The following is a 55,825-nucleotide window of genomic DNA, read 5'->3' as shown; positions in this document are numbered from 1 at the left end:
TCGTGCAGCGCGTGGCGGCCAGCCACGGGGGCAGCATCCGTGTGTGCGACAGCCCGCTGGGCGGCGCCCGTTTCGTCCTGAGGTGGCCGGACACGGCGGGGGCGGGCGACACGGTGCGGACGCTGGCCTGCCACGCGTGAGCGAAGCCGGCTGCGGCGAACGAGGCGCCAGGCCTTCAAGCGCGGGCTGGCGCGGCCTGATGACGGTCGTGGACCGCTGACGCGCAGTCCGATTTTGCGACGCGCTTCCAAGGCGTCCCGGGCGGGTCAGGCGCGCCCCGCGCGCAGCCATCGTCCCAATGAAAACCGCGTGTCGTGGCCGCCCGCGCGAGCGGATCGGCCGTCGTTGCCCGTCCACCGCGTGTTCTTGACATCGCCGGGTCGTTCCACATAATCAGGGCGATTCTCGTTGTTATTTGTGGATAGCCTTCGAATGCCAGAATTCATGGCCGCACGGGCGCGGACGTCTGCGGTGCAAGCGTCTTCGGCGCAAACATCTTCGGTGCCTACATCTTCGATCGTCCCGACGCCTCGGGCCGATTTGCGGGCAAGCCGCGGGCAGGCGGGACGGGTGAGCTGTTCAACCCCGTTCCTCACTTTCCGGAGCTTTCCATGAAGAAGACCCTATCCCTGGCGATCGCGGCCCTGTGCCTGACCGCCACCGCGCAAGCCCATCAAGTCTGGATCGAGCAGCCCGGCGGCAAGTCCGCCATTGCGCGTTTCGGCGAGTTCGCCGAGAACCTGCGCGAGGCCTCGCCCGGCTACCTGGATGGCTTCGGCAAGATGTCGGCGAGCCTGGTCTCGGCCAAGGGCGAATCGCCGTTGACGGTCACCAAGACCGCCGATGGCTTCGCGCTGTCGGGCAAGGCCAGCGGCAACGAGAGCCTGGTGCTGGAAAGCCCCATGGACACGCTGCGCAAGTTCAAGCATGGCGGTGAATCGATCAATGCCTGGTTCCACATGGGCGCGCGCTATGTCGCCAACCCGTCCGCCGCGGTGGCGCCCAAGCTGACGCTGGACATCGTGCCCACCGGCCAGGCCGGCGAATTCCAGGTGGTGCTGAAAGGCCAGCCCCTGCCCAAGGCCAAGCTGGTCGCGATGGTGGATTCCGGTTGGGAAAAGGCGGCCTACACCGATGCGCAAGGCAAGGCGCGTTTCGACCTGCCGTGGAAGGCGCAATACGTCCTGCGCGCCATGCATATCGACAAGACGCCGGGCGAACGGCAGGGCGCCAGCGGGCCCGAGCCTTACGATGCCGTCGGCTACGTGGCGACCCTGACCTTCGTCAAGCCTGATGGCGTCACGCCGCTGCCGGCCGGCCCGGTCAGGCCGCCCAACAAGTTGCCCGCGGCTGCCCCGGCATCCGCGGCCGCCAAGTAGGAGCGGCCGTCGGTCCGGCGCCGCCAGGCGCGGCCCGGACCGTATCGCGGCGGTCGCCCGCCGCGATCCCATTGATCGTTATCGAGAAGGACAAGGACATGAATATCGGGGAACTGGCCAAGCGTACCGGACTGACCCCGTCGCGTATCCGCTTCTATGAAAGCGCGGGCCTGCTGCAGACGGTGGCCCGCCGGCCCAATGGCTACCGCACGTTTTCTCCCGAGGCGATGCTGGCGCTGGAACTGATCACGACCGCGCAGCAGGTCGGTTTCAGCCTGGACGAGATCCGCGTGCTGCTGCCGGCCACGGGCGACGACTGGAATCATGACGCGCTGCTGGCCGCCCTGCGGCGCAAGGTGGGCGAGATCGAATCGCTGGAGGCGCGGCTGGCCCGTAGCAAGGCCCAACTGATGGGCTTGATGCGGGATGTCGAATCCAGGCCCGGAGATGCCGACAACCTGTCCGACGCCCGGCGCGTGCTGTCGCGCGTGCTGAGCAAGCTGGACTAGTGCGCTGTGCGAGGCGCTTTCAGCGCGCGCAGGCCTAGGCCACGGGACCGGCGACGTCCGGCGGCTGGCGCGGCCGGCCCGCCTCGATATCGAAATCGCGCGTCAACGCCGCGCCGGCATCGGCGAAGCGCGCCACCAGGAAGTCCAGCAACCGCCGCACCCGCGGCGCCATGTAGCGGGTGCCGTGGAATACGGCATGCACGCCATCCTCGCTTACCCGATAGTCGGGCAGCAGCACCTTCAGGCGCCCGGCGCGCAGGTCGTCGGCGGCATCCCAGATGGTCTTGCGCGCAATGCCATGGCCGGCGATGGCCCATTGGCGCGCCAGCGCGCCGTCGTTGGTTTCCCACGCGCGCTCCAGCGGCACGGTGAAGCTGGCCGCGGTTTCGTTCTTGATGAAATGGAACTGGTTGAGCGGACCGGCGGCGGTGACCAGCACGATGAAATCGTGCCGCGCCAGGTCTTCGGGCGTGCGCGGCGCGCCACGCCGGGCGATGTAGTCGGGCGAGGCGCACAGCACTCGCCAGTTGGGGGCGAGATGGCGCGCGACCAGGGCGCCATCCTGCGGCCGTCCAAAGCGGATCGCCAGGTCGATGTCGTCGTGCAGCAGGTTCGACAGCGAGTCCGACAGCGTCAGCGCGATCTTCAGGTCAGGGTGCGCCGCGCTGAATTCTTCCAGCCAGTCTTTCAGCAGGTTGCGGCCGAAGTCGGCCGACGCCGAAATCCGCAGCTTGCCGCGCACGGCCTGCTGGCCCGCCTGCAGCGCGGCCTCGGCATCGTCGATGGCGCGTAGCGCGATCTCGCAATGCGCCAGGTAGACACGGCCTTCCTCGGTCAGGCGCAACTGCCGGGTGCTGCGGTGAAACAGCCTGGCGCGCAGCGCGGATTCCAGCTTGATCAGCCGCGCGCTGGCCGCCGCGGCCGACAGCCCCAGCTTGCGGCCGGCCGCCGACAGGCTGCCTGCCGCCGCCGTTTCCACGAAAAGTCGCATGTCGCCCAACCTGTCGGTCGCCATTTGAAATCCAGATTTGAAGATCATTCAAATTCTAGGCTAATTATCAAGTTTGATGGTTAGCTCCAGACTGTCGCGTCTTTCATATGCAAGGAGCGCGACTCATGAGCGAGATGTCCGGATCGGCGGCGTTGGAAGGCAGCACCGCCAACCCCGCCACAGCCACCCCCACTACCGCGCGGTTGCCGCTGGCGGGCCTGTTGGCCCTGACGATGTGCAGCTTCATCGCGACCGCCAACGAAAGCGTGCCCGCCGGCCTGTTGCCGCAGATGGCGCGCGACTTCGGCGTGTCGCAGGGCTGGGCGGGGCAGTTGGCGACCCTGTGCGCGCTGGGTTCGGGCCTGGCGGCGATTCCGCTGACCATCGCCATGCGCGGCTGGCGGCGGCGCGCCGCCTTGCTGCTGGCGGTGGGCGGGTTCCTGCTGTGCAACGCCATTACCGCGTGGTCGCCGTACTACGCGCTGACACTGGGCGCGCGCTTCATGGCGGGCATTGCGACGGGGCTGGCGTGGAGCCTGCTGGCGGGCTATGCGCGGCGCATGGTGGCGCCGGCCTTGCAGGGGCGCGCGATGGCGGTGGCGATGGTGGGGATTCCCCTGGCGCTGGCGCTGGGCGTGCCATTGAGCGCCTGGCTCGGCGCCCTGGCGGGATGGCGCGCGGTCTTTGGCGTGTTGTCGGGGATGAGCCTGGCGCTGATGTTGTGGGTGGCGCGGCGCGTGCCCGACTATCCCGGCCAGGCGGCGGCGCGGCGGACGCCGATGCGCCAGGTATGGCGCACGCCGGGCGTGCGGCCGGTGCTGGCCGTGATCCTGGCGTGGATCCTGGCGCACTACACGCTGTACACCTATATCGCGCCGCTGATGGCCGCGTTCGGACTGGCGGCGCGGGTCGATGCGGTCTTGCTGGTGTTCGGGGTGGCGTCATTGGGCGGCATCTGGATGACCGGCATGCTGGTCGATCGCGGACTGCGTCCGCTGGTGCTGGCCAGCCTGGCGCTGTTTGCGCTGGTGGCGCTGGCCCTGGGGCACGGCGCAACGTCGACGGGCGCGGTGTTTGCCGCCATTGCATTGTGGGGGCTGAGCTTCGGCGGCGCGCCGACGCTGCTGCAGACCGCCCTGGCGGACGCCGCGGGCGACGGGGCCGACGTGGCGCAATCGATGTTGGTGACTGTGTTCAATCTGGCGTTCGCCGCCGGTGGCGCGATCGGCGGCGTGGTGCTGGAGACGGCCGGGGCGCCAGCCTTGCCGCGCACCATCGTGGTGTTGCTGGCGGTCGCGCTGGCCGTGGCCTGGCGAGCGCGCCACCATGGATTCGTGGCGGGCCGGCGGCGCGCGGCCTGACGCCGCCGGCCGTGTCAGGCCGTCGTGGCCGGCCGACCCAGCGCGGCGAAGGTGTCGCGCACGCAGTCGGCCATGCGCCGCGCCAGCGTGTTGACGGGGAAATGGTCGGAGGTGACGGCGTAGCTGTGGAATTCGACCTTTTCCGAAAAGCGGATTTCGCGCAGGTTGGCGATGCCCAGCGCGCGCGGCACCACGGGGTTGACGATGGAAACGCCCAGGCCCTTGGCGACCATGCCGCAGATGGTCGTGGCGTAGGGCGTTTCGATCGACAGCACGCGGGTGTCGTCGGGAAAGTGACGGTCGATGGCGGCGCGGTTGAAACTGCCGGCGGGCAGCGAGATGAAGTTCTCGTCGCGAAAGTCCGCGGGCGCCAATCGCCTCTTGCCTGCCAGCCTGTGGCCGCGCGGCACGATACCCACGCCATGGGCGGTGTTGATGCGCTCGTAGCGCAGGCCGGGCAGGTCGGTATGCAGCGAGCAGAAGCCGATGTCGCAGACGCCGGTGGCCAGCCATTTGGCGACCACGTCGGAGCCCCCGGTGTTGACCACCACGGGGATGTCCGAGAACTTCTGGCGGAACAGCACGATGGCGTCCGGCAGCACGCACTGCGTGATGGAGCCCACCGCGCCAACCCGCAACAGGCCGGTGCCGCGGCGGCGGATGGAGCTGGCGCTGTCGTTGAGCGATTCCAGGCCGATGAAGGCGCGTTCGACGTCGGCGTAGAAAGCCTCGGCCTCGGGCGTGGGAATGATGCGGGTGCCGACCCGTTGGAACAACACGAAGCCCAGCGCTTTTTCCAGCAGCGCGATCCAGCGGCTGACGTTCGGCTGCGAGGTGTGCAGCAGTCCGGCCGCGGTGGTCATGGAGCGCGTCATCATGACCGCGCGGAAGGCTTCGACTTGCTTGAAATTCATGATTCAAATCATATCAGTTTTGTATGATAAGTCGTAAATATCTGATTTGACGTATGAATTGGCCCGGCGGGAGACTACGGTTTTCAGCCCTTGCATCCCCCGGACCGATATGGAATCCAAAGTCAGCGCCCGCCTCAAGCAACCCCTGGCCAAAGAGGTGCTCCAGCATATTTTCCTGCCGCGATTGAACCGCGAGTTCTTCGCCAACTTCGAGATGCTCACCCAGGTCAACCTGGCGCACCTGTTGATGCTGCGCGAGCAGGGCATCCTCGATCACGACGCCGCGCTGCGCCTGGCGCGGGCGCTGCTCAAGATGCAGGCCGACGGTCCGCACGCGGTGGAACTGGACCCGGCGCGCGAGGAAGCGTATTTCAACTACGAGGCGCACCTGATCAAGGCCGTTGGCCAGGAACTGGGCGGCCGCCTGCACACCGCGCGCAGCCGCAATGACATCGGCGCCACCATCGACCGCATGCGGGCGCGCGATTTCGCCGCCCGCATCGGCGCGGCGCTGATCGGCGTGGCGCGCGCCGCGCTGGCCCGGGCCGAACGCTATGCCGACTGGGTCATGCCGGGCTACACCCACATGCAGGCGGCGCAGCCCATCACCTACGGCTATTACCTGTCGGCGCTGGTCGATGCCTGGTCGCGCGATATCGGCCGGCTGGCGCACGCGCTGGAAACGGCGGACGCCTCGCCGCTGGGGGCCTGCGCGCTGGCGGGCACGTCGTTTCCGATCGACCGCGCCGCCACCAGCGCCATGCTCGGTTTCAGCGCGCCGCTGGCCAATGCGCTGGACGGGGTGGCGTCGCGCGACTTCGCGCTGGAGCTGAGCGCGACGCTGTCGATCATGATGGTCACCTGCAGCCGCATGGTGCAGGATTTCTATATCTGGTCCACGCCCGAGTTCGGCTACCTGTCGTTTCCGGACAGCATCGCCAGCACCTCTAGCATCATGCCGCAGAAGAAGAACCCGGCGGTGCTGGAATACCTGCGCGGCAAGACCGGGCACCTGATCGGCCTGACCGGCGCGGCGCTGTCCACGGTCAAGTCCACGCATTTCACCCACTCGGGCGACAGCAGCCGCGAAAGCACCCGTACCTGCTGGGAAGCGTGCGAGGAGGCGCTCAAGGCGCTGGAACTGATGCAGCTGCTGGTGGAGCAGGTCGAGCCGGACCGCGCGCGCATGGCGGCGCGCGCGGCGGACGATTTCTCGACCGTGACCGATCTGGCGGACCTGCTGGTGCGCAAGGCCGGCATGTCGTTCCGCGACGCGCACCACGTCATCGGCGCGGTGGTGCGGCAGGCCCTGGAGCAGGGGCTGCCGGCGCGCGCCATCACGCCGCCGATGATCTCGGCCGCGGCGCGGGAACAACTGGGCCGGCCGGTGGCGCTGGCGGCCGACGACGTCGCCGCCTGCCTCGATCCGGTGCGCAACGTGGCCGCGCGCCTGTCGCTCGGCGGGCCGGCGCCGCAATCGGTGCGCACGCATCTGCGGGAGCAGCAGACCCTGCTGGACCTGCGCCAGGCCGCCATCGACGCCGCGCGCCAGCGTAGCGCCGCGGCGCACGCCGCGCTGCAGCGCCGCGTGGCGGCCCTGGTCGATACCGAAACCGGCGCGGCCGCCTGAGACGCCGCGCCCATCACGCCGTATAAATCAAACCAAGGGGAATACCGATATGTTCAAGGCAATGCCGAAATTCGCCGTGGCGCTGGCCGCGGCCCTGTTTGCCAGCCCGGGCGCGCAGGCCGCGCAGGACTATCCAGGCAAGCCGATCACGATGGTGGTGCCGTTCGCGCCGGGCGGCACCGTCAACCTGATGGGGCGCCTGCTGGCCAACCGCATGTCCGAGGCGCTGGGGCAGACGGTGATCGTCGAGAACAAGCCCGGGGGCGGCGGCAGCATTGGCGCCAACTTCGTGGCCAAGGCGGCGCCGGACGGCTACACGCTGCTGCTGGCGACGATGGGGCAGCAGTCGATCCTGCCGCTGATATCGAAGAACCTGCCGTACAACGCCGACAAGGACTTCGCGCCGGTGGCGCTGTTCTCGACGGTGCCCAATGTGCTGGCGGTGTCCAGGGACGCGCCGGCCAGGACCGTGGCCGAGCTGGTGGCCTATGGCAAGGCCAATCCCGGCAAGCTGAACATGGCGTCCGCCGGCATCGGTTCGGTCAACCACCTGACCGGCGAGCTGTTCATGTTCCGCTCGGGCGCGCGCTTCGAGCACGTGCCGTATCGCGGCGCCGGGCCGGCCACGTCGGACCTGCTGTCGGGACAGGTGCAGGTGCTGTTCGCCAACCTGCCCAATGTGCTGCCGTACGTGAAGTCGGGGCAGGTGCGGGTGCTGGCGGTGGCCAGCGACAAGCGCAGCGATGCCATCGCCGATATCCCGACCCTGGCCGAGGCCGGGGTCAAGGACGCGGTGGTGGAGTCCTGGTACGGGGTGATGGCGCCGGCAGGCACCGATCCGCAGGTGCTGCGCAAGTTGCAGGACACGATACTGGCCATCGCCAACGACAAAACGCTGGTGGGGCAGCTGGCCGAGCAGGGCGCGGTGCCGTATCCGGGCACCAGCGAAGACCTGGCCAGGTTGTCGGCCGAGGAAACCCGGCGCTGGAAGCAGATCATCGACAGCGCCAGGATCCAGCTGGATTGAGGCTTGGGCGGCCAAGGGAGCGGGCGCCGCCCCGGCCGCTACAGCGTCATCACCATTTCGTGCCAGGCCATGCCGCCATGGTCGGACGGCGACGGCCGCACGTAGCGGTAGCCGAGCTTGCGGTACAGCTCGACGTGGCGTTCCTTGCACATCAGGTGGATGGTCTGCTTGCCCTGGCGGCGGCAGTCGTCGATGAAGCGGTGCATCAAGCGCGCGGCATGGCCCTTGCCCTGGTGCGCCGGATCGACCACCACCGACATGATCACCACGTTGGGCGCGGCCGGGTCATGGCCGACCAATTCCTTGAAGGCCTCGTCCGACATGACCACGTCGTGGGCGCAGCCGCTGTTGATGAAGCCGACGATGGCGCCATCCTCCTCCAGCAGCAGGAAGCCCTGCGGATACTCGGCGATGCGGGTGGCGATCTTGGCGTGGGTGGCGGCCTCGTCGCCTTCGTAGGCGGTGCTTTCGATCGCGAAGCAGCGATCGGTGTCGGCCAGGGTGGGGGAACGGAAAGTCAGGGAAGGCATGGCGGAACGACAGCGGGGGATGACAGCGAAGCCGGTATGGTAGCTGTTCCGCGCGCGCCACACGGGTATTCCCGGAGGCCGCGCCGGACCGAACGGGCGTCCTGGGAGCCCCCCGGCGTTAAAAAAATGCGCATTCCCCGCGAAGGGGAATGCGCAAAGTCGCTGTGCGGCGCCGTGCCGGCCGGGCCGGCGCGGCGCCCCGCTTGCTTGCGGTACTTCGGCCCGAGTCCGCGTACGTCTTGCGGAATCTCCTGGCAAGCTTAGATACTGTTAGTCTCGTGGCTATACCGCGCGTCTCAGTTTTCCGGGGTCTGCCGGTTATTTACTTTTTGTCATACTTGACGCGCCCCGTCCGCGCCATCCGCGCGGCACCCATGCAAGCATGAACCCAAGTGCTTATCCGGCCGGCCAGCCGCCGCGCATGCCTCCCGCCATCGCCCACCATCATTTCGATGTGGCGGCGCAGGCCCCCGAACGCCGCCTGCTGGCATGGCGCGACCAGGTCGGGCACGTGGTCGACGTGCTGCCCGACCGCGACGCGCTGCGCCAGCCTTTCAACGCGTCCATCGATCGCTATCGCATCGGCCGGCTGATGTTCACCGATTGCCGTTCCGACGCCCTGCGGCTGGAACGTTCGCTGGTGCGCATTTCACGCGACAACATCCGCGACTTCGCCTTCCATGTGTTCCTGGAAGGCGGGGTGGACGACGTGACGCTGCGCAACGCGCCGCGCCCGCCGGATGCGCGCGGCGCGGCGCGGGTGCTGGCGGTGGACCTGGGCCAGCCGGTGCGGCTGTGGCGCCACGCCTGTCGCATGCTGACCTTTTTCGTGCCGGCGGAATTGGTGCAGGAGGTGTTTCCCGATCCGCAGGCGATCCACGGCCGCACGCTGCACGATGGCATGCCGCTGCTGCCGCTGGCGATCGGCCAGGTGGCGGCGCTGGGCCAAACGATGCGCGGCCTGGACGCGCGGCAAGCGCAGGCCGACATCATCACCTGCGTGCGGCTGCTGTTGGCCGCCTTCGGCAAGGACGCGCGCCTGGCTGGCAATGCGCGCGCGGCGGGGCGGGCGGCCATGGTCGCGGAGGTCCGGCGCTACGTGCAGGCCAATCTGCACCAGGCCGGGCTGACGCCGGAATCGGTGATCCAGGCGCTGCGCCTGCCGCGTCCCACGGTGTACCGCCTGTTCCAGCACGAAGGCGGGCTGGGGGCTTACATCCGCCAGCTGCGCCTGCGCCTGGCCGCCGAGGAACTGGCGCGCTACCCGCACCTGACGGTGATGGAAATCGCCTATGGGCTGGGGTTCGGCAGCGCATCGGACTTTGCCCGCGCGTTCCGCCGCGCCTACGACATGCCGCCGCAGGAATTCCGCGAACAGTCATGGCGCTGGCCCGGGCGGGCCGTCCCGCGCGCCTAGCCGCGGCGCGGCGTCAGGCCGCGCACACCTGCCGCACGCACTCGCGCAGCCAGCGGTGCGCGGGGTCGGCATCCATGCGCGGATGCCACAGCATCGAGACGGTGAGGGGCGGCACCTCGACCGGCAGCGCGAAGCTGTGCATGCCGGCCCGCAGGTTGCCGGTATGGCGCTCGGGCACGCTGGCGATCAGGTCGGAACCGCGCGCCAGCGACAGGGCGTCGGAAAACCCGGCGACGATCACGGCGATCTCGCGCGCCAGGCCGAGCGCGCGCAGCCCCTCGTCGATCGGGCCTTTGTCGAGCCCGCGGCGCGAGACCAGCACGTGTTGGCCGGCGGCGTAGCGCGCCGCCGTGACCTTGCCACGGGCCAGCGGATGGCCGGCGCGCACCACGCCGATGAAGCGGTCGCGAAACAGCGCCCGGGTGCGGATCTCGGGACTGCTGGCGGCGCCGATCACGCCCGTCTCCAGGTCCACGCTGCCATCGCGCAGCGGCGCGCTGTCCTTGTCGGGTTTCTGCACGAAGCGCAGCCGCACGCCGGGCGCTTCGCGCTGCGCGAGCGCGATCAGCGCCGGGCCGAAATACTCCACGAAGCCATCGCTGGTGCGCAGCGTGAAGTGGCGCGACAGCCGCGACGGGTCGAGCAGTTCGGCCGGACGCAGCACGCCTTGCGCTTCCTGCACCAGCCGGCTCACCTGTTCGCGCAGTTCCTGGGCGCGCGGCGTCGGCACCAGGCCGCGGCCGGCGCGCACCAGCAGCGGGTCGCCGGTGGTGTCGCGCAGGCGCGCCAGCGCCCGGCTCATTGCCGACGGGCTCAGGTGCAGGCGGCGCGCGGCGCGGGCGACGTTGCACTCGGTCAGCAGGACGTCGAGCGTGAGCAGCAGGTTCAGGTCGGGGCGGGACATGGCGCGAACATAGCACGGCGTTGCCGTGAGATGGCGTCTGGTGCATGGATAAAGTGCAAATGCTGCGCCTTCCGCCATGGTCGATGCCGGCATACGCTGGCGGCAATCGGGGCAGGATCGGGCCGCCGCTGCGCCTTGGGGCGCAGCGCGCCGACCGCGTCGCCCCGCGTTTTTCTTTCACGGATCTCCATGTCTCAAGTTCTTTCGAATTCGGCGCCGGCCGCGGCCGCCGGCCGGCGCGCCGCCTGGGGCCTGGCCGGCCTGGCGCTGTCGATGCTGCTGTCCTCGCTGGGTACCAGCAGTGCCAATGTCGCCCTGCCGACGCTGGCCCGCGCGTGGGACGCTCCGTTCGCGCAGGTGCAATGGATTGTGCTGGCCTATCTCCTGGCGATCACTTCCTGCGTGGTGGGCGCGGGCCGCCTGGGCGACATTGCGGGCCGGCGACGGCTGCTGCTGGGCGGGATCGTGGTGTTCGTGCTGGCATCGGCCGGCTGCGGCCTGGCCGCCACGCTCGGCCAACTGGTGGCGGCGCGCGCAGCGCAGGGCGTGGGCGCGGCGCTCATGATGGCGTTGACCATGGCGTTCGTGAGCGATCTGGCGCCCAGGAATCGAACAGGCAGCGCCATGGGACTGCTGGGCACGATGTCGGCGGTGGGCACGGCGCTGGGGCCGACGTTGGGCGGCGCCTTGATCGCCGGGCTTGGCTGGCGCGCGATTTTCCTGGTGAACGCGCCGCTCGGTCTGGCGGCGCTGGCGCTGGCCTATCGCTGCCTGCCGGCCGATCCGCCACGCGGGGGCCACGCCGCGCGCTTCGACGTCACCGGCACGGTAGTGCTGGCGATGGCGCTGGCGGCCTATGCGTTGGCCATGACGCCGGGGCGGGGTCACTTCGGCGCGTTCAATGCCGGCCTGCTGCTGGCCGCCGCGCTGGGCGCATGGCTGTTCCTGCGGGTCGAGGCGCGCGCGGCGGCGCCGCTGCTGCGTCCGGCGTTGTTGCGCCAGCCGGGCCTGGCGGCGGGATTGGCGACGAACGCGCTGGTCTCCACGGTGATGATGGCCACCCTGGTGGTGGGGCCGTTCTACCTGGCGCGAGCGCTGGGACTGGATGCGGCCGCAACCGGGCTGGCGATGTCGGCCGGACCGCTGGTGAGCGCACTGAGCGGCGTGCCGGCGGGACGCCTGGTCGACCATCGTGGCGCGGGACGCGTGGCGCGCGCGGGCCTGGCGGCGCTTGCGTTGGGCGCGGCGCTGCTGGCGGCGGCGCCCACCTCGTTGGGACTGGCGGGGTATATCGCGCCCATCGTCCTGCTGACCGCGGGCTATGCGCTGTTCCAGGCGGCCAACAATACCGCCATCATGGGCGCCATCGACGCCGGCCAACGCGGGTTGGTGGCGGGCATGCTGAACCTGTCGCGCAACCTGGGGCTGGTCACGGGGGCCTCGCTCATGGGAGCGGTGTTTGCCCTGGGCACGGGCGCGCCGGACCTGTCGACCGCCGCGCCGGCCGCGGTCGCACGGGGAATGGCGGTGGCGTTCGGCGTGGCGGCGCTGTTGGGGGCAGGCGCGTGGCTGATCGCCCAACGCCACCGCGCCCACTGAAGCGCGGGCGGCGTCAGGGGCTGTCGGCGCGTTCCGGCCTGGCAGATATCGCGGGCGCGCGTGGCGTCGACGCGGTCGTGGACGTGGCCATCAGTGCCTCTGGCAAGCGCCGCGCTAGGCCGCGCCCGTCACGCGCAGTATCCACCACGCCAGTCCCACCGCCACGGCGACCAACACGATGCGGCGCAGCCCGCCAGCGCCGCGCGGCACCGCGCCGGGAGCGGGCGCATCCAAGGCGTGCGGGGCGGGCCCGTTGGCGGGCGCCGCGCTGCGCACATCCGGAATATCCGTTTCCATGATGAATGCCGGCTTGTCGGCCGGTCTTGGCGCCCCCGTTCCCGCCAAGCCGCCGATGTCCACGCCGGCATCCCGTAGCGCGTCCCACAGGCCGCTGTCGTTCAGCCCGGTGCGCAGGGCTTCGATGCGTTCCCGGTCGGCCTGTGGCACCGCGTCCAGACTGTCGTAGCGACGGCCGTTCAGCGTGACCACGCCGTCCTTGATTTCGACCCGGTAGGGGCCGTCGGCATCATCGCCGACGTAACTCCATTGCTCGCTGACTCGCGTCCGGGCGCCGTTGCCAGCGTGGCGCAATGCGTCCATGGCGTCGCCCGCGTCGGCCGACGTGCCGCCCGACATCGACCAGCTGTGGGTGGTGGTCGAGCTGCGCCAGGTTTTGCTCTTTTCCGTCATCGAATCGTTTCCATGAGTAACGTTTGTTATTGGACCGGGCGGGGCCCCCCGTGGCCGCAGGTTGACTGCGCACTATACAGATGCAGGGCAGTCCTGAATTCGTCTGACAGTGTCCTTAATGCAAAAGTAAATCCCAAGTCAAGAAAATCGATCTGATACGGTCTTTGGAGCAGATCAGATGGGCTGAAAAGCGCATAATGAGGGCCCGTCCCTTTGTAGGACGGGTCTGCTTTTCTGTCACCAAGAAGAGCGCGTTGTCACCAGGGCGCGGCCCGGCAGTTCGTGTTTCCAGGGGTTCATGTTCGGCTGTGCCAGGACAACTTGGAATTCTCACGGAGATGTCTATGACACAAGACGCAAAGCCGCGCAGGCGGTTTCTGCAGGCGTTGGCCATCGTGCCGGCCTCGACACTGGCGGTGGGCGTGGCCGCCACGGGCTGTACCAACGCCGCCGACGGCGGCGCGGCGCGCGCGGCCAAGGCCTACGAGCCCACCTACTTCACCAAGCCCGAATGGGACTTCATCGTGGCCGCGGTCGACCACCTGATCCCCGCGGACCAGTACGGCCCCGGCGCGATCGAGGCCGGCGTGCCCGAGTTCATCGACCGCCAGATGGAGACGCCTTACGGCCACGGCAAGCTCTGGTACATGCAGGGGCCGTTCCACCCCGACGTGGCGCCGGAACTGGGCTACCAGCTGAACCAGAACCCGCGCGAGGTCTACCGCCACGGCATCGAGGCCTGTGACTCCTGGTGCACGAAGACCCACGGCAAGCGCTACGCCGAACTGGACAAGCCGGTGCAGGAGCAGATCCTGAAGGACTTGCAGGCCGGCAAGATCGAGTTCGATACCGTTCCCGCCAGGACCTTCTTCAGCTTCCTGCTGGCCAACACCAAGGAAGGCTTCTTCGCCGACCCGATGTACGGCGGCAACAAGAACATGGTGGGCTGGAAGATGGTGGGTTTCCCGGGCGCGCGCGGCGACTACATGGACTGGGCCGACCAGCCCAACGTCAAGTATCCCTACGGGCCCGTGTCGATCTCCGGGGAAAAGGGGTAAGCGATGGCGATCAAGAAAGACAAAGTGGATGCGGTGCTGGTGGGCTTTGGCTGGACCGGCGCCATCATGGGCCAGGAACTGACCGAGGCCGGCCTGCACGTGCTGGCGCTGGAACGCGGCGCCATGCAGGACACGCCCAAGGAGGCGGAATATCCCAAGGTGCTCGACGAGCTGGCGTACTCCGTGCGCGGCAAGCTGTTCCAGGACCTGTCCAAGGAGACCGTGACGATACGGCATGGCGTCGACGACGTGGCCGTGCCGTACCGCCAGAATGGCTCGTTCCTCCTGGGCACCGGCGTGGGCGGCGCGGGCTTTCACTGGAACGGCATGCACTACCGCGTGCTGCCCGAGGAACTGGAACTGCGCACCCGCTACGAAACGCGCTACGGCAAGAGCTTCATCCCCGAGGGCATGACCATCCAGGACTTCGGCGTTACCTACGACGAGCTGGAACCGTACTTCACCAAGTTCGAATACGTCTGCGGCACCTCGGGCAAGGCCGGCAACCTCAACGGCCAGATCGTCGAGGGCGGCAACCCGCTGGAAGGCAAGCGCAGCAAGGAATTCCCGCTGCCGCCCTTGGCCACCACCTACGGCGCCCAGCTGTTCGACAAGGCCGCGCGCGAAGTGGGCTTCCATCCGTATCCGGCGCCCGCCGCCAACGCGTCGGGGCCCTACACCAACCCGTACGGCGTGCGCCTGGGCCCCTGTAATTTCTGCGGGTTCTGCGAGAACTACGGCTGCTACATGTATTCGAAGGCCTCGCCGCAGACGACCATCCTGCCGGTGCTGCTGAAAAAGCCCAATTTCGAACTGCGCACCCATTCGCACGTCATCAAGGTCAACCTCGATTCGACCGGCAAGAAGGCGGTCGGCGTGACCTACATCGACGCCCAGGGCCGCGAGGTCGAACAGCCCGCCGACCTGGTGATCCTGTCGGCCTACCAGATGCACAACGTGCGCCTGCTGCTGCTGTCCGGCATCGGCAAGCCCTACGATCCCAAGACCAACGAAGGCGTGGTCGGCAAGAACTACGCCTACCAGATGAACGGCGCGGTCAACGTGCTGCTGCCCAAGGGCACCCAGCTCAACCCGTTCGTGGGCACCGGCGCCGGCGGCGTCGGCATGGACGATCTGAACGGCGACCAGTTCGACCACGGCCCGCTCGGCTTTCTTGGCGGGGCCAGCATCCGCCACGTGCGCTACGGTGGCCGTCCCATCAAGATGACGCCCACCACGCCGGGCACGCCCACCTGGGGCACGGCCTGGAAGGCCGGCGTGCAGGACGCCTACCAGCGCTTCATGACCATCGGCATTTCCGGCTCGGTGATGTCGTACCGCGACGCCTACCTGTCGCTGGACCCGACCTACAAGGACAGCTTCGGCCAGCCGCTGCTGCGCATGACGTTCGACTGGCACGACAACGAATTCGACATGCTCGGCCACATGGGCAACAAGATGGAGGAAGTGGCCAAGGCCATGAAACCCGAGAAGCACTTCGTCGCTGTGCGCAAGAAGGGCGCGCGCTACGACACCCGCGTCTACCAGAGCACGCACAACACGGGCGGCGCCATCATGGGCTCCAACCCCAAAGAAAGCGTGGTCAACAAGTACCTGCAAAGCTGGGACGTGCCCAACGTGTTCGTGATGGGGGCCTGCGCCTTTCCGCAGAACATGGGCTACAACCCGACCGGCCTGGTGGGCGCCCTGGCGTTCTGGTCCGCGCAAGCGATCCGCGACCAGTACCTGAAGAATCCCGGTCCGCTGGTCCAGGCGTAAGGAGTCGACAATGATGAAGAAAGCCATTGTTGCCGCGCTCTCCGTCCTGGCCGCGGGCAGCGCCTGGGCCGCCGACGGCACCCCGGCCGCGGCCGATGCCCAGTTGATCAAGCAGGGCGAGTACCTGTCGCGCGCCGGCGACTGCATCGCCTGCCATACCGCCAAGGACGGCAAGCCCTTCGCCGGCGGCCTGGGCATCGAGTCGCCGCTGGGCACAATCTATTCCACCAACATCACGCCCGACAAGGACACGGGCATCGGCAACTACACGCTGGAGGACTTCGACCGCGCCGTGCGCCATGGCGTGGCCAAGGACGGCCACTCGCTGTATCCAGCGATGCCGTACACCGCCTACGCCAAGGTCACGCCGGATGACGTCAAGGCCCTGTACGCCTACTTCATGCACGGCGTCGAGCCGGTCAAGCAGGCCAACAAGGACACCGACATCACCTGGCCGCTGTCGATGCGCTGGCCGCTGGGCGTGTGGCGCTGGATGTTCGCGCCGGACGTCGCCACGGCCCCGGTCAGCGCCACGCCCGCCAACGACGCCGATAAGCAGGCGCTGCTGCGCGGCCAGTACCTGGTCGAAGGCCTGGGCCATTGCAGCACCTGCCACACGCCGCGCGGCTTCGCCCTGCAGGAAAAGGCCTTGACCGACGCCGACGGCTCGGCCTTCCTTTCCGGCGGCGTGGTCGAGGGCTGGCTCGCCAAGAACCTGCGCGGCGACATGGCCGACGGGCTGGGCAGCTGGAGCAAGGAAGACATCGCCGCCTTCCTGAAATCCGGCCGCAACGGCCATTCGGCCGCGTTCGGCGGCATGGCGCAGGTGGTGCAGGACAGCACCCAGCACCTGAGCGACGCCGACGTCAACGCCATCGCGGTGTATCTCAAGAGCCTGCCGCCGGTGAACAAGGACGCCACCAGGCCGCTCGCGTACAACGACACCGTGGCGCAGGCCCTGCGCACCGGCAAGGACACCAGCGATGGCGCCATGACGTTCCTGAACAACTGCGCGGCCTGCCACCGCAGCACAGGCAAGGGCTACGCGGAGACCTTCCCGCAGCTGGCCCTGAGTTCGACCGTGAATTCGGCCGATCCCGCCTCGCTGATCCACATCGTGCTCAAGGGCGCGCAGATGCCGGGCACGGCGGCGGCGCCGACCGCGTACGCGATGCCGGGCTTCGACTGGCGCCTGACGGACAAGGAAGTCGCCGACGTGGTGACCTTCGTGCGTGCCAGCTGGGGCAACCAGGGCGCGGCAGTCAGCGCGTCCGACGTGGCAAAGGTGCGCAAGGACGTGGGGGCGGCGAAGGCGCCGGTAAGGTAGGCGCTTTGCCAGCAGGCGCATGCCTGCGCGGTTCCTGGATCCGCCCGCTTTGCCGGGCGGATTTTTCTTGGGGCGTTGGCGCGCGGCGCCCGCGATGGCCTGCCGCCGCTAGCCGGCGGGCCAGGCGAGCATCGCGGCATCGATGATCTGGTTGAGCTTGTCCACGCCGGCGCCGTCGCGCGCCTGGATCGACAGCCCTTCGAGAACGGTGGTGTAGAAGGCGGCAAGCTGCGCGATGTCCGCCGCGGCGGTCAGGTCGCCCTGCGCGATGCCTTGCGCAAGGCGCTCGCGCAGCAGCGTTTCGCCATGCAATCGGTTGCTTGCCAGAAACGCGCGCACGCTTTCGTTCTCGGGAGCGCCCAGCAGCGATGACAGCACGATCATGCAACCGCGCGGACCGTCCTGGACGACGTAGGCCCGGGCGTTCGCCCGCAGCATGGTTTCGACCGCCTCGCGCGCGGTAGGGGCGTTGGCCAGGCTGTGCGAGGTGGCGCGGCCCTCGAGGCGGTCGTAGAGCTCGACCGCTTCCCGGAAAATCTCTTCCTTGCAGCCGAAGGTTGCATAGAGACTGGGTTTGTTGACCCCCATGGCGGCGACCAGGTCCTGGATCGAGGTGCCTTCATAGCCTTGCGTCCAGAAGGTCCGCATGGCCGCGAGCAGGGCGTTGTCCCTGTCGAAGGCCCGGGGGCGCCCGATCCTTGGCGCGGGAGCCGATTTCGCCGATTTTTTCCTGTCGCCAGCATTCATGATTCAACCATCCGCAGACCCGCCACACCCATTCCGATCAAGGCCAGGCAAAGCAGCTTGGCCGGTGACATGGCTTCGCCGAGCACCCATGTTCCAAAGGCTGCCACGCCGAAGGCGCCGATGCCCACCCAGACCGCATACGCCGTACCGACCGGCAGATGCCTGAGCGCCAGGCCAAGCAGCACAAGGCTCAGCATGGCAACACTGACACCGATCAGGCTCGGCCAGAACCGGGTCAGCCCATCGGCCCGCTTGAGCGCCAGCGCCCACACGATTTCGAGCAGGCCTGCCAGAACCAGGAGTGCCCAAGCCATCGAAAGCCTCGCTTCTTTCTGATTGTCAGTGTATCCGTGGCGGCCAGCCGCGTGCGGCGCCCGGCCTATGCCGTGAAGCCGCCGTCGATGGCGAGCGATGATCCGGTGATGAACTGGCTCTCGGCCGACGCAAGATAGGCGACCGCGGCCGCGATCTCCGCCGGCCGGGCATAGCGCTTGACCGCCATGAGCGCCAGTTCGGCGGACGCCGCCGGCCCGTCGGCCGGGTTCATATCGGTATCGGTCGAGCCCGGATCGACGATGTTCACCGTGATGCCGCGCTCGCCCACCTCGCGCGCGAGTCCCTTGGTGAAGCCGATCAGCGCGGATTTGCTCATCGCGTACAGCGTCACGCCGCCGTAGGGCACGCGCTGCGCGAAGCACGAGCCGATGGAGATGATGCGTCCGCCGGAACCCATATGCGCCAGCGCCGCCTGCGAAGCCACGAAGACCGCGCGCGCGTGGATCGCCAAGGTGTCGTCGATCTCTTGCAGCGTGGCGTCCTCGATCGGGCCTGAAGGGAACACGCCGGCGCTGTTGACGAGAATGTCCAGCCGGCCCAGTTCCCGGGCGGTATGGTCCACCGCCGCCCGGACCGCGGCCGGATCGCGGCTGTCCGCCTTGATGCCCAGGACCCGCGCGCCGCTCGCGCCAAGTTCACGCGCCAGTTCGTTTGCGGCGCTGTCCGAGCTGGCGTAGGTGAAGGCCACCGCGGCGCCCCGTTGCGCCAGGCCGCGGACGATGGCCGCGCCGATGCCGCGCGTGCCGCCGGTGACGAGGGCGGCCTTGCCGTGGAATTCCATGTCGACAGTTCCTTTTGTACCGATCGGTTAAAATGCTATGCGAACGGGAATTGCGCGTCAAGAAGCGCGGACAATGGTGTCAAAGCGACTATGGTGTGGGATGACGCCCCCGCATCGGCAAGCACTGATCCCAACCCCATCAAGGATTCCTATGCCCGGACTGGAACGCCCCGAAGACGCGCCCATCGAGTTTGAAGCCGCCTGGAACAACCACGACATGCAAGCGCTTGGAACCCTGTTCCATGCGGATGCGACGTTCGTGAATCGCTTTGGCCATTACGTGCGCGGCGTCGATGAGATCGTCAAGCTGCACGCGCCGATCCACCAGACCATCTATCGCGATTCCACGCTGCGCAACGAGTTGATCGACGTGACCGCAATCGGCGGCGAGGCGGCGATCATCCATTTCTGGAGCCGCCTGTCGGCCGGTGCCGCGCATCCCGCGGGCCGCCACGTCGTCGACACGCTGATCCTGGCCGTGCTGACGCGACAGGGCGACGGGTGGCGGATCAAGGCGCTGGAAAACGTCACCCTGACGAATCCACGCACGGGCGAAGCCGTGTTGAGGGACGGCCCGCCGGCTTGATCCGGCGGCGGGCGAGGGCGAGTGGCCGGTTGCCGCGCAGCGGCTGCTCAGTTGCGGTTGATCCAGTCCTGCGTATCCTGGATGAACCAGGGCAGATTCAACTTTTCCCCCTCGCCGGACTGGATGCTCAAGCGCTGGTCCGGCGAGCTGGTCGCGCCCCGCATGGAGGGGGAGGGGCGGCTGCGGTAGTCCAGATCGGTGGCCTGGCGCGGCGGGTTGTCGGCGCAGGCGGTGATCGACGCGCAAGCGAGCATGGCCAGGAGAGGGCGCAGCACTGATCGAGAAGTCTTCATGGTGTTCGGATTCCTGCTGGCGGCACACGGTGGCATGCCGGGGCAATCGAGATTTCTACCCTGTACCTTACTCCCGATCGCGGGCTTTCCGCGCTAGAGCGGCCGGACATAGCGCCGCGCCCGCGCCTCGATGCCGCCGATGCGGTCGATCTCGCTGCCGGTGTATTGCCAGCCCTGGCGTTCATAGAAGGCGATGGCGCGGGTATTGCCTTCCAGCGCGTAAAGGTACAGGCGCGTGGCGCCACGGGCGCGGGCCCAGGCCTCGGCGCGCGCCACCATCAGCTTGCCGGCGCCGGTGCCCTGGTAGGGCGGCAGGACGTGCAGATTGTCGAGCAGGACTTCGCCGGGATGGTCGTGTTCCTGCTGCACGCAGACGAAGCCGATCGGCTGCCCATCCTGTTCGGCGATGAATACGGCCCGGGCGTCGAGGTTGGATTCCCGCATCCTGTCCTGCCAGTGCACCATGCGGTCGTCGGCCAGTCCGGCGTCGAGGAATCCGTCGGGCAGCAGGCCGCGGTAGGTGGCGGCCCAACTGGCCGCATGCATGGCGGCGATGGCGTCGGCGTCCCGGGCGGTTGCCTGGCGCAGGGTGACGGGGTGGTCGGACATCGGGATTCCTTGGCGCGCCCGGCCGCGACGGCGCTGGCGCGGCAGCGGTCGGGGAGCGATCGGTTTGACAGGTCGGGCGGGCTCGCGCATGATCGACGCATGAACCGCCCGTCGCTTTCGTTCGCCCTGATTATTACCACCATTCGGAACATGGTGGGTTAGCGCGCGTCGGATCATCGCTGCATCAACCCGCCAAAGGCGGGTTTTTTGTTGGCCCGCCGCTGGTTTTCTCATAGGCAAGCCATGCAATCGAACCCGTCTTCCCTGTCCCCTTCCTCCACGCCGATGCTGCACTTTCTGTGCGGCAAGATCGGCGCCGGCAAATCCACCCTGGCGGCCCGCCTGGCGTCGCGGCCGGATACCCTGCTGATCAGCGAGGACGCGTGGTTGGCGGCCCTGTATCCGGGCGAAATCCTCAGCGTGGCCGACTATGGCCGCTGCGCCGGCCGCCTGCGCGACGCGATGGGCGGGCATATCGCCGCCGTGGTCGCGGCGGGGCTGTCGGTGGTGCTGGATTTCCCGGCCAATACGCGCGCAAGCCGCGCATGGCTGCGGCAGGTCGCGCAGGCCGCGGGCTGTCGCCATCAACTGCATTTTCTCGACCTGCCCGATGAGGTCTGCAAGGCACGGCTGCGCGCGCGCAACGCGTCGGGCACGCATCCGTTCACCACCAGCAAAGCCCAGTACGACGCCATCACCGCGTATTTCGTGGCGCCGCAGGACGACGAGGGCTTCCATATCGTGCGGCACGGACAGGAATAAGGCCCGGCGGCGGGGCGGGCGGCCTGCTATGATTACTGGATAAATAGCCAGTTGTCTCTCCGGCCGATGCTGCCCCCGCACCGCTACTACTACCTGCACAATTTCCAGCGCGCGCTCGCGTGGGTCGGCGAGCGCTATGCGGATCTGCTGGACGAACGCGAACGCCTTTTCATGGCCGATTTCGCGGCCTTGCCACGGGCGTCGCAGGCCTTGCTGACGCGCATGCTGATGCGGCGCGGGCCCTGGTTCCGCGCCAGCCGCCTGGTGTACGAGGAAATCCCGAACACCCTGGACGCCGCCGCGCCGTTGCTGGCGCTGGGCTGGCTGGACGCGGACGCGCCAATGACGCTCGATGAGCTGTTCGGCCTGCATACGCGGCCCGAACTGGATCGTCTCTTTGCGGGTGTCGTGGGCCGGGCAGCGGCGCGCAAGGCGGACCTGCTGGAAGCGCTGCGCGCCTGCCAGCCCGACGCCCAGCCCTATGCCCGCTGGCGCGCCGGGACGCGCGCGCAGCCCGACCCGGCGGGCGCCGATGCGGCCTGGCGGGTCGCCATCGCCGATCTGTGCGAACGGTTCCGGCTGATGTTCTTCGGCAACCTGCACCAGGACTGGTCGGAGTTCGTGCTGGCCGACCTGGGCGTGTTCCAGTACGAGGTGGTGCCGTTCGAACCGTCATCGCGCGCGTTCCAGGCGCGCCAGGACGTCGACCGCTACCTGGCTTTGCAGGCGTGCCGACAGGCCTTGGACGAAGGCCTGGACGTGGACGCGCAACTGCGCGCGGTGGCCGGCTGCGCCAGCGACAACCCCTGGCTGGAAAAGCGCCGCGCCAAGGTGTTGCTGCGATTGGGACAAGCGTGCGAACGCGCGCAGGACTGGGCGGCGGCCGAGCGGGTGTATGCCTTGTGCGCCTACCCCGGCGCGCGTCATCGCCGTATCCGCGTGTACGAGCGCATGGCGCGTTTCCAGGATGCCCTGGCGCTGGCCCTGCGCGCCGAGGCCGCGCCGGAAAGCGAGGAAGAATCGCAACGGCTGGCGCGCATGCTGCCGCGGCTGCGCCGCAAGCTGGGACAGCACGCGGCGCGGCGCGCGGCGGCGGCGGTGGCGCGCCTGGACCTCGAACTGGACCGGCCCGCGGCGCCGATGCCGGTGGAGTTCGCCGCGCGCGACCACCTGCACCGGGACGACGCGCCGGTGCACTACGTGGAAAACACGTTGATCAATTCCCTGTTCGGCCTGTTGTGCTGGCCGGCGGTGTTCGCGCCCTTGCCGGGGGCTTTTTTCCATCCCTTCCAGCGCGGGCCCGCCGACCTCGACGCGCCGGATTTCCACGCGCGGCGACAGGCCCAGTTCGCCGCCTGCCTGGCGCAGTTGGATACGGGCGAATATCGCGACACGATCCGCCGGCGCTATGCCGACAAACGGGGCGTGCAGTCCCCCTTCGTGTTCTGGGGCGCGCTCGACGAATCGCTGTTGCAGCGGGCGCTGGATCACTTTCCGCCGGCCCACCTGAAGCTGTTCTTCACGCGGCTGCTGCGCGACGTCAAGGCCAACCGCTCGGGCCTGCCGGACCTGATCCGCTTCCAGGCCCAGGCGCCGGGCTACGAACTCATCGAGATCAAGGGGCCAGGCGACAAGCTGCAGGACAACCAGATCCGCTGGCTGGCGTATTGCGCCGAGCACGGCATGCCGGTGCGGGTCTGCCACGTCAGCTGGCGGGAGCCGCGGCCATGACCTACGCCGTGGCGGTGCGCGCGTTGTGCGAATTCACGGCTCGCGCGGGCGACCTGGACCTGCGTTTCACGCCGGCGCCTAGCGGCCTGGAAGGCATGGCGGGCCACACGGCGGTGACGAGCCGGCGCGGCCCCGGCTACGAGACCGAAGTGGCGCTGGCCGGCCAATACGAGAACCTGCTGGTGCGCGGACGCGCCGACGGCTATAACCCGGTGGCCAACCAGGTCGAAGAGATCAAGACCTACCGGGGGCGGCTCGACAGCGTGCGCGACAACCATCGCGCCGCGCATTGGGCCCAGGCCCGGGTCTACGCCCACCTGTTGTGCGTGGCGCGCGGCCTGGCGCAGGTCCGCGTGGCGCTGGTGTATTTCAACGTGGCGACCGAAGAAGAGACGGTGCTGTCCGAGAGCCGCGACGCGGCGTGGCTGGCGGCGTTTTTCCATGAGCAATGCGATCGCTTCCTGGCCTGGTCGCGTACCGAACTGGCCCATCGCCAGGCGCGCGACGCGGCGCTGGAACGGCTGGCGTTTCCCCATGGCGATTTCCGCAGTGGCCAGCGCGAGCTGGCGGTGTCGGTGTACCGCAGCGCGCGCGACGGCCGCTGCCTGATGGCGCAGGCGCCCACCGGTATCGGCAAGACGCTGGGCACGCTGTTTCCGTTGCTCAAGGCCGCGCCGGGCAGCGGGCTGGACAAGGTCTTCTTCCTGGCGGCCAAGGGCTCGGGGCGCGGGCTGGCGCTGGCGGCGCTGGACACCCTGAACGCCCAGCCCGCGCAACCGGCGCTGCGGGTGCTGGACCTGCAGGCGCGCGACAAGACCTGCGAGCATCCGGACAAGGCCTGCCATGGCGAATCCTGCCCGCTGGCGCAGGGCTTCTACGATCGCCTGCCGGCGGCGCGCGAGGCGGCGCTGGCGCGGGGGCGGCTGGACGCGCCGGCGGTGCGCACCGCCGCCCGCGCCCATCAGGTATGCCCGTACTACCTGTCGCAGGAACTGATCCGCTGGAGCGACGTGGTGGTAGGCGACTACAACTACTACTACGACGCCACCGCCATGCTGTACGCCTTGACGCAGGCCCACCAATGGAAGGTGGCGGTGCTGGTGGACGAGGCCCACAACCTGGTCGATCGCGCGCGCCGCATGTACACCGGGGAATTGAACCAGCTGGGACTGGCGGTGGCGCGGCAGGCCGCGCCCAAGGCGCTGAAAAAGCCGCTGGACGGGCTGCAGCGCGCTTGGACGGCGTTCAACAAGAAGCAGGCCGAGGCCTACCAGGCCTACGACGAGGCGCCGGCCGGCGTGCTGGCGGCGGTGCAGAAGGCGGTGGCGGCCATCACCGACTACCTCGGCGAGGCGCCGCTGGCCCAGGACGACCCGGTGCTGGCCTTTTACTTCGAGGCCTTGCATTTCATGCGCCTGGCCGAGCAGTTCGGGCCGCACGCGCTGTTCGACGTGACGCGGGCCGAAGGCGGCGCATGGGGCGCCAGGACGCCGCCGTCGACGCTGTGCGTGCGCAACGTGGTGCCCGCGCCGTACCTGGCCGCGCGGCATGCGGCGGCGCATGCCACGGTGCTGTTTTCGGGCACCCTGAGCCCACAGCAGTTCTACCGCGATACGCTGGGCCTGCCGCCCGAGGCGGCCTGGATCGACGTGGCCGCGCCGTTCCAGGCCGAGCAGCTGGCGGTGAAGGTGGTGGGCAACGTATCCACCCGATATCGCGACCGCGAGCGTTCGCTGGCGCCGATCGCTGACCTGATCGCGGACCAGTATGCGCGCCGGCCCGGCAACTACCTGGGGTTCCTGAGCAGCTTCGACTACCTGCGGCAGGTGGCCGAGCTGATGCGGGTACGCCATCCGCAAGTGCCGATCTGGCTGCAGACGCCGGGCATGGACGAAAGCGGCCGCGCCGCCTTCCTGGCGCGATTCACCGAAAGCGGGCAGGGCGTGGGGTTCGCGGTGCTGGGCGGCGCCTTCTCCGAGGGCGTGGACCTGCCGGGCAAGCGCCTGATCGGCGCCTTCATCGCCACCCTCGGGCTGCCCCAGGTGAACGCCATCAACGAGAACATCAAGCGCGCCATGGAGCGCCGCTACGGCGAGGCGCAGGGCTACGACTACACCTATCTCTATCCGGGCATGCAGAAGGTGGTGCAGGCGGCCGGGCGCGTGATCCGCACCGAGCACGACGTGGGCACGGTGCACCTGATCGACGACCGCTATCGCCGCGCCAAGGTGCGCAACCTGCTGCCCAGCTGGTGGCGGGTGGACTGAGCGCGCCGATTTCCACTCGGACGCGGCGCGGGAGACGCCCCGCTGGCGGCGCCGTGGGGCCGTGGCTTCAGGCCGAACGCAATTCCGTCAGCGGCTGGTTCGGATCGCGGCTGAGCTGGTAGCCGTACCACAGGCTGCGCGCCATGCGCTTGGCCATTTCACCGGCGGCGTCGGCCAGCGCGCGGTTGGGCAGCGCCGCCAGGGTTTCGCCCCACAGCGCCAGCCAGCGCTCGAACAGTTCGGCGCTCAGGTGCGGCATTGCCACGTGCTTGGGCATGGGCATGCCGGTGAAGCGGCGCGTGCCCAGCAGCACCGCGGACCAGAAGTCCGACAGCGTCGCCAGGTGCTCGTCCCAATCGTGCACCTGGGATTCGAACACCGGCCCGAGCGCGGCGTCGGCGCGCGCCTTGGCGTAGAACGTATGCACCAGATCGCGGATCTCGGCTTCGGTGCAGATGTCGGGTTCGGACAAATGGGTCTCCTGGCGGCGTGAATCGGCAGCGCGAATAGTAGGGCGCGGCGGCGCAGGGGCGGATTGATCTGGCGCAAACCGCTGCCGGTCCGCGCGCGCCGGCGTCCGGATCACGCGATCGGCGTTCAATGCGGCTGGGGCCGCGCCGGCGCCATGGGCGCCGCCTCGGGCCGGGCAAGCAAGGCGTAGACCAGCACGGCCAGCAACAGCGCGAATCCGGACAGGGCGTACAGCACCTGCCCGAAAGCCACGTCGTAGGCCTGGTGCAGCAGGCCGCCCGCGCCGGGCAGCAACGCGCCGGCGACGTCCAGCTGGCCCAGCGCCGCGCGGTTGGCGGCCTGCAACAGCACCTGGGCGCCCGCGTCCGGCTGGTCGATGGCGACGCGGGCGTGGATCAGCGTGGCCAGCAAGGCGCTGATGACCGCGATGGCCACGCCGTCCGCCGATACCCGCACGGTGTTGAAGATGCCGGTCGCCATGCCGACGCGCTCGGGCGGCACCACGCTGACCGCCATTGCGTCCATCAGCCCCCAGGGCAGGCCGATGCCGATGCCGATCAGGCTCATCGGCAGCCATAGCCGGCCGGCGTCGCCGCCCAGGTCGCGGGCCAGCCAGGCCAGGCCGGCGGCGGCCAGCGCCAGGCCGATGCTGGACAAGATGGCGGGGCTGAAGCGGCGCGTCAGCAGCGCGGCCAGGAACGGCACCACCAGCAGCGGCGTGGCCAGGCCCATCATCAGCTGGCCGGCGCGCAACGCGCTGTGGCCGTCGATGCCGATGAAGCGACCGGGCAGGATGGCGATCAGGGCGATGAACAGAAACGCCGGCGAGGCGGCCAGGGCCTGCACGCCGACAAAGCGCGCGCCGCGAAACAGCGACAGGTCCAGCATCGGATGCGATGCGCGCATCTCGGTGGCGATGAAAGCGACGGCCAGCAGCGCGCTGGCCAGCAGCGAGCCGGCCACGGCGGCGTCGCGCCAGCCGTTCTCGGGCGCCAGCAGCATGCCGTAGGTGAACAACCCCAGCGCGCCGGTGAAGCTGAGCGCGCCGCGCCAGTCGAAACGTCCGCTGGCCGCGCCTGCCGTGGCGCGCACGCTGGCGGCCACCAGCGCCAGCCCGAGCAGGCCGACCAGGCCGGTGCCGTGGAAGACCCAGCGCCAGCCGGCCGTCTGCACCAGCCAGCCCGACACCAGGGGCCCGAACGACAGGCCGATGCCGAAGGTGGTGCCCAGCAGGCTGAAGGCGCGGGCCCGGGCCGCGCCGTGGAACAGCGGCGCCAGCGACGACATGGCGGCGGCGAAGGCCGCCGCGCCGCCCACGCCCTGCATCAGCCGCAGGAAATCGATCCAGGCGGCCGAAGGCGCCCAGGCGATCGGAAAGGTGAAGGCGCAGAACCACGCCAATCCGCCCAGCCAGACGCGGCGCGGCCCGTACAGGTCGGTCAGGCTGCCGGACACCATGATGACGCTGCCATAGGCCAGGATGTAGCCGTTGAGGATCCAGTTCAATTGCACCGGCGTGCCGCCGAGCGCATGGCTGATGGCGGGCAGCACCACGGCGGGGCCGGTGAAGCACAGGGGAATGAGCACCGCGGTGAGGCAGGCGGCCAGCAATTGCAGCCAGCGGTTGGTCATGCGGGAAGGAGGCAGGCGAGTCATGTCGATCACGTCAAACGAGGAGGGTGGCCGGGTCGGCCGGCAAACAGGGGGAAACGGCGTCGGCTCCCGACGGGCATGGCGCCGGGGAACACGATGCCGGCAGGATAGGCAGCCATGGATAAAAGAAAAATAGGCTAGGATTCCGGATATTCCGGACATTGAAGTCCGTACTGAAGGAATCCGGCCATGGACAGCCTGAGCGGTATCGGTGTTTTCGTGCTGGTGGCGGACACCCGCAGCTTCGCGGAGGCGGGGCGCACCCTGGGCGTGTCGCCGTCGGCGGTGGGCAAGAGCGTGGCGCGGATGGAGGCGCACCTGAAAGTGCGCCTGTTCCACCGCAGCACGCGCCACATCACCCTGACGCCCGAAGGCGAGAAGTTCCTGGAGCGGTGCCGCCGCATCCTGTGCGAAGTGGAGGCCGCCGAACTGGAGCTGTCCGAGGCCGCCGGCACGCCCAGCGGCCGCCTGCGCGTCAGCCTGCCGCGCTACAGCCGCCTGTTCGAGCCGGCCATCGCCACGTTCATGAAGCAGTATCCGCAGGTGCGGCTGGACCTGGATTTCACCGACCGGATGGTCGACGTGATCGGCGAGGGCTACGACGCCGTGGTGCGTTCCGGCGAGATGCAGGACTCGGGCCTGAAGCGCCGGCGCCTGGGGCAGTTCCGCCGCATCCTGGCGGCCTCGCCCGACTACCTGGCGCGCCACGGCACCCCGCGGCGCGCCAGCGACCTGCAGCGCCATTGCTGCCTGCATTACCGCTATCCCAGCACGGGCAAGCTGGAGCAATGGCCCTTGAAGACGGCGGCCGGCGCGCCTGCGCCCGAACTGCCGCTGACGCTCGTCTGCAACAGCGTGGAGACCCGCATCTTCCTGGCGCTGGGCGACCTGGGCATCGTCTGCCTGCCGGATTTCACCATCAGGCAAGAGCTGGCTTCGGGCCGGCTGGTGACCGTGATGGATGAACGCACGCGCGGCAACGCCACCATGTGGGCGCTGTGGCCGGCCAGCCGCCATCCCTCGCCCAAGCTGCGCGTGTTCGTCGACCATCTGGCGCGGCACCTGTTCGATTGAGACCCCGGCGGCGCGGCAATTCCCGCGCCCGGCGCGGGGCCGTTCAATGGCGCGGCCCGCTTTCGGGCAATAATGATACGTATTTCGTTTTCGACAACCTCAAACCGGGCGCAGGCCGCGCAGCGGCGCCAGCGCGCCACGGGCGGCCTGCGCCCGGGGAACAACAAGATGCATTCCAGAAAAAACAATCTGTGGCGCGCCGGCTGGCTCGCCCTGGCGCTGGCGGCGGGGCCGGGCGCCGCGTCGGCCCAAAGCGCGCAAGGCGTGGTGGCTTGCGGCACGCCGGCGGATACGCCGCTGGCCCTGGCCAAGGGCGAATTCGTGGCCGGCCAGTGGGAGGCCGCGCCTGGCGTGACGCTGGACCTGCTGGACGCCGATGGTCGCCACCTGCGGCGCCTGAGCGATGCCGAGCGGCCGGCCGGCGGCCTGATGCTGGTGGCGCCCGCCGACGGCCGCTATACCGTGCGGGCCAGCGGGCAGGGCGCTTATCGCTGGACGTTGAACGAACGCGTGCCGCTGGCGGCGCAGCGCGCGCCGGCGCCCGCCATCGACAGCCCGCGCCTGGCGGCGCTGGCGCGCGAACTGGCGCGAGGCGGCAATACCGACGCGTTCTGGCGCGAGATCGCGGGGCAGGGCACGCCGCTGGTGGAGCCGGTCGACGCCGGGCGCGACCGGGTGACTTTCCTGTGGCGCGGCGCCGAGCGTAACGTGCGGCTGTTCGGCGGTCCCGGGCAGGACCACACCATGCTGGCCCGCCTGGGTGCGTCCGATGTCTGGTACGCAAGCTTCGTGCTGCCGCGCTCGACGCGGCTTTCGTACAAGCTGGCGCCCGACGTGCCGGAACTGCCCGCATCGGACACGGCGCGGCGGCGCGCCATCCTGGCGACGGCGCAGGCCGACCCGCTCAACCCCAAGGCCTATCCGGCGCGCGGCATTGACGCCTTCCAGTACGCCTCGGTGCTGGAGCTGGCCGACGCCGCGCCCGAACCCTGGGTGGCGCCGCGCGCCGGCGTGACGCCGGGCGAGGTGCAGACGCGGTCGATCACCAGCGCCATCCTCGGCAATACCCGCGATATCCAGCTGTATCGCCCGGCCGGCTGGCGTCCCGGCGCGGCCGACAATCACGTGCTGGTGCTGTTCGACGCCGGTCCGTACCTGAACCGCGTGCCCACGCCGACCATCCTCGACAACATGATCGCGGCCGGCGTGATCCCGCCGACGGCGGCGCTGCTGATCTCCAACCCCACCGCCGAATCCCGTGGCGTCGAACTGCCGCCGAATCCGGACTTCGCCGAGTTCCTGGCGCGCGAATTGATGCCCTGGGCGGCGCGCCAGGGCATCGCCGCGCCGGCCGCGCGCACGGTGATCGGCGGCTCCAGCTATGGCGGCCTGGCGTCCTCGTACGCCGCGCTGCGCCACCCGGAAGTGTTCGGCAACGTGCTGAGCCAGTCGGGCTCTTACTGGTGGGGCCAGCCTGGCGGCGAAGACCAGTGGCTGACGCGCCAATACGCGGCGGTGCGCAAGCTGCCGATCCGCTTCTACCTGGTGGCGGGCCGGTTCGAGACGGGCCGCGCCGGCCAGCCGGGCATCTTCGAGACCAACCGCCACCTGCGCGATGTGCTGCGGGCCAAGGGCTATGTCGTCACGCACCAGGAGGTGGCCGGCGGCCATGACTACCTGAGCTGGCGTGGCACGCTGTCGGACGGCCTGATCGACCTGATCGGCAAGGACGCGCCGGCGCGGTGAAGCGGCGGGCGGGGAAGGATGCTATATGATGATTGTCATATAAATACCCCCGCCCGCGGGTTTCCCATTCCCGGGCTTTCCCATTCCCTTTGCCGGAGCATTGCGCATGACCTCCGATTCGACCCGCGCGGACGCCGCCGCCCGCGACGCGACCGCCTTTTCCCCGTCCACCGATGCCAACCGCGCCGCGCGGCGCGAACCCAGCCTGGTCGACCAGACCGGCGCCGGCCTGGACGGCCTGGCGCAATTGCGCGCGCTGCTGGCATCGGGGCGCAAGCCGGGCATCCTGGTGTCGCTGGATTTCGATTTCGTCGAAGCCGAGGAAGGGCTGGCGGTGTTCGCCGGCACGCCCGGCCCGCATGCCTACAACCCCATCGGCACGGTGCACGGCGGCTATGCCGCGACCTTGCTGGATTCGGCCTGCGGCTGCGCGGTGCATTCGCGCCTGTCGGCCGAGCAGGCCTACACCACCCTGGAACTGAAGGTGGCCTATCACAAGGCCATCACGCGCCACAGCGGCCGGCTGCGGGCCGAGGGCCGGGTGCTGTCGTTCGGCCAGCGCGTGGCCTACGCCGAAGCCAAGCTGACCGACGCCGATGGCCGCCTGCTGGCGTCGGCCACGTCGACGCTGCTGGTGTTCGCCCGCCCGCCGGCCTGACAGCCGCGGACGCGCCGGGCACGCGGCCAGGACAGGGGCCGGGCCCGGCGGGCGTCGGCCGCCCCCGCGCGCGGCCGCCACGGCATTGGCGTAGTATCGTCGGCCTGCCAAGAAAAAAAGCGGAGACAACACCATGAATGCAGCCACGCCTGCGGCCGCCGGCCGCCTGAACGATATCGTCGCCATGCCCGCGCATGCGCTGTCGGACGCGATCCGGCAGCGCCGGGTATCCTGCCGCGAGGTCATGGCGGCCTACCTGGACCATATCGATGCGGTCAACCCCGCGCTCAATGCGCTGGTGGCGCGGCGCGAGCGCGCTGAACTGCTGCGCGAAGCCGACGAGCGCGACGCGCAACTGGCCGCCGGGCAGTGGCTGGGCTGGCTGCACGGCATGCCGCAGGCGCCCAAGGACCTGACCGCCGTGCGCGGCATGGTCACGTCGATGGGGTCGCTGGTCTACAAGGACCAGGTGAGCCAGCAGGATTCCATCCTGGTCGAACGGATGCGGGCGGCCGGCGCGATTTTCATCGGCCGCAGCAACGTGCCCGAGTTCGGCCTGGGTTCGCACACCTACAACCCCGTCTACGGCACCACCGTCAATCCCTACGATGCCACCAAGAGCGCCGGCGGCAGCAGCGGCGGCGCGGCGGCGGCCCTGGCGGCGCGCATGCTGCCGGTGGCCGACGGCAGCGACTTCGGCGGCTCGCTGCGCAATCCGGCGGCATTCTGCAACGTCTACGGCATGCGGCCGTCGGCCGGCCGCGTGCCCAACGGGCCGTCCACTGAAGTGTTCCTCAGGCAACTGTCGTACGAGGGCCCGATGGGCCGCACGCCGCGCGACGTGGCCCGCATGCTGTCGGTGATCGCCGGCCACGACGCCCGCGCGCCGCTGTCGCTGGGCGACGATCCCGCCGTTTTCGCGCAGCCGCTGGACGCCGACCTGCGCGGCAAGCGCATCGGCTGGCTGGGCGACTGGGACGGCTATCTGCCGATGGAGCCGGGTATCCTGGACCTGTGCGCGCAGGCGCTGGCCGACCTGCAGGCGGCCGGCTGCCGGGTCGACGACTACCGCGTGCCGTTCGCCGGCGAGCGGCTGTGGCGCATCTGGCTGGCGCACCGGCACCTGATGGTGGGCGGCCAGTACCACGACCTGGTGCGCAACCCCGAAACCCGCAAGCTGGTCAAGCCGGCGCTGATCTGGGAAGTCGAGGGGCTGGACGGCATGACGGCGCGGCAGGTCTACCAGGCCACCGAGGAGCGCAGCGCCTGGTACCAGGCCGTGCTGCGGATGTTCGAGGACGTCGATTACCTGGCGGTGCCATCGGCGCAGGTGTTCCCGTTCGACGCCAAGCTCGACTGGCCCAGGCAGATCGCGGGACGGCCGATGGACACCTACCACCGCTGGATGGAAACCGTCACGCCCTGGACGCTGGCCGGCTGCCCGGTGATCAGCGTGCCGGTGGGATTCGGCGCGGCCGGCCTGCCGATGGGCATGCAGTTGATCGGGCCGCCGCGCGGCGACCTGGCGGTGCTGCAACTGGCCCACGCCCACGATCAACTGCGCGACTGGGTCGGGTCCCGTCCGCCGCAAGGCCTGTGGGGGTAGGAGAAAGGCCGCAGGCTTGCGGCCATTTCGTACGCCCTGTCACACCAAAAGACAAGTCCCGTGTAAGCAGGCTTTGCTTTTTCCCGACGGAGCGCGGCGGGAATACGGGGTTTCCCCTGTTTTTCCGTAGCTGAGAGGCCGCGCCTTTGCAATAATTGCTGACTATTCCCACACTCCGTCAGAAACGGGTGGAAGGCGGGCCGAAACGGCCGCCGGGAAAACGTCGACGGCGCTGGCGCGGATGCTGGCGCCGACATTGCACAAGGGTCCCCGGTATGAAGAATCTGACACTCCGCGAGCGCATCATCGCCAGTTTCCTGGTGATCCTGGCCATCATGGCGCTGATGGTCGTGGTCGATTACCAGCGGCTGTTGCAGGTCGAGGCCGAGGCCAAGTCGATCAATACCGACGCGGTGCCCGGCATCTACTACAGCACCTCGATACGGGCGTCGTGGTTTGCCGGCTTCGTGGCGGTGCAGGACGCCTTCAACAGTGATACCGAACAGGAGCGCCAGGCCGGCCTGGCGGCGCTGCCCAAGAACGACCAGCACCTGAAGGACGACATCGAGCAATACCGCCGCACCGTGGTTCGCGGCGAGGACCAGCGCATGTTCGCCGATTTCGAGAAGGCGCTGCAGACGTACATGCGCATCCGCGCCGAAATCCTGGAGCCGGCCATGCTGGCCGATCCGGCGCGGGCCCAGGCCAAGATCAAGAGCGACCTGCGCCCCGCGTTCTACGCCGGCCGCGATGTGCTGGCCACGATGGTGGCGGCCAACAAGGAGCAGGCCGACGAGTCGGCGATCGGCATCCAGAAGGCGGTCGACAAGGCCGAAGTCGGCATGCTGGTGTCGTTGGGGCTGGCCATCGTGGCCGCCATCATCTGCGGCGTGTTGCTGCTGCGCGCCATCGTCAACCCCATGAGCGCCATCGTCAAGACGCTCGAGGCGACCGGCGGCGGCGACCTGACACGCCGCCTGACGCTGGCCCGCAAGGACGAGTTCAATGCCATCGAGAGCGGCTTCAATGGCATGGTGGACGAGCTGACCGGCCTGGTCGGCAAGACCCAGCGCTCGGCGGTGCAGGTGGCCACGTCGGTGACCGAAATCGCGGCCACGTCCAAGCAGCAGCAGGCCACCGCATCGGAAGTGGCGGCCACCACCACCGAGATCGGCGCGACCTCGCGCGAGATTTCCGCGACCTCGCGCGAACTGGTCCGCACCATGACTGAGGTCTCCAGCGCGGCGGAGCAGACGGCATCGCTGGCCGGCAGCGGCCAGGTGGGCCTGGCGCGCATGGAAGACACCATGCGCAACGTGGTCGGGGCGGCGGGCTCGGTCAACGCCAAGCTGGCCATCCTGAACGAGAAAGCGGGCAATATCACGCAAGTGGTCACCACCATCACCAAGGTGGCCGACCAGACCAACCTGCTGTCGCTGAACGCGGCCATCGAGGCCGAGAAGGCCGGCGAATACGGCCGCGGCTTTGTCGTGGTGGCCACCGAGATCCGCCGGCTGGCGGACCAGACCGCCGTGGCCACCTACGACATCGAGCAGATGGTGCGCGAGATCCAGTCGTCGGTGTCGGCCGGCGTCATGGGCATGGACAAGTTCTCGGAAGAGGTGCGCCGCGGCATGGCCGACATGCAGCAGGTCGGCGACCAGTTGTCGCAGATCATCCAGCAGGTGCAGACGCTGGCGCCGCGCGTGCAGATGGTCAACGAAGGCATGCAGGCGCAGGCCACCGGCGCCGAGCAGATCAACCAGGCATTGCAGCAACTGAGCGATGCGGCCCAGCAGACGGTGGAATCGCTGCGCCAGTCGAGCCTGGCGATCGAGGAACTGACGCTGGTGGCCAACGACCTGCGCAGCGGCGTGTCGCGCTTCAAGGTGTGATTCCATGCCCGACCTCGCCCCAATCCCGTCCGCGGGGGCCGGCGCCGGCCGCCGGCTGTACCTGCTGTTCCGCATTGGCGCCGACCGCTATGCGCTGGACGCGGCCGACGTGGTCGAGGTGCTGGGCATGCGCCCGTTCAAGCAGGTGCCGGGCACGCCGGCCTGGGTGGCGGGCATGTTCGATTGCCACGGCGCGGCGGTGCCCGCGATCGATCTGAGCGCGCTGGCCGGAGCGGGCGCGGCGGCCAAGGTGACCAGCACGCGGCTGGCGCTGGTGCGCTATCGGCCCGCCGGCGAGCGCGACGCGCGCCTGCTGGGGCTGATCCTGGAGCGCGCCACGGAAACGGTCCACTATGACCCCGCCGCCTTCCAGCCGGTGGGCCTGGATATGCCGCAGGCCCGTTACCTGGGCCCGGTGCTGAGCGACGGCCATGGCATGGTGCAGGCGCTGCGGGTCGTCGACCTGTTGCCGGAGCCGGTGCGGGCGATGCTGTTCCCGGCCGGGGGAGCGCAGCCATGATGCTGGTGGACGACTTCAGCGCGGTGCTCAAGCGCAAGATGGGGCTGGACAGCGGTTCCATCGGCGCGGCCGCGGTCGAGCGCGCGGTGCGTCATCGGATGCAGTCGGTGGGCAGCGACGACGAGCACGACTACCTGATGCGCCTGCAGACTTCGCCGGCCGAAATGCAGCAGCTGATCGAAGCGGTGATCGTGCCGGAGACATGGTTCTTCCGGTATCCGGAATCCCAGGCGGCGATGGCGGCGCTGGCGCGCGAGCGCCTCTTCGCGCCGGGCGCCGAGACGCGCCAGTTGCGCGTGCTGAGCGTTCCCTGTTCCAGCGGCGAAGAACCGTACTCCATCGCCATGGCGTTGCTGGACGCGGGCGTGCCGGCGGAGCGCTTCCTGGTGGACGCGGTGGACATCAGCGAACGCATGGTGGCGTTTGCCCGACGCGCCTGCTACGGCCGCAATTCATTCCGCGGCGAATCGCTGTCGTACCGTGACCGCTATTTCACCGAAACCGCCGATGGCCATCAACTGACGGAGCATGTCACGGCGCGCGTGCGCTTGCTGGCCGGCAACCTGTTCGACCCGGCCCTGCTGCCGAACGCGGCGCCGTACGATTTCGTGTTCTGCCGCAATCTGTTGATCTATTTCGACGCGCCCACGCAGGAGCGCGCGGTGACGGTGCTCAGGCGTTTTGCCCGCCACGACGGCATCCTGTTCGTGGGGCCGGCCGAGACCAGCCTGATGACCGGCCGGCGCCTGCCGGCCGTGCCGCTGGCGCGGGCGTTCGCCTTTCGCGCCGAGCCCGCGCCGCCGACCGAGGCCGCGCCGGCCCGGACGGCGGGCGCGGCGAGCGGCCGTGCCACGCCGCCGCCCGTCGTGGCGCCGCGCGCGGCCCGGCCCTGGATGCCGGCCGCGCGTCCACAGCCCTACGCGCCGGCCGCCCCGGCGCGGCCGCATGCGGCATCCCCGGCGCCGCACGGAACGCCCGCGCAAGCGGGCCAGGACACCGCGGCAGCCCTGCGCGAGATCGCGGCGCTGGCCGACCAGGGGCGGGTGCGGGACGCCCTGGCGCAATGCCGCGCCCATCTCGAACGGCACGGCGCCAGCGCCGAGGCTTTGTACCTGCTGGGCCTGCTGCAGGACGCCGACGGCGACACGCGCGCGGCCCAGGCTGCCTACCGCAAGGCGCTGTACCTGGACCCCGCGCACCGGGAGGCGTTGCTGCACCTGGCGGCGCTGATCGCGGCCGAAGGCGACCACGAAGGCGCCCGCCGCTTGCAGGCGCGCGCCGCGCGCCAGGAGGCCCGCCGTGAGTGATTTTCCGGATTCGCTGGATTCGCTGGCCAGACTGGCGGAGGTGGACGACTGCTGGAACCGCATCGGCATCCGCGGCGACAAGCGCTGCGAGCGCCTGGCCGGCTACGTGCATTGCCGCAACTGCCCGGTGTACGCCGACGCCGCCAAGCGCATCCTCGACCGCCTGCCGCCGCAGGCCGAAGGCGTGGACGACGGCGCCGGCGCGGCCCAGGCCAACCGGGGGCGGCTGTCATCGCTGCTGGTGTTCCGCCTGCAGGGGGAATGGCTGGGCCTGCCGACCAAGGCGCTGGACGAAGTGGCGGGCACACGCCCGATCCTGACCCTGCCGCACCGGCGCGACCCCGCGGTGCTGGGGGTTACCAACATGCGCGGCACGCTGACGGTCTGTGTCTCGCTCGGCCGCCTGCTGGGCCTGGAGGGGGCGGCTGTCGACAGCGGCCGCGAGCGGCCGGCCGCGGCGCGCATGCTGATTTTCGGCGGCGCGGGCCGCGCCGTGGTGTTGCCGGTCGACGAGGTGGAAGGCATTCATGGCGTGGACCTGGAGGCGCTGGAAGCCTTGCCGGCGACCATCGAAGGCGCCAGCCTGAAGTACTCGCGCGGCGTGGTGCGCTGTGGCGCCCGCAGCGTCGGCGTGCTGGACGAGACCCTGTTGATGCAAGCCTTGGAACGGAGCCTGGCGTGAACCCGGACCAGATGCGCGATGCCTCGCTGCTGGAGCTGTTCCAGCTGGAAACCCGCAATCAGGTGCAGGTGCTGAACAACGGCCTGCTGGCGCTCGAGCACGACCCGACCTCGGCGCCGCAGCTGGAAGCCTGCATGCGCGCGGCGCATTCGCTCAAGGGCGCGGCGCGTATCGTCGACCTGCACCCGGCGGTGCGCATCGCGCACGCCATGGAGGACTGCCTGGTGGCCGCGCAGGAAGGCCGGCTGCGCCTGCAGGCCGCCGACATCGATGCGCTGCTGCTGGGCGCGGACCTGCTGCAGCGGGTGGCCACGCCGGGCGTCGAGCTGGGCGAAGAGATCGACACGCTGGTGACGCGCCTGTCGAATGCGCCCAATGCGCCGCCGGCCGCGCCGGTGGTCGAGCGGCCGCCCAAGCCTTCGGATTTCCTGCCGCCCATCCACCAGCCCGGTGATCCGCCGCCCGCGCCGCCGCCGGCGCGCCGCAGTTCGGACCAGACGCTGGGCGAGGGTGAGCGGGTGCTGCGGGTCACGGCCGATACGCTCAACAAACTGCTCGGCCTGTCCAGCGAAACCCTGGTCGAATCGCACTGGATCGCGCCGTTCAGCGCCTCCATGCTGCGGCTGCGGCGGCTGCAGTCCGGCGCCGGCCAGGCGCTGGACAGCCTGCGCGCCTCGCTGGCCGGCGTGCACATCGACGCCCGCAGCCAGGCGGCGCTGGATGACGCCCAGCGCATCGTCGAGGCCTGCCAGCAGGAACTGGCGCAGCGCGCCAGCGAGGTCGATGAGTTCGGCTGGCGCATGGGCCACCTGGCGCAGCGCCTGTACGACACCGCGCTGGCCTGCCGCATGCGGCCGTTCGGCGACGGCCTGGGCGGCATGGCGCGCATGGTGCGCGACCTGGGACGCTCGCTGGGCAAGCAGGTGCGGCTGGAGGTCGAGGGCGATTCGACCCAGGTCGACCGCGACATCCTGGACAAACTCGACGCCCCGTTGATGCACCTGCTGCGCAACGCGGTCGACCACGGTATCGAGATGCCGATGGATCGCCTGGAGGCCGGCAAGCCGGCCGAAGGGCTGATACGGCTGTCGGCGCGTCACGCGGCCGGCATGCTGCTGATTGAACTGAGCGATGACGGCGCCGGCATTTCGCTCGATCGCCTGCGGGTCGAAGTGGTGCAGCGCAAGCTGACCAATGCCGAGACCGCGGCCCGCCTGAGCGAGGCCGAGCTGCTGGAATTCCTGTTCCTGTCCGGCTTCAGCACGCGCGGCGAGGTCACTGAGATCTCGGGCCGCGGTGTCGGGCTGGACGTGGTGCAGACCATGGTGCGGCAACTGCGCGGCGCCGTGCGCATCCACCAGCAGACCGGGCAGGGCACGCGCTTCGTGCTGGAGATGCCGCTGTCGCTGTCGGTGGTGCGCAGCCTGCTGGTCGAAGTGCAGGGCGAGATCTACGCGTTTCCGCTGGCCTACGTCAGCCACGCGCTGCAGGTGCGGGCGCAGGACATCGAGCAGCTCGAAGGGCACCAGCATTTCCGCTTCATGGACCGCCAGATCGGCCTGGTGTCGGCGCGCCAGATCCTGCGCTCCGGCGCGCCGGCGCCGGCCGCCGAGACATTGCCGGTGGTGGTGGTCGGCGACCACGACAGGCTCTACGGCATCGCCGTCGACCGCTACGTCGGCGAGCGCACCCTGGTGGTGCAGCCGCTGGATCCGCGCCTGGGCAAGGTGCAGGACGTGATGGCCGGCTCGCTGATGGACGACGGCACGCCGCTGCTGATCCTGGATGTCGAGGACATGCTGCTGTCGGTGCAGAAGCTGGTCGAGGGCGGCCGCCTGGCGCGGGTGGATGGCGGCGGTCCGGTGGCGCAGGCGCGCCGGCGCAAGCGCGTGCTGGTGGTGGACGATTCCCTGACGGTGCGCGAGCTGGAACGCAAGTTGCTGCTGAACCGCGGTTTCGATGTGGCGGTGGCGGTGGACGGCATGGACGGCTGGAACATGCTGCGCAACGAGGCCTTCGACCTGGTGGTGACCGACGTGGACATGCCGCGCATGGACGGCATCGAACTGGTGTCGCGCATCAAGGCCGATCCCAAGTTGCAAAGCCTGCCGGTAATGGTAGTGTCCTACAAGGATCGAGAAGAGGATCGGCGGCGCGGGCTGGACGCGGGCGCCGACTATTACCTGGCCAAGGGCAGTTTCCACGACGACGCCTTGCTGGACGCCGTGGAAGACCTGATCGGAAAGGCGCGGACGTGAGAGTCGGAATCGTCAACGATATGCAGATGGCGGTGGAAACCCTCAGGCGTGTGATCGCGCTGGAACCAGGGCTGGAGGTCGCCTGGGTCGCGTCCAACGGCCTGGAGGCGGTGCAGCAATGCGCGCAGGACCGGCCCGACGTGGTGCTGATGGACCTCGTCATGCCCGTCATGGATGGCGTCGAGGCCACCCGCCGCATCATGGCCGAAACGCCTTGCGCCATCGTGGTGGTCACGGTGGACGTGGCACGCCATACCGCGCGCGTGTTCGACGCCATGGGCTATGGCGCGCTGGACGCCGCCGACACGCCGGTGGTGGGCGGCGCCGACCTGCGCAGCGCGGCCGCGCCGCTGCTGCGCAAGATCCGCAATATCGGCTGGCTGATCGGACGCTATGGCAATAACCGCACCGCGCTCACGCCGGTGGTCCGCGACGCGGCGCAAGCGGGGCCGTCGCAGGGCCTGCTGGTGATCGGCGCCTCCGCCGGCGGTCCGGCGACCCTGGCACAGTTGTTACGCGATATTCCGGTCACGTTCCCGGCCGGCATCGTGCTGGTGCAGCATGTGGACGCCTCGTTCGCCGCCGGCATGGCCGACTGGCTCAACGATCAGGTCGAATTGCCCGTGCGGCTGGTGCGCGAAGGCGAGCGGCCGACGCCAGGGCAGGTGCTGCTGGCCGGCACCGACGACCATCTGCACCTGGTGGCCGATGGTACGCTGCGTTACACCGAGAATCCGAAGGAAAGCCTGTACCGTCCCTCCATCGATGTATTTTTCCATAGCGTCGCGCAGCACTGGCGCGGGCTGGCCGTCGGCGTGCTGCTGACCGGCATGGGACAGGACGGCGCCCGTGGCCTGAAGGCGCTGCGCGACCGCGGCTGCCTGACCATCGCCCAGGACCAGGCCACCAGCGCGGTCTATGGCATGCCCAAGGCGGCCGCCGCGATACAGGCCGCGGTCGAAATCCGGCCGTTGGACAGGATCGCACCCCGCTTGATCCAGGCTTTTGCCTGAGGCGGCGGACATTGCTAGCAATCAAGGAAAGACACTATGCACCCTCCCATTGACAGCCCGGCTTCGGCCGACCTGAACTCGCACGCGGCCATGGTGCTGCTGGTCGATGATCAGGTCATGGTCGGCGAGGCGATCCGCAGGGCCCTGGCCACGGAGGGCAATATCGACTTCCATTACTGCTCCGATCCGTACAAGGCGCTGACGGTGGCGGTGCAGACCCGGCCCACCGTGATCCTGCAGGACCTGGTGCTGCCCGGGGTGGACGGCCTGAGCCTGGTGCAGGAATACCGCAGCCATCCGGTCACGCGCGATATTCCCATCATCGTCCTGTCGACCAAGGAAGACCCCGCCATCAAGAGCGCCGCCTTCGCGGCCGGCGCCAACGACTACCTGGTGAAGCTGCCCGATTCGATCGAGCTGGTGGCGCGCATCCGCTACCATTCGCGCTCGTACCTGGCGCTGGTGCAGCGCGACGAGGCCTACCAGGCGCTGCGCCAGAGCCAGCAGCAATTGCTGGAAAGCAATATGGAACTGCGCCGCCTGACCAATTCCGATGGCCTGACCGGGCTGGGCAATCGCCGCTATTTCGACGAATACCTCAACGCCGAATGGCTGCGCGCGCGCCGCGACGGCCGCGAAATCAGCATGCTGATGATCGACGTGGACCATTTCAAGTCCTACAACGATACCTACGGCCATATCGCCGGCGACGAGGCGCTCAAGCGCGTGGCCAACACCATCTTCGCCAGCTGCGACCGTTCCACCGACCTGGCCGCGCGCTTTGGCGGCGAGGAATTCGCGCTGGTGCTGCCGGGCACGCCGGCGGGCAGCGCGCGCCTGGCCGCCGAGAAACTGCGGCGCGCGGTCGAGGCCATGCAGATTCCGCAGAAGGACAACGGCGGCGGCCCCTGGCTGACGGTCAGTATCGGCACCGCCACCGCCGTGCCCGTGGTCGACCAGCCCTGCACGGATCTGATCCAGATCGCCGATCGCGGTCTTTACCAGGCCAAGCGCCAGGGCCGCAACCGCGTGGTGCAGGGGCCGCTGCCGTCGGCCGGGGATACGCCGGATCCGGTCTGATGCGATGCCGGCGGGCGCCGGCCGCCGGACCCGCGCGATCGCTCAGGCGCGCCCGCCGCGCCGCAGCGACGTCGCCGCCAGCATCAGCGCCAGGCTGACGCCGACCGCCACCGCGGCCATCGCCATGCCTTCGCCCACCGAGCCCTGCTCGAACTGGCGCCACACGAACACCGACACCGTCTGCACGCCGGCGGGCGCCAGCAGCAACGACGTGACCAGTTCGCGCGAGGCCACGGCGAACACCATCAGCATGGCCGCCGCCAGGCCCGGCAGCACCAGCGGCAGCACGATGCGGCGCAGCGCCGTTGCCGCGCTGGCGCCATGCACCCGCGCCGCGGCTTCCAGGTTCGCGCCCAGCTGCGCCAGCGCGGCGCTGACGTAGCGCACCGGATACGGCAGCAGCAGGCAGGTGTAGGACAGCAGCAGGATGCCCCAGCCGCCGTACGGCGAAGCCGGCCAGAACGGCTGGTTCCAGGCCAGGATCAGGCCCACCCCCACCACCACGCCGGGTAGCGCCGCCGGCAGCAGCGCCAGCGCGTCGATGACGGCCGCGCCCGGCGCGTGGCGGCCGGCCACGCACCAGGCCGCCAGCAGGCCCACCGCGCCCGCCGCCAGCGCGGTGCCGGTGGCCAGCAGCAGGCTGGTCGACAGCGCCTGCCAGGCCTCGCCGCGGGCCCGGAACAGCGCGGTGAAATTGGCCAGTGTCAGGTTGTCCGGCGCCAGGCCGGCCGAGACGTGGCGCGTCAGGGCCGCGGCCAGCATCGATGCCAGCGGCGCCGCCACCGCAATCAGCGCCACCGCCGCGAACAGGCCCAGCACCGGCCAGCGCCAGGCGCCGAGCCGGCCGCGCGCCAGCGGCGCGGGCTTGCCGGTGGTGGTCTCGAAGCCGCGTCCGGCGACCAGCGCGCGCTGCACCGCGTAGGCCGTCAGCGCCAGCGCCACCAGCACCAGCGACAGCAGCGCGGCGCCCGGCAGGTCGATGGGCCAGTCCGCCAGGCGCCGCTCGATGGCGGTGGTCATGACGGCCACGCCGGCCTGCGCGCCCAGCGCGGCGGGCACGCCGTATTCCTCGATCGCCAGCGTGAAGGCCAGCAGCAGGCTGGCGCCGATGGCCGGCAGGGCCAGCGGCAGGGTCACGCGCAAGAAGGCGCGCCAGGGGCCGGCGCCGAACACTCGCGCCACCTCGGCCAGCCGCGCGCCGCTGGCCGCCATGCTGCGCGAGACGGCGAAGTACACCACCGGGAAGATCGCCAGGCCCATTGCCAGCGTCACGCCAGCGGACGAGAACAGCAGCGGCCCAAGGTTGAAGCCGGCCAGTTGTTCCAGGTAGCCGCGCGGCTGCAGCGCCATGGTCCACGACAGCGCCGCGATGTAGGGCGGCAGCAGGAACGGCACCAGGAACAACAGGTCCCACAGCCGCGCCAGCGGCACCTGGAACAGGCCGCGCAGGGCGCCCAGCGGAATGCCGATGAGCGCGCTGACGGCGGCCACGCCCAGCCCCAGCTTGAGCGTGCCGCCCAGCAGTGTCAGCGCGGCCGGCGTGGCCAGCGTGGCGGCCCAGGCGCCGAAGGGATCGCGCAGCGAACCTTCGGCCAGATGCGGGAAGACGGCCTGCAACGCGACGAAGGCCATCGGCAGGGCGACGAGCACGCCCAGGGCGGCCACGGTGATGGCCGCCAGGATGAAAGCACTTTTCATGGTCGGAGTGGGGATGCCGGGCGGGCCGGCATCCCGGCCTGTCAGTGTTGGCCGAACAGGCGCGCGAAGCGCGCCAGCACCTCGGCGCGCGAGGCGCCGGGCGCGGTCTCGGGCAGCAGCGCCAGGTCCTTGAACAGCGGCCGCTTGCCGGCCACGTCCTGGCGCGCCGGCATCAGCCAGGCGTCGGCGACGGCGCGCTGGCCGTCCTCGGACAGCACATAGTCGATGAACTGGCGCGCCTGGTCGGGCGCCTTGGTGGTCTTCAGGATCATCATCGGGCGCGGCGCGATGGCGGTGCCGCTGGACGGAAAGATCACCTTGATCGATTCGCCTTTCTCGACGCTGGCGTACGACACGTAGTCGACGGCGCCGAACACCGCCGCCTTGGCGCCCTGCAGCACCGGCGTCAGCGCCTGGGCGTTGGGGCCGGAGATGGTCATGCCGTTGTCGCGCAGCGTCTCGAACAGCTTCCAGGCCGATTCGCCCTGGGCGCTCTGCAGGCCCAGCAGCAGGTCGAGCGAGGCGCCCGACAGGGCCGGGTCGGGGGTGGTGACCTTCTGCTTGAACTGCGGGCCGGTCAGGTCTGACCAGTCGCGCGGTTCGGGCGTGCCGCTGCGCGAATTCCAGACGATGCCCAGCGCCGAGATGCCCTGCGCCACGTAGGTCGGGGCCTTGAAGCGCGCCGGCACCTGGGCCGCGTTGGGGCTTTCATAGGCCAGCAGCCAGCCGCGCTGGTCCAGGTCCTGCGCGGTGTCCCAGGAGGCCGAGATCAGCACGTCGGCGCGCGGGTTGGCGGACTCGGCCTCGAGCCGGGCCATGACCTTGCCGGTGGTGGCCTGGAACACGTCGACCTTGATGCCGGTCTTCTCCTGGAAGCCGGCGGCCAGTTGCTTGATGAGGCCGCCTGGGCCCGCGGTGTAAACGGTCAGCGCCTTGGCCTGGCCGGCGGCCAATCCGAACGAAAGCGTCATAAAGAACGTGGCAAGTAGTTTGGAAAGGGGTGCGTGGGGCATTTTAGGCAGAGTCCTGGGGTTTGGACACGGCGAGGTCGGCGATGCGGCCGTGTTCCATGCGGGCGATGGTGTGCGCCAGGGCATGGGCTTCCTCGTGGTCGTGGGTGACGTAGACGGCGGTGGTGCCGAGCCGGCGCAGCAGGGCGCCGATCTCGACGCAGAGCGATTCGCGCAGGGCCCGGTCCAGGTTGGACAGCGGCTCGTCGAACAGCAGCACGCGCGGCCGCGCCACGATGGCGCGGGCCAGCGCGACGCGCTGCTGCTGGCCGCCCGATAGTTCCGACGGGCGGCGCGCGGCGTGCTCGTCCAGGCCGACCAGGGCCAGGGCTTCCCGCACCCGCGCCGGCCGCTCGCGCCGGGCGACGCCGCGCATTTCCAGCGGAAAGGCGACGTTGCCGGCCACGCTCATGTGCGGCCACAGCGCGTAGTCCTGGAACACCATGCCGAGGTCGCGGCGTTCGGGCGGTTCATGGCGCTGCGCGTCGCAGACGACGGCATCGCCGAAGGCGATGCTGCCGGCCTGCGGCCGCAGCAGTCCGGCCAGCGACTTGAGCAGGGTGCTCTTGCCGCAGCCCGACGGGCCCAGCAGCGCCAGGACGGCGCCCGCGGGCACGTCCAGGTCGACGCCGTCCAGCACGGTGTGGCCGTTGAAGGCGTGGCGCAGGCCGCGCACGGCGATCGCCGTGCCGCCCGCGGAGGGTCCGAGCGCGTTCAAAACCGGTGCCGCAGGCCGAGGTTCAGGCCGAACTGGTTCTTGCCCGGCTCGACGTTGGCGCCGTACTTGCCGCCGACCACGCTCTGCGCCGACTTGTCGTCGTTGACCGCGTAGGCCGCGACGGCGTAGACGGTGGTGCGCTTGGACAGGTCGTATTCGTTGCCCAGGACGAACATGGTGGACTTCTGGCCGGTGCCGGCGGCCTGCGCGGCCGGGCAGACGGCATTGTTCATGTCGTCGCAGACCGAGTCGTTCAGGTGGTACACGGCCAACGACAGGCGGTTGTTCTGCACCGGCAGGTAGGTCACGCCCAGCCAGGTCAGGTTGTTCTTGTAGGTGCGCTGCGTCAGCTTCTGTTCCAGCCAGCGGTAGCCGGCGTAGACCTTCACGCCCTCGAAGTCATACGACAGCCCGGCGACGATGCGGTCTTCGCGGTTGTCGCTGTTGGCGCCCTTGGCCGGCTTGTCGGCATGCTTGGAGTGGTACAGCAGGCCGGCGTCCAGGCCGCCCGACTGGTAGCGCACGCCGCCGCCGAGCATGCGGCCCAGCGTCTTGTCGTCGAACGACTGCTCGTTGTTCCAGCCGAAGCTGTAGTAGCCGCCGACGGACACGGGGCCGAACTTGCCGACGTACATCACCGCGTTGTCGGTGCGGTCCGAGAAGGCCGCGTCGGGGCGCTTGATCGAGAAATTGGCGTTGTCGAACGGGTTGTACTTGCTCATCCAGTCGATCATGAGCGTGTTGTGGCGGCCCAGCGTCAGGCGGCCCAGGCTCTTGCTCGACAGCCCGACGTAGGCCTGGCGGCCGAACAGGCGGCCGCCCTGCATGGTGGTGCCGTTGCCGGAGTCGAAGCCGTTTTCCAGCACGAACACGGTCGACAGGCCGTCGCCCAGGTCTTCGGTGCCGCGCAGGCCCCAGCGCGAACCGCTGAGATTGCCCGTGCTCATGCCCGTCTTGCTGTTGCCGCTGGGGCCGTTGCTGAGATATTGCAGGCCGGTGTCGACCAGGCCGTAGAGCTGGACCGAGCTGGAAGTGGCCGTCGCCGCGAGGGCGGGGGAGAAGCTGAAGACGGACAGGCAGGCGCCAGCCGCCGCGATGCGGAGAGTCGATTTCATGACAGGAAGTCCTCTTTGGGATTCAATCGGAATCGACACTCTAGGCACGGGTCGCTACAGCTTCGTGACACTCCCTGGCATTTGGCGGGCAGGCGCCGGGCCGCGCTGGAACGGTCCGGGCGCCGGTCATTGCGGGTTCAAAGATGCAGCTTGGTCGACGACTTCACTTCGTGCATCGACAGCGTGCTGAGCAGTTCCTTGACGCCGGGCAGGGTGCGCAGCCGGTTGCGCACGAATTCGGAATAGGCGTCGAAGTCGCGCGCCACGATGTGCAGCAGGTAGTCGTGCTGGCCCGTGGTGTTGTGGCAGGCCAGCACTTCGGGCATGGCGGCCACCGCCGCCTCGAACGCGCGGCAGGTTTTTTCGGTGTGGTTTTCCAGCGAGATGCTGACGAACGCCACCACCCCCATGCCGAGCGCGCGGCGGTCCAGGATGGCCTGGTAGCCGCGGATGACGCCCGAGGTCTCCAGGCGCTTGAGGCGCTTCCAGCAGGGCGAGGCCGACAGCGACACGCGCTCGGCCAGTTCGGCGTTGGAGAGCCGGCCATCTTCTTGAAGGATTTTCATGATTTTCCAATCGATCGCGTCAAGTTGATGTAACAAGGCAGTCTCTTTCATGGTTTCGAAGGTATGGGAAACGATATTTCCCATTATCCGATCCAAAGAGTAGAAATGGAAAGAATATTGTGGCCGGACGCGCCCATACTCGCTGCATCCCCCGGCCGGCGGCGCTATCGTGTCCGAATCCGTGATATCGCCGTCAGGTAGGCCGCACTTCCCCCATTGAGAGGCACGCCATGAGTTACTCCAGCTATCACAAGAAAGACATCTCCGGCCGTCCGCTGCACGCCGAGACGCAGATGATGTCGTACGGCTTCGATCCCTTCCTGTCCGAAGGCGCGGTCAAGCCGCCGGTATTCCTCACGTCCACCTTCGCCTTCCGCTCGGCCGAGGACGGCGCCGAGTTCTTCGACCTGGTGTCGGGCCGCAAGCCGCTGCCGCAGGGCGAGTCGGCCGGGCTGGTGTACAGCCGCTTCAACCATCCCAACCTGGAGATCGTCGAGGACCGCCTGTCGCTGCTGGACGGCTCGGAGGACGCGGCGGTGACCTCCAGCGGCATGTCGGCCATCAGCTCGGTGTTCCTGGCGTTCCTGCGCCCGGGCGACCAGCTGGTGCAGTCGGTGCCGCTGTACGGCGGCACCGAGACCCTGATCGCCAAGATCTTCCCGGAATGGGGCATCGGCTCGCACCCGATCCACGACGGCCTGTCGGCGCAAAGCATGCGCGATGCGCTGGAAGCGGCCGCCGCCAAGGGGCCGGTGAAGCTGTTCTACGTGGAAACGCCGGCCAATCCGACCAACGCGCTGATCGATTTCCAGGCCATGAAGGCCGAGCTGGACGCGTTTGCCGCGCGCCACGGCTACCGCCCGATCTCGGTGTGCGACAACACGCTGCTGGGCCCGATCTTCCAGAAGCCGGCCGAGCATGGCGTGGACCTGTGCGTGTATTCGCTGACCAAATACGTGGGCGGCCACAGCGACCTGGTGGCCGGCGCGGTCACCGGCTCGAAAGACCTGATCAAGAAGGTGCGCGCCATCCGCAGCGCCTTCGGCTCGCAGCTCGATCCGCACTCATGCTGGATGATCACGCGCTCGATGGAGACCGTGGTGCTGCGCATGAAGCAGGCCGCCCGCAGCGCCACCCGCGTGGCGCAATGGCTGGCCGGCAATCCGCATGAGAAAGTGCGCATCTACCATCCCGAGACCATTGCCGACGAGGCCTACCAGGCGGTCTACAAGCGCCAGTGCACGGGGCCGGGCTCGACCTTCGCATTCGTGCTGGACGGCGGCCGCGCCAAGGCGTTCCGCTTCATCAACGCGCTGCGCCTGTTCAAGTCGGCGGTGAGCCTGGGCGGCACCGAATCGCTGGTCTGCCACCCGGCCTCGACCACGCATTCCGGCGTGCCGGCGGCCGAACGCGACGCGGCCGGCGTGTCCGAAGGCCTGATCCGTATTTCCATCGGCCTGGAGCACGAGGAAGACCTGATCGCCGACATGGACCAGGCCATGCGCAGCGTGCTCTGACCGACGGGCGCAATGCCGGTTTGGCGGCCTGCGCTACGCCGCGGACGGTGTTGCGCAGGCCGCGGCAGCGCGGTCCGCGAGGGCGGCGCGCACCGCTTCCGGCGTGAAGGGCGCCTGGTGGAAGCGGCGTCCGGTGGCGTCGAACAGCGCATTGGCGATGGCCGCCGGCCCGGGAATCGACGCGGACTCGCCGGCGCCCATGGGCGCTTCGTCCTGGCGCGGCATCAGCAGCACGTCGATGGGCGGCAGGTCCTTGAAACCGATGATGGGATAGCCGCCCCATTCGCGGCTGGCCACGCCGGCCGCATCGAACCGCACGCGTTCCAGCAGGCAGCGGCTGAGGGTCTGGTTGACGTTGCCGTGGATCTGGTGGCGCACGCCGTCGGGGTTGACGACCATGCCGGTGTCCTGGCCGACCACCACCCGCGTGATGGCGATGCGCCCGCTGGCCGGGTCCACGCCCAGGTCGATGACCCACGCCGCCCAGGCGGCGCCAAAGCCCGGGAACTTGCTGTGCACATAGCGCGCGTAGGCCACGCCGCGTCCGCGCAGGATACCGTCGGCGCCCGGCGTGCCGCGGCTGCCGGGCGGCCGCTCGTGCCAGCCGGCGCGCGCCGCGGTCGCCTCCAGCAGCGCGGTGGCGCGCGCATCGTCCAGGTGCGCGAGCCGGAACGCGACCGGGTCGGCGCCGGCCGCCTCGGCCAGTTCATCGACCATGCAGTCGTGCGCGAACGAGCTGGGGAGGGCCGAGACCCCGCGCAGCCACGAGGCGCGCACCAGCGGCGCGGTGTCGTGGCAGACGATGCGGCGGCTGGGATAGCGATACGGCGGCACCGAGGTGCGGTCGCCCATTTCCAGCACGCGCGGCTCGCCGGACACGCCGCCGGTCAGCAGCAGCGCCAGCAGCGGCGCGTCGTTGGACGGATAGCGCACCTGGAAGTCGTAGGCCAGCAGCTTGCCCTCGGTGTCCAGCGCCGCGCCCACGTCCATCAGCTGGCCCGTGCCCTTGGGCTCCCACTGGTGTTCCTGGTCGCGCATCAGTTGCACCCGCACCGGCGCGCCGACGGCGGCCGACAGCAGCGCGGCGTCGGCGCAGACGTCGTCGGCGCAGTTGCGGCCATAACAGCCGGCGGCTTCCATGCGGATGATGTCGATGCGGTCCTCGCCCAGCTTGAGCAGGCGGTCCAGGTCTGCGCGCAGCATGTGCGGATTCTGGGTGCCGGCCCACACGGTGAGGCGGCCGTCGCGATGGTCGGCCACCGCGCATGAGGGCCCGATGGACGCGTGCATCTGGTAGGGCCAGACGTAGGTGCGGCGCAGGTGCACCGCTGCGCCGGCACAGGCGGCGTCGACGTCGCCTTCCTCCAGCAGCAGGCGGCGGCGCGCCGGGTTGGCGCGGATGGCGCTGGCCAGGTCGTCGAGCACGGGCGCCGGCGGCACCGGCTTCCAGCGGACCTTGAGCGCGCGCATGGCGGCTTCGGCCTGTTCCTCGCGGTCCGCCACCACGCCGATGAAATCGCCTTGCACCACGACCTGGACGCGCCCGGGCAGGTGCGCGACCGAACCGGTGTCGACATCGAGCAGGCAGCGGCCGATGAAGTCGCCGGCATCGCGGCCGGGATGCGGCGGGCGCACCACGCGGCCGTGGCGCATGCCGGGCACGCGCACGTCGTGCACGAAGCTCAGTTCGCCGGTGGCCTTGGCGGGAATGTCGACGCGCGCGACGGCGCTGCCGACCAGGGTGTAGTCGCGGGCCGGCTTGAGCCGCACCTGGGAATCATCGGCGGCCAGTTCCAGCCGGGTGTGCTGGCCCTGGACCAGTTGACCGTATCGCAGGGCGCGTTCGTCGCGCTCATCGGCGGGGCGCACGATGCCGTCGCGCAAGCGCAACGTGTCCGCCGCCACGCCCCATTGCCGCGCGGCCCGCGCCAGCAGCTGCTCGCGCGCCTGGGCCGCGGCGCGGCGCAGGGGCGCGGCCGAGATCTGGATGCTGGCGCTGGCGATGGTGGGGCCCTGGTTGGGGGTGGCGTTGGTGTGGCCCAGCACCATTTCCAGCCGCGCCATCGGCACATGCAATTCCTCGGCCACGATCTGCGCCAGCGCGGTGCGGATGCCGGTGCCCAGGTCGACGTGGCCGTTGAAGGCCAGCGCGCGCCAGCCATCAGGCGCGGCATCATCTGCCAGCACCGCCACGAAGATCTCGGGCGTGTCCTGGACGTAATCCGAGACCACGCCCGGCTGCCCGGGCGCCGGGCGCGGCGGGGCGGTCGGCGCGCGCACGACCAGGAGCGCGCCGGGGTGGCTCAGCAGCGCGTCGTGCTGCGCGCGGGGATGGGGCAGGTTCATGGGCGAAGGCGATCCGGGCGGATTGGCTGATTATGCCGCTATCGCGCCGCGCCGGGCAGCGCGGCGATGTCGGCCAGCGCCTGCTCCAGCGGCATGACGGCGGCGTACTTCTGCGCCATGTCGAACAGGTTGGCCTCGTGCGGCCCCAGCGCGCGGTCGCCGCAACAGTCGGACACCACCAGTGGCCGCAAGCCAGCCTGCATGGCGTCGACCACGCTGGCGCGCACGCAGCCGCTGGTGACGCAGCCGGCCACCACCAGCGTCTGCACGCCGCGCTGCGCCAGCCACGGCGCCAACATGGTGCCGTAGAACGCCGACGGCGTGCTCTTGCGCACCACGTATTCGCCGGGCACGGGGGCCAGCTGCGGCACGATGGCGCTGTTGTGGCTGTCTTCCTTCAGGGTCAGCATGCCCGGCACCTTGAGGCAGAAGATGTTGCTGTCGGCATCGTCGTCGGAGAACACGATGCGGCTGTGGGCCACCGGCCACCCTTGTTCGCGCGCATGCGCCAGCAACGTCCGGGTGCGCTCGATGGCCGGCGGGATGTTGCCGCCGCCGAACACGGCGGGGTCGGCAAAGCCGTTGACGAAGTCGATGATCAGCAGGCCGAACGGCGCCTTCAACGGCAGCGGCGTGCCGAAGCCCTGGCGGGCGTAGGCCGAGATATCCCCGGCGGGAACGGTGTGGGTCATGCCAGCTCCTTGCGGCGGGCGGCGTAGGCCAGCCCGGGTTCGTCCTGCACCACGCCGTCGATGACGACGGCGCGTTCGTCCAGCATCACCGTGCAGCGGCGCATCGGGATGTCGATATGGCAGGCGGTGGTGCGTTGACCGCCGGCCTCGTTGTTCGGTCCCATGGACCAGAGGAAGTTGCCCTCGAAGGCGCGGGCGTCCATGCCGATGTGGGTCTCCTTGCCGTAATGGCCCAGCATCGACCAGTGGGCGCGCGGTTGCAGGCCCCAGCCGATGTGCGAGACGGCGTAGGCTTCCGGGTCTTCATACGACGCCATGTAGTCGCGCAGCACCTCGGCCTGCAGGCCGCCCTGGATGCGGGTGACGTAGCCGCGTTCCACGGTGAGGGTGATCGGGTCGGTGACGTAGTCCTTCATCGGCAGCAGGATGTCGCCGCGGTCCAGCACCACCTGGCCGTTGCTGTGGCCTTCGTCGGGCCAGGTCAGCACGAAGCCGCTGGGCCAGTGGTCCCAGCGCCCTGGTTCGTCGACGAAACCGTATTCGGAAATCGCCGGGAAGCTGCCCAGGCGGCATTGCAGGTCGGTGCCGGCCCGGGAAATGATGCGCATCTGGCGCGCCTCGGCGATTTGCGCGGCGGCCGCGCGCACGCGGGCGCGGTCGGCCTCGGTGGGCACCAGGCGGCAGAGAATCTCGGGCGGCTCGACCGCCAGCAGGATCTTGGTGCCGCCCTGCAGGATCTCGTGCTGCTCGGGCGAGAACAGCAGCGTCATCAGGTCCAGCACCAGGTCGCTGGCCTTGAGCGCGGCGATGGCGGCGGGGTTGCCGGTCAGCGGCGTGGTGCCCAGGTAGGCCAGCGAGTCGCGGCTGAGGGATTTTTCGCCGTTGACCGGCGGCAGGTCGAGGCGGTTGACCCGCGCGCCCATGTCGCCGGCGGCGGCGATGGCGCAGCGCAGCGTCTGCGGATGGGTGTCGGCGCCGGTGAGCACGGTCACGGTCTGGCCGGCTTCGAGGCGGGAAAGCGTGAGCACCTGTTTCCAGGCGCGGATCAGGTCGATGTCGCTGACGGGCATGGCGGACTCCTGTCCGGTAAGGGGGAAAAGGGGATTCAGCCGCGCGGTTCGAGGAAGTCGCCCAGCGCCTCGTGGAAACCGGCCTCGTTGTCCCAGGGGATCATGTGGCCGGCGGCGGGCACGCGCCGGTGCAGGGTGTCGGGCGCCAGGCCCTGCCATTCGGCCACGTCCTCGTCGCCGACCACGCCGCCGTTCTCGGCGGTCATCAGCAACTGCGGCACGCGTACATGCGGCAGGTCGGCATGGATGTCGTCGCGGCCGAAGTCCTCGAAGCTGCGCACGATGGCGGGTTCGTGGCAGGTGTGCAGCCATTGCGCGCGCAGGCGCCGCTGTTCCTCGGTCCAGGTGGGGCAGAAGGCGCGCATGGCCTCGGCGTCCATGCCGTGCGTGGCCTGGCGGATCGAGTCGACGTACCAGGCCAGCTTGGCGGGGTAGGGGCGGCGGCCCGGGCCGGAGACGGGCGGGTCGACGATGACCAGCCGCGTCAGGCCGGTCGGCTGGCCGCGGGCCGCGCGCACCGCGATGCGGCCGCCCATGGAATGGCCCATCAGCGCATAGCGCTTCAGGCCCAGCGCCTGCGCCAGCGCCAGCACGTCGGCGGCCTGCGCGTCCAGGCTGTAGTCCAGGCCGGGGTCGGCGCTGGACAGGCCGCGGCCGCGCACGTCCAGCACGTAGGTGTCGTAGCGCTGGCCCAGGCGCTCGGCCACGAAGCCCCAGGTGACCGCCGGGCTGGTGATGCCGGGGATCAGGATGAGCGCGTCGCGTTCGGCGCGCGCGCCGTCCGCGCCGCCGTAGCGCAGGTAGTGCTGGCGGATGCCGTTGGCGTGGACGTTGGCGCCGTACAGGAAGGTGCTGGATGGTTGGCTCATGCCGTGCTCCGGGTGGGTCGATGCCAGGACGGGATCCAGCGGCCATCGCTTGCCCCGCGCAGCGGGCAGATCGAGCGTGATGACGTGAAGCGCGGATCCATCTTAGGGTTTTCGATAAATTAAAAAAACAGTGTAGACGCTCTATTCTTGCAAACAGCGAGGTGAATCGCAAAGCCGATGTTCATAGTGGTTTTTACCTATATGTGCATAAAAATGCACTGTTTTGGACGCAGGCGAACAATTTCGGATCCACGATGGTGCGGTTTTCCATCTGGAAAAAATAGAGTGTATGCATAGAAAAGTAGGAGAGCCTCTTGTCTAAATCCCCCCGCATCGCCGTGATCGGCGCCGGCCTCGGTGGCGCCGCCACCGCCTCGCTCCTGCTGCAGGAAGGCTTCGACGTGCGCGTGTACGAACAGGCGCCGAGTTTTTCGCGGCTGGGCGCCGGTATCCACGTCGGCCCCAACGTCATGAAGATCCTGCGCCGCATCGGCATCGAGGACGCGCTCAACGCCCAAGGGTCGCACCCCGACTACTGGTACAGCCGCCACGGCCTGACCGGCGACGTGCTGGCGCGGATTCCGTTGGGCGACTATGCCGTCAAAACCTACGGCGCGTCGTACCTGACGGTGCACCGCGGCGACTTCCACGCCCTGCTGATCGAGGCGCTGCCCGAGCGGGTGATGGCCTATTCCAAGCACCTGGTCGGCGTCACCGACCGCGGCAACGACGTCGAGATGCGCTTTGCCGACGGCAGCGTCGAGCATGCCGACATCGTGATCGGCGCCGACGGCGTCAATTCCTGCATCCGCGAGGAACTGCTGGGGCCCGAGCCTCCCAAGTACGCCGGCTACCTGGCCCACCGCGCGGTGTTCCCCACGCCCGAAGTCAAGGCCGGCATGCTGCCGTTCGACGCCTGCGTGAAGTGGTGGACCGACGACCGCCACATGATGACGTACTTCGTCACCAGCAAGGCCGACGAGCTCTACTACGTGACCGGCGTGCCGGTCGAGCAATGGGACCTGAACGACCGCTGGCTGCCCAGCAGCAAGGACGAGATGCGCGAGGCGTTCCAGGGCTGGCATCCGACGGTGCAGGCGCTGATCGACGCCACCGTCGAGGTCACCAAGTGGTCCTTGCTGGAGCGCGACCCGCTGCCGCTGTGGAGCCGCGGCCGCCTGGTGCTGCTCGGCGATGCCTGCCACCCGATGAAACCGCACATGGCGCAGGGCGCGGCCATGGCCATCGAGGACGGCGCGATGCTGGTGCGTTGCTTCAAGGAAGTGGGGGCGCATAATCACGAACTGGCTTTCGCGCTGTACGAAGCCAACCGCGCCGAGCGCGCCAGCAAGGTGCAGCGCATTTCGCATGACAACACCTGGCTGCGGACCAACGAGGATCCGACCTGGTGCTTCGGTTACGACGTGTTCAGCGAGCCGCTGGTCGAACCGAAGGCCAAGGCGGCGGCCTGACGCGCCCGCCGCGCTTCATTCACCGGACTTTCGCCACGCACACCATGGAACATACCGCCGCCACCGCGCCCGCCGCCGATCCGATCGACCTGAAGGTCAACGGCGCCGCCGCGCGGGTGGCGGTGGCGCCGGCGACCCCGCTGTTGCTGGTGCTGCGCAACGACCTGGCGCTGAACGGTCCGAAATACGGTTGCGGCCTGGGCGAGTGCGGCGCCTGCACCGTGCTGATCGACGGCGTGGCGGCGCGTTCCTGTGTGATCCCGGTGCGGGCGGCGCAGGGACGCGAAGTCACCACGCTGGAAGGGTTGGGCACGCGCGAGCGGCCCGGCCCGACCCAGCGCGCTTTCATCGAATGCCAGGCGGCCCAGTGCGGCTATTGCCTGAACGGCATGATCATGACCGTCGAGGCGTTGCTGCGCCGCGACCCCGCGCCCTCGGAGCAGGCCGTGCGCAGCGAGCTGCATCACAACCTGTGCCGCTGCGGCACGCACGTTGAAATCATGCAGGCGGCGCTGCGCGCGGTGCAATTGCGCGCAGCGGCGCGGCCATGCGGGCCGGAAGGGGCCGGCGCATGAGCGCGTGGCTGCCCGAGGCCGCGCCGCTCGCCGTCGCGCCGCCCTCCGAGCTGTTGCACGGGCTGGCGCTGCGCCCGCCCGAAGCCGCCTGGGACGGCACCCGTTATCGCGGCAGCGCGCTCGACAGCGTGCGCCTGGACGAGGCGCGGGCGCAGGCGGGCGTGGTGGCGGTGGTGCGGCGGGACAACTTCGCCGGTGTGGTGGCGGTGACGCCGCTGCACGCGCGGCAGGCCCTGGCCAGTCTCGCGCCCGCGTGGCGTGGCGGGGGCCGGCCGGCGCAGGAAGGCCTGGCCGAAAGCGCCGGCACGGCGCCGGCGGATGAACCTGAATATCTCTGGCGGCCGGCCGCGGCTGCGGCCAGCGCGCGGGTCGCGGCCTGGTGCCTGGAAGGCCGCCTGACGCTGTGGCTGCCACCGGACGCGGCCGCGCTGCATGCCCTGGCACGGCGCGAGCTGGCGGCCTTGTTCGACTGGCCCGAGTGCGCGGTGACCGTGGCGGCATGGCCGCAGGGCGCGGCACCGGCCGCGCACGCGGCGCATACGCTCGATCTGCTGGATGCCGCCGCCGAAGCGGCGCTGCTGTCCGAGGCGGTGGCGCGGCCGGTGTGCGTGGCCAGCCGCCCGCCGCTGCCGGCCACGCTGGCCCTGCGCGCAGCGGACCTGGCGGCGGGGCCGGTCCTGTGCTCGCCGCAGCCCTGGGCCATGCGGCCCAGCCTGGCGCGCCTGCTGGCGCGGTCCGGGCCGGCGCCGGCCAGTGGCCATGCCACGGTGCTGGGCGATGGCCCGGTGCGGGCGCAAGCGTTGTCGCATGCCTTGCTGCACGCCAGCGTCGACGAGTTGAACGCGGCCCAGGTCTTCGCCGGCGAAAGCCTGTGGCATGAACGCGCGCTGGCCGCCGGCGAGGATCCGGTTGACTGGCGCCTGCGGCACCTGGCCGACGCGCGCGGCCGCGAGCTGGCGCGCCAGGTGGTCGAGCAGGCGGCCATGG

At 69.6% G+C, this 55,825-nt stretch carries 51 protein-coding genes (2 of these 51 running past the window's edge); 30 read left to right on the top strand and 21 right to left on the bottom strand.

The annotated features are described in order from the left end of the window. The 3 genes from ACVN9Z_RS23865 to ACVN9Z_RS23855 all read left to right on the top strand — a co-directional run. Positions 1-140: the 3' portion of an ATP-binding protein gene (locus ACVN9Z_RS23865; RefSeq protein ID WP_070541975.1), read on the top strand. The gene continues 1,201 nt to the left of window position 1, outside the view; 140 of the gene's 1,341 nt are visible here — the last part of the coding sequence; the start codon falls outside the window, past its left edge; it ends in the stop codon at positions 138-140. Between the two features lie 471 nt (positions 141-611). After that, positions 612-1,379, top strand: a complete 768-nt coding sequence (locus ACVN9Z_RS23860; protein ID WP_448685112.1) for a cobalt ABC transporter substrate-binding protein — start codon at positions 612-614, stop codon at positions 1,377-1,379. Between the two features lie 98 nt (positions 1,380-1,477). Beyond that, complete coding sequence (locus tag ACVN9Z_RS23855) at positions 1,478-1,888, top strand: MerR family transcriptional regulator (protein WP_049052543.1); 411 nt, start codon at positions 1,478-1,480, stop codon at positions 1,886-1,888. A gap of 34 nt (positions 1,889-1,922) precedes the next feature. On the opposite strand, the gene ACVN9Z_RS23850 is transcribed toward ACVN9Z_RS23855, so the two are convergent. After that, on the bottom strand, positions 1,923-2,903 hold the full coding sequence (locus ACVN9Z_RS23850) for a LysR family transcriptional regulator (protein WP_049052541.1): 981 nt from the start codon (positions 2,901-2,903) through the stop codon (positions 1,923-1,925). A 209-nt stretch (positions 2,904-3,112) separates the two neighbouring features. On the opposite strand from ACVN9Z_RS23850, the gene ACVN9Z_RS23845 reads away from it, so the two are divergent. Continuing rightward, the gene (locus tag ACVN9Z_RS23845; RefSeq protein WP_223203347.1) at positions 3,113-4,240 is read left to right on the top strand and encodes an MFS transporter; all 1,128 of its coding nucleotides are present in this window, start codon (positions 3,113-3,115) and stop codon (positions 4,238-4,240) included. A 14-nt stretch (positions 4,241-4,254) separates the two neighbouring features. Here the strand turns inward: ACVN9Z_RS23845 and ACVN9Z_RS23840 are convergent, their stop codons facing one another. After that, positions 4,255-5,154 (bottom strand): LysR substrate-binding domain-containing protein, encoded by a 900-nt coding sequence (locus tag ACVN9Z_RS23840; RefSeq protein ID WP_070781416.1) that lies wholly within the window; start codon positions 5,152-5,154, stop codon positions 4,255-4,257. A 109-nt stretch (positions 5,155-5,263) separates the two neighbouring features. Here ACVN9Z_RS23840 and argH point away from each other — a divergent pair, with 109 nt between their 5' ends. Further along, on the top strand, positions 5,264-6,784 hold the full coding sequence (gene argH, locus ACVN9Z_RS23835) for an argininosuccinate lyase (protein ID WP_104413007.1): 1,521 nt from the start codon (positions 5,264-5,266) through the stop codon (positions 6,782-6,784). Positions 6,785-6,833: 49 nt separating this feature from the next. Then, entirely contained in the window at positions 6,834-7,811 is a 978-nt protein-coding gene (locus tag ACVN9Z_RS23830) for a Bug family tripartite tricarboxylate transporter substrate binding protein (RefSeq protein WP_024069177.1), read from the top strand. 38 nt (positions 7,812-7,849) lie between these two features. Here the strand turns inward: ACVN9Z_RS23830 and ACVN9Z_RS23825 are convergent, their stop codons facing one another. Then, positions 7,850-8,341 carry a GNAT family N-acetyltransferase gene (locus ACVN9Z_RS23825; protein ID WP_026382883.1) on the bottom strand — a complete coding sequence of 164 codons (492 nt, stop codon included), beginning with the start codon at positions 8,339-8,341 and terminating at the stop codon, positions 7,850-7,852. A 382-nt stretch (positions 8,342-8,723) separates the two neighbouring features. Here ACVN9Z_RS23825 and ACVN9Z_RS23820 point away from each other — a divergent pair, with 382 nt between their 5' ends. Then, positions 8,724-9,758: a helix-turn-helix transcriptional regulator gene (locus tag ACVN9Z_RS23820; RefSeq protein WP_049050936.1), complete on the top strand. Its 1,035-nt coding sequence runs from the start codon at positions 8,724-8,726 to the stop codon at positions 9,756-9,758. A 13-nt stretch (positions 9,759-9,771) separates the two neighbouring features. On the opposite strand, the gene ACVN9Z_RS23815 is transcribed toward ACVN9Z_RS23820, so the two are convergent. Then, positions 9,772-10,662, bottom strand: coding sequence for a LysR family transcriptional regulator (locus ACVN9Z_RS23815; RefSeq protein ID WP_458212717.1), 891 nt, complete (start codon positions 10,660-10,662; stop codon positions 9,772-9,774). 189 nt (positions 10,663-10,851) lie between these two features. On the opposite strand from ACVN9Z_RS23815, the gene ACVN9Z_RS23810 reads away from it, so the two are divergent. Beyond that, positions 10,852-12,261, top strand: a complete 1,410-nt coding sequence (locus ACVN9Z_RS23810) for an MFS transporter (RefSeq protein WP_458212716.1) — start codon at positions 10,852-10,854, stop codon at positions 12,259-12,261. Between the two features lie 114 nt (positions 12,262-12,375). Here ACVN9Z_RS23810 and ACVN9Z_RS23805 read toward each other — a convergent pair whose 3' ends face one another. Next, positions 12,376-12,951 (bottom strand): hypothetical protein, encoded by a 576-nt coding sequence (locus ACVN9Z_RS23805; RefSeq protein ID WP_024069171.1) that lies wholly within the window; start codon positions 12,949-12,951, stop codon positions 12,376-12,378. A 344-nt stretch (positions 12,952-13,295) separates the two neighbouring features. Here ACVN9Z_RS23805 and ACVN9Z_RS23800 point away from each other — a divergent pair, with 344 nt between their 5' ends. The 3 genes from ACVN9Z_RS23800 to ACVN9Z_RS23790 are packed head-to-tail and all read left to right on the top strand — an operon-like array spanning position 13,296 to position 17,115. After that, entirely contained in the window at positions 13,296-14,009 is a 714-nt protein-coding gene (locus ACVN9Z_RS23800) for a gluconate 2-dehydrogenase subunit 3 family protein (protein ID WP_458212715.1), read from the top strand. A 3-nt stretch (positions 14,010-14,012) separates the two neighbouring features. Beyond that, entirely contained in the window at positions 14,013-15,788 is a 1,776-nt protein-coding gene (locus ACVN9Z_RS23795; protein WP_020928105.1) for a GMC family oxidoreductase, read from the top strand. A gap of 10 nt (positions 15,789-15,798) precedes the next feature. Next, positions 15,799-17,115 carry a c-type cytochrome gene (locus ACVN9Z_RS23790; RefSeq protein WP_054507367.1) on the top strand — a complete coding sequence of 439 codons (1,317 nt, stop codon included), beginning with the start codon at positions 15,799-15,801 and terminating at the stop codon, positions 17,113-17,115. A gap of 108 nt (positions 17,116-17,223) precedes the next feature. On the opposite strand, the gene ACVN9Z_RS23785 is transcribed toward ACVN9Z_RS23790, so the two are convergent. The 3 genes from ACVN9Z_RS23785 to ACVN9Z_RS23775 all read right to left on the bottom strand — a co-directional run bounded on the left by ACVN9Z_RS23785 (position 17,224) and on the right by ACVN9Z_RS23775 (position 18,979). Beyond that, complete coding sequence (locus ACVN9Z_RS23785; RefSeq protein ID WP_006384439.1) at positions 17,224-17,862, bottom strand: TetR/AcrR family transcriptional regulator; 639 nt, start codon at positions 17,860-17,862, stop codon at positions 17,224-17,226. Further along, positions 17,859-18,176 carry a DMT family transporter gene (locus ACVN9Z_RS23780; RefSeq protein ID WP_024069168.1) on the bottom strand — a complete coding sequence of 106 codons (318 nt, stop codon included), beginning with the start codon at positions 18,174-18,176 and terminating at the stop codon, positions 17,859-17,861. The genes ACVN9Z_RS23785 and ACVN9Z_RS23780 overlap by 4 nt, the downstream gene beginning before the upstream one ends. A 65-nt stretch (positions 18,177-18,241) precedes the next feature. After that, positions 18,242-18,979 carry an SDR family oxidoreductase gene (locus ACVN9Z_RS23775; protein ID WP_054436513.1) on the bottom strand — a complete coding sequence of 246 codons (738 nt, stop codon included), beginning with the start codon at positions 18,977-18,979 and terminating at the stop codon, positions 18,242-18,244. Between the two features lie 151 nt (positions 18,980-19,130). Here ACVN9Z_RS23775 and ACVN9Z_RS23770 point away from each other — a divergent pair, with 151 nt between their 5' ends. Further along, the gene (locus ACVN9Z_RS23770) at positions 19,131-19,565 is read left to right on the top strand and encodes a YybH family protein (protein ID WP_458212714.1); all 435 of its coding nucleotides are present in this window, start codon (positions 19,131-19,133) and stop codon (positions 19,563-19,565) included. Between the two features lie 47 nt (positions 19,566-19,612). Here the strand turns inward: ACVN9Z_RS23770 and ACVN9Z_RS23765 are convergent, their stop codons facing one another. Both ACVN9Z_RS23765 and ACVN9Z_RS23760 read right to left on the bottom strand, forming a co-directional pair. After that, on the bottom strand, positions 19,613-19,858 hold the full coding sequence (locus ACVN9Z_RS23765) for a hypothetical protein (protein WP_006384442.1): 246 nt from the start codon (positions 19,856-19,858) through the stop codon (positions 19,613-19,615). 93 nt (positions 19,859-19,951) lie between these two features. After that, a complete protein-coding gene (locus ACVN9Z_RS23760) occupies positions 19,952-20,467 on the bottom strand; it encodes a GNAT family N-acetyltransferase (RefSeq protein ID WP_155868817.1) in 516 nt (171 codons plus the stop codon). A 243-nt stretch (positions 20,468-20,710) separates the two neighbouring features. Here ACVN9Z_RS23760 and ACVN9Z_RS23755 point away from each other — a divergent pair, with 243 nt between their 5' ends. The 3 genes from ACVN9Z_RS23755 (at position 20,711) to ACVN9Z_RS23745 (ending at position 25,227) form a co-directional block, all read left to right on the top strand. After that, positions 20,711-21,229 (top strand): AAA family ATPase, encoded by a 519-nt coding sequence (locus ACVN9Z_RS23755; RefSeq protein ID WP_458212713.1) that lies wholly within the window; start codon positions 20,711-20,713, stop codon positions 21,227-21,229. A gap of 66 nt (positions 21,230-21,295) precedes the next feature. Next, a complete protein-coding gene (locus ACVN9Z_RS23750; RefSeq protein WP_458213522.1) occupies positions 21,296-22,960 on the top strand; it encodes a VRR-NUC domain-containing protein in 1,665 nt (554 codons plus the stop codon). Further along, positions 22,957-25,227 carry a helicase C-terminal domain-containing protein gene (locus ACVN9Z_RS23745; protein ID WP_458212712.1) on the top strand — a complete coding sequence of 757 codons (2,271 nt, stop codon included), beginning with the start codon at positions 22,957-22,959 and terminating at the stop codon, positions 25,225-25,227. Before ACVN9Z_RS23750 ends, ACVN9Z_RS23745 begins: the two co-directional genes overlap by 4 nt. Before the next feature lie 67 nt (positions 25,228-25,294). Here ACVN9Z_RS23745 and ACVN9Z_RS23740 read toward each other — a convergent pair whose 3' ends face one another. Both ACVN9Z_RS23740 and ACVN9Z_RS23735 read right to left on the bottom strand, forming a co-directional pair. Then, positions 25,295-25,699 (bottom strand): group III truncated hemoglobin, encoded by a 405-nt coding sequence (locus tag ACVN9Z_RS23740; protein WP_006384516.1) that lies wholly within the window; start codon positions 25,697-25,699, stop codon positions 25,295-25,297. Positions 25,700-25,824: 125 nt separating this feature from the next. Then, positions 25,825-27,354 (bottom strand): MFS transporter, encoded by a 1,530-nt coding sequence (locus tag ACVN9Z_RS23735; RefSeq protein ID WP_458212711.1) that lies wholly within the window; start codon positions 27,352-27,354, stop codon positions 25,825-25,827. Positions 27,355-27,540: 186 nt separating this feature from the next. On the opposite strand from ACVN9Z_RS23735, the gene ACVN9Z_RS23730 reads away from it, so the two are divergent. The 11 genes from ACVN9Z_RS23730 (at position 27,541) to ACVN9Z_RS23680 (ending at position 41,190) form a co-directional block, all read left to right on the top strand. Beyond that, complete coding sequence (locus ACVN9Z_RS23730) at positions 27,541-28,425, top strand: LysR family transcriptional regulator (RefSeq protein WP_020928095.1); 885 nt, start codon at positions 27,541-27,543, stop codon at positions 28,423-28,425. Between the two features lie 168 nt (positions 28,426-28,593). Continuing rightward, positions 28,594-30,171: an alpha/beta hydrolase-fold protein gene (locus ACVN9Z_RS23725; RefSeq protein WP_054471945.1), complete on the top strand. Its 1,578-nt coding sequence runs from the start codon at positions 28,594-28,596 to the stop codon at positions 30,169-30,171. A 106-nt stretch (positions 30,172-30,277) separates the two neighbouring features. Beyond that, positions 30,278-30,829, top strand: a complete 552-nt coding sequence (locus ACVN9Z_RS23720; protein WP_024069159.1) for a PaaI family thioesterase — start codon at positions 30,278-30,280, stop codon at positions 30,827-30,829. 133 nt (positions 30,830-30,962) lie between these two features. Further along, a complete protein-coding gene (locus ACVN9Z_RS23715; RefSeq protein ID WP_060720335.1) occupies positions 30,963-32,435 on the top strand; it encodes an amidase in 1,473 nt (490 codons plus the stop codon). A gap of 275 nt (positions 32,436-32,710) precedes the next feature. After that, positions 32,711-34,330: a methyl-accepting chemotaxis protein gene (locus ACVN9Z_RS23710; RefSeq protein WP_006385136.1), complete on the top strand. Its 1,620-nt coding sequence runs from the start codon at positions 32,711-32,713 to the stop codon at positions 34,328-34,330. Positions 34,331-34,334: 4 nt separating this feature from the next. Further along, complete coding sequence (locus tag ACVN9Z_RS23705; protein ID WP_006385137.1) at positions 34,335-34,850, top strand: chemotaxis protein CheW; 516 nt, start codon at positions 34,335-34,337, stop codon at positions 34,848-34,850. Then, on the top strand, positions 34,847-36,157 hold the full coding sequence (locus ACVN9Z_RS23700; RefSeq protein WP_241043833.1) for a CheR family methyltransferase: 1,311 nt from the start codon (positions 34,847-34,849) through the stop codon (positions 36,155-36,157). The genes ACVN9Z_RS23705 and ACVN9Z_RS23700 overlap by 4 nt, the downstream gene beginning before the upstream one ends. Beyond that, a complete protein-coding gene (locus ACVN9Z_RS23695; RefSeq protein ID WP_054473527.1) occupies positions 36,150-36,839 on the top strand; it encodes a chemotaxis protein CheW in 690 nt (229 codons plus the stop codon). Before ACVN9Z_RS23700 ends, ACVN9Z_RS23695 begins: the two co-directional genes overlap by 8 nt. Beyond that, positions 36,836-39,097 carry a hybrid sensor histidine kinase/response regulator gene (locus ACVN9Z_RS23690; protein WP_047991032.1) on the top strand — a complete coding sequence of 754 codons (2,262 nt, stop codon included), beginning with the start codon at positions 36,836-36,838 and terminating at the stop codon, positions 39,095-39,097. Before ACVN9Z_RS23695 ends, ACVN9Z_RS23690 begins: the two co-directional genes overlap by 4 nt. Next, complete coding sequence (cheB, locus tag ACVN9Z_RS23685) at positions 39,094-40,110, top strand: chemotaxis response regulator protein-glutamate methylesterase (RefSeq protein WP_024069154.1); 1,017 nt, start codon at positions 39,094-39,096, stop codon at positions 40,108-40,110. Before ACVN9Z_RS23690 ends, cheB begins: the two co-directional genes overlap by 4 nt. 36 nt (positions 40,111-40,146) lie before the next feature. Next, positions 40,147-41,190, top strand: coding sequence for a response regulator (locus ACVN9Z_RS23680; RefSeq protein ID WP_020928086.1), 1,044 nt, complete (start codon positions 40,147-40,149; stop codon positions 41,188-41,190). Between the two features lie 42 nt (positions 41,191-41,232). Here ACVN9Z_RS23680 and ACVN9Z_RS23675 read toward each other — a convergent pair whose 3' ends face one another. From ACVN9Z_RS23675 to ACVN9Z_RS23655, 5 genes are all read right to left on the bottom strand, one after another. Beyond that, a complete protein-coding gene (locus ACVN9Z_RS23675) occupies positions 41,233-42,888 on the bottom strand; it encodes an ABC transporter permease (protein WP_238867307.1) in 1,656 nt (551 codons plus the stop codon). 41 nt (positions 42,889-42,929) lie between these two features. Further along, complete coding sequence (locus ACVN9Z_RS23670) at positions 42,930-43,859, bottom strand: ABC transporter substrate-binding protein (RefSeq protein WP_199234253.1); 930 nt, start codon at positions 43,857-43,859, stop codon at positions 42,930-42,932. 43 nt (positions 43,860-43,902) lie between these two features. After that, a complete protein-coding gene (locus ACVN9Z_RS23665) occupies positions 43,903-44,616 on the bottom strand; it encodes an ABC transporter ATP-binding protein (RefSeq protein WP_054438264.1) in 714 nt (237 codons plus the stop codon). Next, the gene (locus tag ACVN9Z_RS23660; RefSeq protein ID WP_006384507.1) at positions 44,613-45,731 is read right to left on the bottom strand and encodes a porin; all 1,119 of its coding nucleotides are present in this window, start codon (positions 45,729-45,731) and stop codon (positions 44,613-44,615) included. Before ACVN9Z_RS23660 ends, ACVN9Z_RS23665 begins: the two co-directional genes overlap by 4 nt. Before the next feature lie 137 nt (positions 45,732-45,868). After that, a complete protein-coding gene (locus ACVN9Z_RS23655) occupies positions 45,869-46,348 on the bottom strand; it encodes an Lrp/AsnC family transcriptional regulator (protein ID WP_026385073.1) in 480 nt (159 codons plus the stop codon). A 179-nt stretch (positions 46,349-46,527) separates the two neighbouring features. Between ACVN9Z_RS23655 and ACVN9Z_RS23650 the strand changes: the two genes are divergently transcribed. Next, positions 46,528-47,814: a cystathionine gamma-synthase family protein gene (locus ACVN9Z_RS23650; protein ID WP_020928080.1), complete on the top strand. Its 1,287-nt coding sequence runs from the start codon at positions 46,528-46,530 to the stop codon at positions 47,812-47,814. Between the two features lie 33 nt (positions 47,815-47,847). Here the strand turns inward: ACVN9Z_RS23650 and ACVN9Z_RS23645 are convergent, their stop codons facing one another. The 4 genes from ACVN9Z_RS23645 to ACVN9Z_RS23630 are packed head-to-tail and all read right to left on the bottom strand — an operon-like array spanning position 47,848 to position 52,791. Then, positions 47,848-50,160, bottom strand: coding sequence for a xanthine dehydrogenase family protein molybdopterin-binding subunit (locus ACVN9Z_RS23645; RefSeq protein WP_155873229.1), 2,313 nt, complete (start codon positions 50,158-50,160; stop codon positions 47,848-47,850). 38 nt (positions 50,161-50,198) lie between these two features. Further along, positions 50,199-50,852, bottom strand: coding sequence for an isochorismatase family protein (locus ACVN9Z_RS23640; RefSeq protein ID WP_047991025.1), 654 nt, complete (start codon positions 50,850-50,852; stop codon positions 50,199-50,201). Then, positions 50,849-51,922, bottom strand: coding sequence for a M29 family metallopeptidase (locus tag ACVN9Z_RS23635; protein ID WP_238873940.1), 1,074 nt, complete (start codon positions 51,920-51,922; stop codon positions 50,849-50,851). The genes ACVN9Z_RS23640 and ACVN9Z_RS23635 overlap by 4 nt, the downstream gene beginning before the upstream one ends. Positions 51,923-51,957: 35 nt before the next feature. Next, positions 51,958-52,791 carry an alpha/beta fold hydrolase gene (locus tag ACVN9Z_RS23630; RefSeq protein ID WP_054444548.1) on the bottom strand — a complete coding sequence of 278 codons (834 nt, stop codon included), beginning with the start codon at positions 52,789-52,791 and terminating at the stop codon, positions 51,958-51,960. 314 nt (positions 52,792-53,105) lie between these two features. On the opposite strand from ACVN9Z_RS23630, the gene ACVN9Z_RS23625 reads away from it, so the two are divergent. The 3 genes in view from ACVN9Z_RS23625 to ACVN9Z_RS23615 are tightly spaced (at most 44 nt apart) and all read left to right on the top strand, a layout consistent with a single transcriptional unit that may run on beyond the window. Beyond that, positions 53,106-54,263, top strand: coding sequence for an FAD-dependent monooxygenase (locus tag ACVN9Z_RS23625; protein WP_006385094.1), 1,158 nt, complete (start codon positions 53,106-53,108; stop codon positions 54,261-54,263). A 44-nt stretch (positions 54,264-54,307) separates the two neighbouring features. Beyond that, complete coding sequence (locus tag ACVN9Z_RS23620; RefSeq protein WP_038503767.1) at positions 54,308-54,838, top strand: (2Fe-2S)-binding protein; 531 nt, start codon at positions 54,308-54,310, stop codon at positions 54,836-54,838. Continuing rightward, positions 54,835-55,825: the start of a c-type cytochrome gene (locus ACVN9Z_RS23615; protein WP_458212710.1), read on the top strand. It continues 1,949 nt past the right edge of the window; the window shows 991 of its 2,940 coding nt (coding positions 1-991); the start codon lies at positions 54,835-54,837; the stop codon falls past the right edge of the window. Before ACVN9Z_RS23620 ends, ACVN9Z_RS23615 begins: the two co-directional genes overlap by 4 nt.

It is taken from the genome of Achromobacter sp. KK8, assembly GCF_054188005.1.
This window is presented reverse-complemented; position numbering and strand designations above follow the sequence as displayed.

Excerpts from the sequence above, each read along its gene's own strand:
- ACVN9Z_RS23860 (WP_448685112.1), top strand. The coding sequence starts at position 612 with ATGAAGAAGACCCTATCCCTGGCGATCGCGGCCCTGTGCCTGACCGCC.
- ACVN9Z_RS23855 (WP_049052543.1), top strand. The coding sequence starts at position 1,478 with ATGAATATCGGGGAACTGGCCAAGCGTACCGGACTGACCCCGTCGCGT.
- ACVN9Z_RS23850 (WP_049052541.1), bottom strand. The coding sequence starts at position 2,903 with ATGGCGACCGACAGGTTGGGCGACATGCGACTTTTCGTGGAAACGGCG.
- ACVN9Z_RS23845 (WP_223203347.1), top strand. The coding sequence starts at position 3,113 with ATGTGCAGCTTCATCGCGACCGCCAACGAAAGCGTGCCCGCCGGCCTG.
- ACVN9Z_RS23840 (WP_070781416.1), bottom strand. The coding sequence starts at position 5,154 with ATGAATTTCAAGCAAGTCGAAGCCTTCCGCGCGGTCATGATGACGCGC.
- argH (WP_104413007.1), top strand. The coding sequence starts at position 5,264 with ATGGAATCCAAAGTCAGCGCCCGCCTCAAGCAACCCCTGGCCAAAGAG.
- ACVN9Z_RS23830 (WP_024069177.1), top strand. The coding sequence starts at position 6,834 with ATGTTCAAGGCAATGCCGAAATTCGCCGTGGCGCTGGCCGCGGCCCTG.
- ACVN9Z_RS23825 (WP_026382883.1), bottom strand. The coding sequence starts at position 8,341 with ATGCCTTCCCTGACTTTCCGTTCCCCCACCCTGGCCGACACCGATCGC.
- ACVN9Z_RS23820 (WP_049050936.1), top strand. The coding sequence starts at position 8,724 with ATGAACCCAAGTGCTTATCCGGCCGGCCAGCCGCCGCGCATGCCTCCC.
- ACVN9Z_RS23815 (WP_458212717.1), bottom strand. The coding sequence starts at position 10,662 with ATGTCCCGCCCCGACCTGAACCTGCTGCTCACGCTCGACGTCCTGCTG.
- ACVN9Z_RS23810 (WP_458212716.1), top strand. The coding sequence starts at position 10,852 with ATGTCTCAAGTTCTTTCGAATTCGGCGCCGGCCGCGGCCGCCGGCCGG.
- ACVN9Z_RS23805 (WP_024069171.1), bottom strand. The coding sequence starts at position 12,951 with ATGACGGAAAAGAGCAAAACCTGGCGCAGCTCGACCACCACCCACAGC.
- ACVN9Z_RS23800 (WP_458212715.1), top strand. The coding sequence starts at position 13,296 with ATGACACAAGACGCAAAGCCGCGCAGGCGGTTTCTGCAGGCGTTGGCC.
- ACVN9Z_RS23795 (WP_020928105.1), top strand. The coding sequence starts at position 14,013 with ATGGCGATCAAGAAAGACAAAGTGGATGCGGTGCTGGTGGGCTTTGGC.
- ACVN9Z_RS23790 (WP_054507367.1), top strand. The coding sequence starts at position 15,799 with ATGATGAAGAAAGCCATTGTTGCCGCGCTCTCCGTCCTGGCCGCGGGC.
- ACVN9Z_RS23785 (WP_006384439.1), bottom strand. The coding sequence starts at position 17,862 with ATGAATGCTGGCGACAGGAAAAAATCGGCGAAATCGGCTCCCGCGCCA.
- ACVN9Z_RS23780 (WP_024069168.1), bottom strand. The coding sequence starts at position 18,176 with ATGGCTTGGGCACTCCTGGTTCTGGCAGGCCTGCTCGAAATCGTGTGG.
- ACVN9Z_RS23775 (WP_054436513.1), bottom strand. The coding sequence starts at position 18,979 with ATGGAATTCCACGGCAAGGCCGCCCTCGTCACCGGCGGCACGCGCGGC.
- ACVN9Z_RS23770 (WP_458212714.1), top strand. The coding sequence starts at position 19,131 with ATGCCCGGACTGGAACGCCCCGAAGACGCGCCCATCGAGTTTGAAGCC.
- ACVN9Z_RS23765 (WP_006384442.1), bottom strand. The coding sequence starts at position 19,858 with ATGAAGACTTCTCGATCAGTGCTGCGCCCTCTCCTGGCCATGCTCGCT.
- ACVN9Z_RS23760 (WP_155868817.1), bottom strand. The coding sequence starts at position 20,467 with ATGTCCGACCACCCCGTCACCCTGCGCCAGGCAACCGCCCGGGACGCC.
- ACVN9Z_RS23755 (WP_458212713.1), top strand. The coding sequence starts at position 20,711 with ATGCAATCGAACCCGTCTTCCCTGTCCCCTTCCTCCACGCCGATGCTG.
- ACVN9Z_RS23750 (WP_458213522.1), top strand. The coding sequence starts at position 21,296 with ATGCTGCCCCCGCACCGCTACTACTACCTGCACAATTTCCAGCGCGCG.
- ACVN9Z_RS23745 (WP_458212712.1), top strand. The coding sequence starts at position 22,957 with ATGACCTACGCCGTGGCGGTGCGCGCGTTGTGCGAATTCACGGCTCGC.
- ACVN9Z_RS23735 (WP_458212711.1), bottom strand. The coding sequence starts at position 27,354 with ATGACTCGCCTGCCTCCTTCCCGCATGACCAACCGCTGGCTGCAATTG.
- ACVN9Z_RS23730 (WP_020928095.1), top strand. The coding sequence starts at position 27,541 with ATGGACAGCCTGAGCGGTATCGGTGTTTTCGTGCTGGTGGCGGACACC.
- ACVN9Z_RS23725 (WP_054471945.1), top strand. The coding sequence starts at position 28,594 with ATGCATTCCAGAAAAAACAATCTGTGGCGCGCCGGCTGGCTCGCCCTG.
- ACVN9Z_RS23720 (WP_024069159.1), top strand. The coding sequence starts at position 30,278 with ATGACCTCCGATTCGACCCGCGCGGACGCCGCCGCCCGCGACGCGACC.
- ACVN9Z_RS23715 (WP_060720335.1), top strand. The coding sequence starts at position 30,963 with ATGAATGCAGCCACGCCTGCGGCCGCCGGCCGCCTGAACGATATCGTC.
- ACVN9Z_RS23710 (WP_006385136.1), top strand. The coding sequence starts at position 32,711 with ATGAAGAATCTGACACTCCGCGAGCGCATCATCGCCAGTTTCCTGGTG.
- ACVN9Z_RS23705 (WP_006385137.1), top strand. The coding sequence starts at position 34,335 with ATGCCCGACCTCGCCCCAATCCCGTCCGCGGGGGCCGGCGCCGGCCGC.
- ACVN9Z_RS23700 (WP_241043833.1), top strand. The coding sequence starts at position 34,847 with ATGATGCTGGTGGACGACTTCAGCGCGGTGCTCAAGCGCAAGATGGGG.
- ACVN9Z_RS23680 (WP_020928086.1), top strand. The coding sequence starts at position 40,147 with ATGCACCCTCCCATTGACAGCCCGGCTTCGGCCGACCTGAACTCGCAC.
- ACVN9Z_RS23675 (WP_238867307.1), bottom strand. The coding sequence starts at position 42,888 with ATGAAAAGTGCTTTCATCCTGGCGGCCATCACCGTGGCCGCCCTGGGC.
- ACVN9Z_RS23670 (WP_199234253.1), bottom strand. The coding sequence starts at position 43,859 with ATGACGCTTTCGTTCGGATTGGCCGCCGGCCAGGCCAAGGCGCTGACC.
- ACVN9Z_RS23660 (WP_006384507.1), bottom strand. The coding sequence starts at position 45,731 with ATGAAATCGACTCTCCGCATCGCGGCGGCTGGCGCCTGCCTGTCCGTC.
- ACVN9Z_RS23655 (WP_026385073.1), bottom strand. The coding sequence starts at position 46,348 with ATGAAAGAGACTGCCTTGTTACATCAACTTGACGCGATCGATTGGAAA.
- ACVN9Z_RS23650 (WP_020928080.1), top strand. The coding sequence starts at position 46,528 with ATGAGTTACTCCAGCTATCACAAGAAAGACATCTCCGGCCGTCCGCTG.
- ACVN9Z_RS23645 (WP_155873229.1), bottom strand. The coding sequence starts at position 50,160 with ATGAACCTGCCCCATCCCCGCGCGCAGCACGACGCGCTGCTGAGCCAC.
- ACVN9Z_RS23640 (WP_047991025.1), bottom strand. The coding sequence starts at position 50,852 with ATGACCCACACCGTTCCCGCCGGGGATATCTCGGCCTACGCCCGCCAG.
- ACVN9Z_RS23635 (WP_238873940.1), bottom strand. The coding sequence starts at position 51,922 with ATGCCCGTCAGCGACATCGACCTGATCCGCGCCTGGAAACAGGTGCTC.
- ACVN9Z_RS23630 (WP_054444548.1), bottom strand. The coding sequence starts at position 52,791 with ATGAGCCAACCATCCAGCACCTTCCTGTACGGCGCCAACGTCCACGCC.
- ACVN9Z_RS23620 (WP_038503767.1), top strand. The coding sequence starts at position 54,308 with ATGGAACATACCGCCGCCACCGCGCCCGCCGCCGATCCGATCGACCTG.